Raw genomic sequence first — 57671 nt, 5'->3', positions numbered from 1 at the left:
GACGGTGGTTATTTATTTGAACTTATTCAAACCTGTCGAAACATGCTTGCTACCTTTCCTTCTTTCTATCAAGTACAAGAGGGCATGATCGAATTGAGCGGCTACTATGGAGATCTCCAGGTTTACAAGCATGTAAAAAAGGAAGACCGCATCCCTCTATTAAAAGAGTGGTTTGAACTCCACCGCCATAAAGTACCAGAGATGACATGGTTTGAATTTTCAGCATGTACGGCCTCCACACTAGGAATCTATGCAATGGCGTCTTACGCGACTAAGCAGAACCTAACAAAAGAGACTGCAGAAATAATTAAAAATGGATATTATCCTTGGGTCCAAGGTGTACATATTTTATTGGATTATTTTATTGACCAAGAAGAAGATATTGCTGATGATGAATTAAATTTTCTGTTCTATTATGAAAGCGAAGAAGAAATGATTAATCGCTTTCGCTTCTTTGTTGACCAGGCAGAAGAGCAATTAAGAACGTTACCGGATCCGAAATTCCATGAAATGATTATTCGTGGTGTTATTGCTATTTATATAGCTGATGAAAAAGTACAAGGTGATAAAGAAATGAAAAAAAAATCAAAGCAAATGATTAAAAAAGGTGGGTTACCGACACTTTTATTTTATCTGAACAGTTGGATTTTTCGGAAAAAACGCAATTAAAAAGAGGCGTTTCAAAAACATAAAAGGATAGGCAGTGGCTTTCGTACACTACTCGCCTTACGAGGGGAACATTGCTTAAGGGGTGTGCCATAAGGTCAAAAATTAACCTTATAGCACACCCCTCTTTTTTAGTTATTACGTGCCATTTCCTCTGCATCGTACCCATTAATAATTAAATCAAGTTTACCCGTTTCGGGAGAGACGACAAGTCCATGGACAGGTGTGTTTTTTGGTAGCAAAGGATGATTTCTAACCATATCAACACTGTGAGAAACATTATCCTCTACCTTTGTAAACCCAGTTAGGAAATTATTAATATCAATGCCTGAATACTCAATGGTCTTAATCACATCCATATCAATTCCGCGTGCTTCCGCTTTTTCTAAGATGCTGCTTGGTTCAAGACCGACCATACCACAGCCGTGGTGACCAATAATCATGATTTCCTCCGCTTGGAGTTCATAAATTGCTACAAGGATGCTCCTCATAATACTACCAAAGGGATGAGAAATGACGGCACCAGCATTTCGGATAATTTTAGCATCGCCATTTTTTAGGTTCATCGCATTGTGGAGAAGGTCAACAAGTCGAGTATCCATACAGGTTAGTATGACAAGTTTTTTATTTGGGTATTTTGTCGTTTGATAGCTTTCGTATTCTTTGTTTTCAACGAACGTTTGGTTATAGTCCAAGATTGAATCGAGGATAGTCACACTTAGACACTCCTTATTTAGCTATTTTAGTCTCTATATCAATTTTAACTAAGTATTATTTATTTTTAATCGATTTAGAAAAAATGTCAAGTAATAATCATTTATCGCTTCTCTATGGCAATAACAAAAGGTGGGGACTGGTCTTGATTTATAAATTGATACTTTAAGACATGTACATGCTGTTGGTCAAGACTTTCAGTATATGCTTCCACATATTCTTTTTCAATTTTACCCTTTTCATGACCGTGATAGATAACAAGCACAATTGTTCCACCTCTTGGCATGAATGTTAAGAGAGAGTCAATAGCTTGAATGGTTGAAGAAGGCTCGGTTACAATCGTTTTGTCGCCCCCTGGGAGATAACCAAGATTGAAAATTGCCGCATGTACCTTTGAATAATCTGACACAGGAATATGCTGCTTCACTGTTTCATGACCTTCGTGAATAAGAGTCACTCGATGGGAAAGGTCGTGTTCTTCTAAACGAGTGCGCGTATTTTCAATGGCTTCAATCTGTATATCAAAGCTATAAACATGTCCAGCTGGCACAAGTTTCGCTAGGAAAACAGAATCATGTCCGTTACCTGCCGTGCAATCAATGGCGATATCACCGGGTTCAAGAACTTCCTCTAATAAAAAACGGGCAAAGGGTAGAACCCCTCGTAATTTCATTATGAACCAACCTCCTGATAAAACTTTCCTTGCCAAGTATTCCTTTGCACAAGCTCGACGTTTATTGCGTTTAAAACATCCCATTTCCTCATGCTCCACATCGGACCAATCATTAATTCTCCTGGGCCGTCGCCTGTTAAACGATGAACAATCATAGTTGGTGGAATGACTTCTAATTGGTCCACGACGACTTTAACATAGTCCTCAAGGCTCATAAATTGGACAAGTCCTTTTTCGTACTGTTTAACCATGGCTGTCTTTTTTAACAAATGAAGTAAGTGAATTTTAATTCCTTGTACATCGAGCTTCGCAACCTCTCTTGCTGTCGTCATCATCATGCTGTAATTTTCCAAAGGTAGACCATTTATGATATGAGCACAAACGCGAATCCCGTGTTTACGTAGTTTATTAACCCCATCGATATAACATTGGTAATCGTGGGCTCGATTAATAAGATGTGAGGTGCGCTCATGTACAGTTTGTAAACCGAGTTCAACCCAAAGATATGTACGTTTGTTCAATTCTGCTAAATAGGCAATAACATCATCTGGCAAGCAATCCGGTCTTGTTGCAATGGATAAACCAACTACACCTTCTTGAGATAAAATTTGTTCATAGTAATGACGCAGTGTTTCTACAGGTGCGTATGTATTTGTATAGGCTTGAAAGTACCCAATATATTTGCCATTTTTCCATTTGCGGTGCATACGTTCTTTAATGGTATGAAATTGAGTGACGAGATGATCGCGACGGTCACCAGCAAAATCACCTGATCCCCGTTCACTACAAAATGTGCACCCACCATGGGCGACACTTCCATCTCGATTGGGGCAATTAAAGCCAGCATCTAATGGCACTTTAAACACTTTTGTTCCAAATTGCTCCTTCAAATGCTGATTCCAAGAATAATAACGTTTATTTCCGTACTCCAACATGTTCCGCTCGTTTGTATTGAATACCATGATATTCACCTTTCAAAATTGAAGTCATCTTCTAATCATATTACACTTTTAATTTTAGCATTTAAGTTACAAAGAGCCAATGAGTGTTGAGAGGCTAAAATTATCTTCAAGAATACCAGTGCGAACTTGACAGTGCTCGTCTCAATTCATACAATACTAGTAAGTTGATATGAGGACGTTGAGAAGCACTAGCAGTAATGGGCGGGGATTTAAAGTGTTGTAGTCTGGTGCAAGGTAGCTAAGCAACATTATGAACTCCCTTTGAGTCATGAGAGTGAACAGCTAAAGTAGCTCTCAACGGGCCATGTCCGTTATCCGTGTAGAACGAATGAGTTTTGGACTTATTAATACGGGTGGTACTGCGAGAATTGCTAATACAACTCTCGTCCCTAACAACAACGAATATGTTAGGGATGGGAGTTTTTTTAATAGTCGCAACAGCGAGCTATTGTTTTTATTACATAACTAGTTTATTGAGGATATAAGTAGGAGGAATTAAAACGATGTCGTTTTCACACCAACAGATTGAGAAGAAGTGGCAAGATTACTGGGAGAAAAATAAAACTTTTGAAACAAAGGAAGAAGAAGGCCAACCGAAATTTTATGCATTAGATATGTTCCCATATCCATCTGGTGCAGGACTGCATGTAGGTCATCCAGAAGGATATACGGCAACAGATATACTCTCAAGAATGAAGAGAATGCAAGGGTATAATGTACTTCATCCGATGGGCTGGGATGCGTTTGGTCTACCTGCGGAACAATATGCGCTTGACACGGGAAATGATCCGGCAGAGTTTACAAAACATAATATTGATAATTTCCGGAGACAAATTAAAGCGTTAGGGTTTTCATATGATTGGGATCGTGAAGTGAACACAACGGATCCAGAGTATTATAAATGGACACAGTGGATTTTCTTAAAGCTATATGAAAAAGGATTGGCTTATATCGATGAGGTAGCAGTTAACTGGTGCCCGGCACTTAGAACCGTGCTTGCTAACGAAGAGGTGATTGATGGAAAAAGTGAGCGAGGTGGTCATCCTGTTGAGCGTCGACCGATGAAGCAGTGGATTCTTAAGATTACAGTTTACGCAGATCGGCTGCTAGAAGACCTTGAAGAACTTGACTGGCCAGAAAGCATAAAAGATATGCAGCGTAACTGGATTGGACGTTCGGAAGGGGCTGAAGTAACGTTTGCCATTGATGGTCACGACGGTGAGAAGGTTGAAGTGTTTACAACAAGACCGGATACACTTTTTGGGGCAACCTATATGGTGCTTGCACCTGAACACAAACTTGTTGAAAAAGTTACAACACCTGAGCAAAAGGAACAAGTACAAGCATATCAAAAGAAAGTATCGACGAAAAGTGACTTAGAGCGTACGGAGCTTTCTAAAGAAAAATCAGGTGAATTTACAGGAGCATTTGCTATTAACCCTGTAAATGGAGAAAGAATTCCAATTTGGATTGCAGATTATGTTCTAGTTAGTTATGGAACGGGTGCAATTATGGCTGTTCCCGCTCATGATGAGCGCGACTATGAGTTTGCAAAAACGTTTGATTTACCAATTCGTGAGGTCGTTGCAGGTGGAAATGTAGATGAAGAAGCGTACACTGGTGATGGTAACCATGTGAACTCAGACTTTTTAAATGGTTTAGATAAAGATGTGGCGATATCAAATATGATTGAATGGCTTCAAGCAAATGAATATGGGAAAAAGAAAGTAACGTATCGTTTGCGTGATTGGTTATTTAGTCGACAGCGCTACTGGGGAGAGCCGATCCCAATCATTCACTGGGAAGATGGGACGATGTCAGCTGTACCTGAATCCGATTTACCTTTAATGTTACCAAAAATGAAAGAAATACGGCCATCAGGGACTGGGGAGTCGCCACTCGCAAACGAGACATCTTGGTTAGAGGTGGTTGACCCCATCACAGGCAAAAAAGGACGCCGTGAAACGAATACAATGCCGCAATGGGCGGGAAGCTGTTGGTATTATTTACGTTATATTGACCCTAAGAATAATGAAGCACTTGCTGACCCTGACAAAATTAAAAAATGGTTACCGGTTGATATTTATATCGGTGGAGCTGAGCACGCCGTTCTTCATCTGCTTTATGCAAGATTTTGGCATAAGGTGCTATACGACTTAGGAATCGTTCCAACAAAAGAGCCATTCCAAAAGCTTTATAATCAAGGAATGATACTTGGTGAAAATAATGAAAAAATGAGTAAATCAAAAGGCAATGTTGTCAATCCCGATGATATTGTCACTAGTCACGGGGCAGATACGCTTCGCTTGTATGAGATGTTTATGGGACCTCTAGATGCTTCGATTGCTTGGTCTGAGAATGGGTTAGACGGAGCACGACGTTTTCTGGACCGGATTTGGAGATTGTTTATTGATGAGTCAACAGGTCAATTAAGTGAAAAGATTAATGAGAATAAAGGCTCTGACAATCTTATCCGAGTTTACCATCAATCGGTGAAGAAAATAACAGATGACTATGCCAATTTACGTTTTAATGTTGGGATTTCGCAAATGATGGTATTTATTAATGAAGCCTATAAGCAAGAAAGCTTACCGCGCGAATTAGTAGAAGGTTTTGTTAAGTTGCTTGCCCCAATTGCTCCTCATTTAGCTGAAGAGCTTTGGGAGAAGCTTGGTCATGAAGGAACGATTTCCTACGAAGCATGGCCGACATATGATGCGAGCTTACTCGTAGAAAACGAGGTAGAAGTAGTCGTCCAAATTAACGGTAAGGTGAAGACGAAATTAGTGATACCTACAAATGCTACACGTGAACAAATGCAAGAGCTTGCCAACAATGATGAAAAAGTTCAGGAAGCAATTGGTGACAAAACTGTCCGAAAAGTGATTGCGGTTCCTGGAAAGCTTGTAAATATTGTTGTAGGCTAAAAATAAGCAGTCAGCGCGAATGAGGCACTGACTGCTTATTTGTTTTGATAAAAATAGGTATCTATTAATTTAGTCGTTCCTAGGTCGTAATGATTCAACTTGTGTATAAAACTGTGAATAACTAGTAAGTTATTCACAGTGATTAAAAAAATCTTCGGTATTTATTGAAAAATCAAGAGAATTAAAATTGGAAACTGTGAATAAACTATCCACAGTATGTTGATAAGTTAATTTAAAATGTGTGTAACTTGTTCCGCAGCTGCTTTCCCGGCAGTATAACCTGTTGAGAACGCACATGTAATATTGTATCCCCCGGTGTAACCATGGATATCAAGAACCTCACCGCAAAAATAAAGGCCATGTTTCTTTTTCGAGTGCATCTTTTTCGGTTCAATTTCTTTTACAGATACACCTCCACCTGTAACGAACGCTTTTTCAATTGAGAGTGTACCATTTACTTGAAAAGTGAATGCTTTACAAGAGGTAGTAATAGAGCGCAAAGTCTCATGGGAAACATTTGAGCAAGTCGTGTTCGAATCAATTAAGAGATGGTTAAACAAGAAAAGTAGAAACCGTTCGGGTACAAACCCTTTCAGGACATTTTTTAGGGCCTTTTTAGGGTCTACCTTCATTTTATTTATTAATTCTTGAAAAATATCTTCTGCTGGCCGGTTGGGAAATAAGTCAAGCTGAATCTCGATTGAATCCGTCTTAAACTTTTTTAATGCCTTTACGACATATTGACTACACCTTAATGCGGCTGGTCCTGAAATACCAAAGTGTGTAAAAATCATGTCTCCATCATGTGTTTTAATTGTTTTTCCTTTAGGACTTATGACTGAAAGCTCAATATCCCTAAGTGATAAACCTTGAAGCTGTTTTTTACGAATAAACGATTCATTTGAAGTAATGGGAACTTCTGTAGGGTATAACTCAGTAATCGTATGTCCAGCCTTTTCTGCCCAAGGGTATGCATCTCCTGTTGAACCAGTATGAGGAACCGATTTCCCTCCAGTGGCAACGATAATTGCTTGTGTGTCTAACTTCTCTCCATTTTGGAGGATGACACTAGAGACGGTATCCTCTTTGTAATGAATAGTTTTAACAGCGGTGTTTGTCCGAATCTGAACCCCAAGCTGTCGTACTTTCTTTAGTAAGGTCTCGACTACAGTGGTTGCTTTGTCGCTAACAGGGAACATTCTTCCACGGTCTTCTTCTTTTAAAGCAATCCCAAGTCCCTCAAAAAAAGAAATAATGTTTTCATTGTTAAATACGGAGAAGGGACTATGCATAAAGCGCCCATTTCCAGGAATATGATTGATTAATTCTTGGAGTTCCATTCGATTTGTTACATTACAGCGTCCACCACCGGAAATGGCTAACTTGCGGCCAAGTTTGTCTCCTTTATCTAAAAGCAATACTTTTGCGCCGTGGTCTGCAGCAGCAATGGCAGCCATTAAACCAGAAGGGCCTCCGCCAATTACAATTACATCTTGCATACTTTAACCTCCTGCTGAATTCTATACTTTCCATTATACGCATCTATTTTCAATTGTCCGCATAAATAATTTAATCATACTAGTATGGGTTAAAAAAAAGGGGGAGCCTCCAGTCGAAGCCACTGAAAAATTCTCTCTTAGCAGTTCGAGGAAGCAGCAATGGCTCCACACGTTGGCGTCTGCTACGAGAAATCGACTCATAAATGCTTAAGACAAGGCAACGATTGCGCTCGCGACTTCATTGAAAAAGGGAAATCGCACCTTTTTCGGTGGCTTTCTACGGTTTTTGTTCGAGTCACTGACATAATTTAGTTGAAAATAGAAGAGTAAACATAATGCTATTGTGCTACAATGCTTACTAGATGAAAAATAGAAGGTGTAACTAGTTTGGAGGATAACATGGCTGATTCAAAGCTGATGCGGGGAACGATGGTACTCACCGCTGCTACACTAATTTCAAAGATATTAGGCTTTATTTATATTGTCCCATTCTCATTGATTGTCGGACAAACAGGTCTGGCTTTATATAATTATGGCTATATTCCATATACAGTTTTATTAAGCTTAGCTACATTAGGGGTGCCGCTAGCCGTCTCGAAGTTTGTCTCCAAATACCATTCACTAGGTGATTATGAAACCGGGCACCGATTATTCAAATCGGGGTTGCTGTTCATGTCAATAACAGGATTTTTTGCATTTCTAATTCTCTTTATTATGGCCCCTATTGTTGCCCCAATGGTTCTGCCGGAGGAAGTTCCTGGGGGGAATACACATGAAGGAGTGACATTTACAATTCGAATGGTCAGTGTAGCTTTACTGGTTGTGCCGGTGATGTCGATTATTCGTGGGTATTTTCAAGGGTTTCAATCAATGGGACCAACTGGCGTATCACAGGTCATCGAACAAATTGTTCGGATTGTATTTATTTTAGCTGTAACATTTTCAATTGTGAATATAGGTAATGGCAATCTACAATTGGCAGTGGGTTTTGCTACATTTGGAGCGTTTGTTGGAGCGCTTGGGGGACTTGGAGTTCTTCTTTATTACTGGATAAAGCGTCGGAAATCTATTTTAAAACAGGTTGAGGAAAGCCGAGTTCATCATAACCTGTCACTTAAGCAAATGTATAAAGAATTAATTTCTTATGCTTTGCCTTTGTCATTTGTAGGTTTGGCAATCCCTCTTTTTCAAACGATTGATACATTCACTATGAATGCGGCCCTGCAAAGTATTGGATTAAAAGAAGTGTCAGAAAAATTTTACGCGGTATTAACACTTTCCGTTCATAAAATTGTACTAATCCCGATGTCTCTTGCAACGGCTCTCTCGATTACGCTTGTCCCAACGATTACAAAGTCTTTTACGTCGGGCGATAAAGATGTGTTGCAAAAGCAAATTACACAAACTTATCAAATTATCTTATTTATTACTGTGCCGGCAGCTGTAGGAATGTCTGTACTTGCTTATCCTATTTTTGGCGCACTGTTTGATGTCACAGATTTAGAAATTGGTGGAATGATTCTTCGTTATTACGGGCCAATCACTTTGTTTTTTGCCATATTTTCAGTCACTTCAGCTATTTTGCAAGGAATGAATCGACAAAAGTATGCGGTGATTGCTTTAATCATTGGATTAGTGATTAAGCTGCTCTTAAACTATTTGATGTTGATAACTATCGGACCTTTAGGAGCTGTTTGGACCACATACCTTGGGTTTGGCGTAGCAATTGGTATAAACGTATGGGCGATTGGGAAGTTTGCTGAATTTCATTACATATATCTATTAAAAAGAACATTACTCATTTTAATTTTCTCAGGAATTATGGCGATAGCCGTAGTTATTGTTAATCAAGTATTACAACTAGTTATTACCCAGGATTCGATACTGAACAGCTTTATACTTCTTATTCTTGGTGTGTCTGTTGGAGGAGCAGTTTATTCGTATTTGGTTTATCGTTCTCGATTAGCGGAGAAAGTATTAGGACATCGTTTTCAATTTCTTAAAAAAAGGAAGCTGAAACAAGAGGAGTCATAAGTTAATTGTTTGAAAGGCATCATATTTGGAGATAGTAAAATAATGGTTGGTAACTCATTGACGTCTTCATTTTTCGTGAAGGCGTCTTTTTTTCTTTTATTAGAAAAGGATTTGGTAGTAGCGAACTAGAATAGGATGGCTAGCTACTTTTGTCAATATGATTTCGAAGATATAATATAGTTCATACTTTTCCCATAGTTTACATCATCATTTCATCCCAATAGAATTGTAAAAGTGATATAATAAACCAAGCAACCATCGGAGTTGGAGGGCGCGATGAAATATTCATTTAGAAAAGATAATGATTGGCTACTAATCGTCACCACGTTCCTTTTAGCGGGGTTTGGGTTGTTGATGGTATTTAGCTCAAGTTATGTGCAAGCAATTGACGATTATAACACGCCATATTTCTTTATTAAACGTCAGCTTATGTGGTTTGTCTTAGCAGGGATTGCATTTTTCTTTTTTATGCATTTTCCCTATAGACTTTACCGAAAACTGTCTCCGTTTATTATTATAGGATCTGTTATTGTCCTTATATTAGTACTTATCCCACAGCTTGGGGTCAATATTAATGGAGCACAACGTTGGATTAAAGTTGGCCCAATAAATGTACAGCCTTCTGAGTTTGTCAAAATAGGTATGATTATTTACTTAGCTCAAGTATATTCACAAAAACAAGCGTATATTGACCAATTTATAAAAGGTGTTTTGCCTCCGCTTGTCCTTGTTGGGATTATTTTTGGGTTAATTATGATGCAGCCTGATTTAGGAACCGCTACGTCTATTTTACTAGTAACGTTATTACTCGTTTTTTTCTCAGGAGCAAAATGGAGACATCTCATTGGTCTAGGAACTTTAGGTGCATCGATGTTTGTTCTATTAGCGATATCGGCTCCATATCGGCTGGAACGGCTAACCTCTTATTGGGATCCGTTTGCTGATCCATATGATACAGGACATCAATTAATACAATCCTATATTGCCATTTCTCATGGTGGATTCTCTGGGACTGGACTAGGTCAGAGTGTACAAAAGCTTCTCTATCTACCAGAACCTCATACCGATTTTATTTTAGCGATTATATCTGAGGAGTTAGGACTATTTGGGGTTCTGTATGTGTTTGTTTGTCATATGATTATCTTATTTAAGGGTGTGACGATTGGAACAAGATGTAAAAACCCATTCGGAAGTTTACTGGCCTTTGGGATTGTGTTTCAAATTGCCATACAGGTCGTATTTAATATCGGGGCCGTAACTGGTCTATTACCGATTACAGGAATTCCGTTACCTCTGGTTAGTAATGGAGGTTCATCCTTGCTTATTACGTTAGTTTCACTGGCCATTTTAGCGAACATTTCTCGAAATAATATTCGTCAAAGACGTCAAAATGCAGGTTCAGAGGAACAACTGTCAGCATAATGATTTGGAGGAAACAATGGAAGAACGTAAAACAAGTTTACAGCAGATAGATTATACTCTTTTATTTCTGTTGTTTATTCTCATGTGTTTTAGTTTATTAGCGATTTATAGTGGGTCAGGACAATATTTTTCCGATGACCCAACTTACTTTGTAAAAAGACAAGTAATATGGTTTATTATCGGATTTGTTGTGATGGTTTCCATGATGATCCTTGACTATGATTTAATGAAAAACTTTTCTACAGTATTTTATGCTATTGGAATTACCTTACTTTTATTAGTAAAGTTTTCACCACTTGGAATATTTAATAATGGATCGCAGCGTTGGTTGGATATTGGAGTGGCGGTAATACAGCCATCGGAATTTATGAAAATTTTTCTTATTATTGCTTTGGCTCATCTTCTCTTCAAAGTGACAACCCAAAGACGAGGAACCGGTATTAAAGCAGATATAATTGTTGTTGCAAAAATATTTGCTATTGGGTTACCTCCATTTATTTTAATATTAGACCAACCTGATTTAGGGACTGCTTTGGTTATTGCTAGCATAATGGCAACAATGTTATTGATGTCAGGTGTAGCATGGCGAATCCTCCTATTTCTAGGTCTATCATGTTTGCTTGGGTTAAGCATGCTCGTTTGGTTACACAATCATTATTTTGAGATTTTTTCAATCTTTATAAAAGGGCATCAGCTTGAAAGAATTTATGGTTGGCTTAGTCCCGAGGAACATTCAGCGGGGTTTGGCTATCAATTACTGCAAGCGATGAAAGGAATTGGTTCTGGTCAACTTTATGGTAGTGGTTATTTAAAAGGTGTGCAAACACAAAGTGATCAAATACCAGAAATTCATACTGACTTTATTTTCACGGTCATAGCTGAGGAGTTTGGCTTCATCGGTGCAACGGTTTTAATTGTTACGTATTTTTTGCTATTTTATCGTATGATTATTATTGCTCTAACGTGTAATAACTATTATGGAACGTATTTAGTAAGTGGCGTGATTGGTCTACTTGTATTCCAAGTGTTTCAGAACATTGCAATGACGATTGGTTTGATGCCAATTACAGGATTAGCATTACCATTTATAAGTTATGGGGGAAGTGCGCTTCTGACCAATATGCTTGCAGTTGGGATTGTCTTAAATGTTAGCATGAGGACGAGACATTATATGTTTGAAACTGAAGAAGCGGTATCTTAAGGAAAGGGTATTTCAAAAGGTCGAAACCTTTTGGGATGCCCCCTTTCTTTATTATGTTTAAAGGAGGGGTGGATGTGAATGTAGTAGTTGGGCCTGGAAGACTTGGTTTGGCATTAATACATATGATGAAAAAGGAAAACGTTTGGCTTTATGGGCGAACGCTATCGAGTGTCAATAAAATAATTCAACAGTATAAACATGTTAAGTCCTGTAGCAAGAAAGAACTACGTCATGCGAAGCGCCTGTTTGTATGTTTACCACAGAACGCATATCAATCATTTTTTCAAGAACATGCGATTGCTCATGGTGTTGAAATTTACCATTTCGCGACAGCTTTAAATATTGAATCTGTCAAAAAGATGACTGGCGGGAATATCATTCCTTGTAAGCTTGTCGGTCATGCAAACCAAATGAAAGAGGATAATCAAGGATTATTTGTTATTCCAGAGCAATATAAGTTGTATAAGGGGACGGTAAAAAGATTGTTTCCTAATGTGAGGATTGTAACGGGTGAAGAAATGGAAGCATTTGAAGCCAATAAATTAGCAACGGAAGCTAGTGTAACGATGATGATACAGTTAGAACAACGTATGAGGGAGGCAGGTCTTTCTAAGGAATTAGTTAGCCAATCATTATCACAAACAGTACGCGGAGTGACCAAAGCCTATGTTGATAACGATTTAGGAGGCTTTGCAAAGCGAATCGTTGAAGAAAAGGAGAAGGATGAATGAGGATTGATAAGTTACTAGCGAATATGGGATATGGAACGAGGAAGGAAGTAAAAAAGGTTTTAAAAACTGGTATAGTTCAAATTGATGGTGAACCAGTTAAGGATGCTAAAGCACAGGTTAAGCCTGAGGAACAAGTCGTTACGATTCATGGCGACGTAGTTCATTATCAACCTTATATCTATTTGATGTTAAACAAACCCAAAGGGGTTATTTCTGCAACAGAAGATGAAGAGCATGAAACGGTTATTGATTTATTAGCTTATGAGCACGCTCTATTTCAACCTTTTCCGGTTGGAAGGCTTGATAAGGATACAGAAGGTTTTCTGTTAATCACCAATGATGGGAAGTTTTCCCACGCATTAATGTCACCGAAACGACATGTCACAAAAACATATGTAGCGGTCATCAAGGGCGAAGTTACAGATGAGGATATTGTGGCGTTTAATGAGGGAGTTGTTTTGGATGATGGCTACCTAACAAAACCAGCACATTTAAAAATACTCTCACAAGCCGCTATTTCCGAAATTGAATTGACTATTACAGAAGGTAAATATCACCAGGTAAAGCGAATGTTTGAAGCGGTAGGGAAAAAAGTAACCGAACTTAAAAGAAAAGCGATTGGTGCTCTTGAGTTAGATTCCACTTTAAAATTAGGTGAGTATCGTGAACTTTCAGAAGAAGAATATGAACTGCTAATGGAGCGAGACTGAACAAAAACGACGATAGGCATAGCCTGTCGTCATTTTTGTAAGCGTATTATGAAACCCGAGTTTTTTTCTTTGTCACACTCCACTTACCACGCGTCGGGCTTTCAACGAGTTTATTATACTCAAGTACGTTTAAATCTCGTTGGATTGTCCGCTGAGTTATCCCGAACTCTTCAACTAATTCAGTCGTTGTGACAGTCCCCCTTTGTTTAATATACAGGTAGATAGACTTAATACGAGTCAGCATACGATCAGTTGAAGTTTTCAAAAAACCACTCCTTATTCATAATCATGACTAAATCCTAAAACAAGTCTATGCAGCAAGTTGCCACATCATGCAAGGTAACAATTTCATGTAGTCGAAGGGGGGCTTACCTTAGCTAGATTGGTTTCATTCGGCATTAGTTGATTTTTCTAAGTGAGAAGGGTAAGGTTGATAATAGTTTTTCTGTTTATTTAATATGTTGTGCCCTTGACAGTTTTATTTTACAATAATTCGGTTAATTTGGCAAAGCCTTGAGAGGTGAAAGGATATGCAAAACATTAATTGGCACGAGGAAGTTTTGAAGTGTAAGCCTGATTTAATTGCAAAAACTCAAGAATTTTTACGAATAGAAAGTGTGTTGGATCCCGCAACAGCCACAGCATCAAGGCCTTTTGGAGATGGAATTGAAAAAGCCTTGACCTATATGTTATCTAAAGGTAAAGAAGATAATTTTTCTGTTAAAAATATTGACCATTATGTGGGTTATGTAGAGTTTGGTAAAGGTCAGGAGTCAATTGGAGTCCTCTGCCACCTTGACGTCGTGCCAGCTGGTGACGGATGGACTACTCCTGCCTTCGCCGCTGACATACGTGAGGGACGAATTTATGCTAGAGGAGCTATCGATAATAAAGGCCCGATGATGGCAATTTACTTTGCAATGAAAATTGTTAAAGATCTCGATTTAGCTCTTTCCAAAAGAGTACGGTTAATACTAGGTACAGATGAAGAGAGTGATTGGCGTTGTGTTTCTCATTATTTCGCAAACGAAGAAATGCCAACAGTTGGATTTGCTCCTGATGCAGACTTTCCAATTATTTACGCTGAGAAAGGAATTGCGGACATCAAAGTTAGTTTTGCTAATGAAAAAAAAGGATTTACAGATGAAAGTTCTTTAGTACTTCTCGAGTTTGAAGCTGGTGAACGGCTGAATATGGTTCCTGAAGGTGCGGTTGCGGAAATTAAGGGAGAAATAGAAAGGCTAGAAGAGGTAGAGAAACAATTTCAAGAGTTTATTGTACAAAACGGAGAGGGATCCATCGTGCGTAAAAAGGACGTTCTAACGCTTAAATTCAAAGGGGAATCTGCTCATGGATCTACACCTGAAAGAGGAATAAATGCTGGGCTTCTCTTAGCCTTGTTTATCAATTCCTTACATCTTCAAAAAGATGCAAAGATATTTTTTGAATTTATTAATCTTCATTTAGTAAATGACCTACATGGGAAGAATCTTGGTATTTATCAGGAGGATAATATTTCAGGACCGTTAACTGTAAATGTTGGGATTTTGAAATTTAATGGACAACAAGGCCATTTAGGTTTGAATCTACGCTATCCTGTTACTGCAAAAGGGGAAGAGCTGATTAAGAATCTTTCAACTACGCTAACTCAGCAAAATAACTGGAGTTTAGAAATCATAAATCATATGGAACCAAGTTATGTGGAAAAGAATCACCCTCTTATCAAAACCTTAAAGACTGTTTACGAACGCCAAACGGGTGAGAAAGCAGAGTTGTTATCTATTGGGGGGGGAACCTATGCAAGGTCTTTGGATGTGGGTGTTGCGTTTGGTCCATTGTTTCCTAAGCGCGAGGATGTTGCTCATCGGAAAGATGAGTATATAGAAATAGATGACCTACTTAAGGCAACGGCAATTTACGCAGAGGCCATTTATGAATTAGCAAAGTAAATAGCAATAACTGACCATTTATTAGATTGAAATTTGGAAATAGCATTGTCGATTTTATTTTCTCTTGAGCCTGTCCCAAAAGGTCAAGTAAACCTTTTGGGAAGAACACTTAAGAGAATAAATCTGTTGAAAGATAACGTTCTCCTGTGTCGCAGGCGATCGCTACGACCACGTCGTCCGGCGATTGCTTTTTTGCGATTTCAATAGCTGCATAGCATGCAGCGCCTGAGGAAGGACCAACAAGAATGCCTTCCAATTTCGCTAAATCTCTAGCTGTTTGATAGGCCTGTTCATCAGTGATATTTCGAATTTCATCATAGACATGCTGATTTAAGATGGGAGGAATAAAGCCAGGGCTTGTCCCGACAAGTTTGTGAGGACCAGGCTCTCCACCGGATAATACAGGTGATCCCGCTGGCTCCACAACATGAACGGTCACATGGGGGTAGAATTTCTTTAACTCTTCACCTGTTCCTGTAATCGTCCCCCCTGTGCCAGAAGCTGCGACGAATGCAGATAAAGGCTTATTTAGTTGCTCTAATGCTTCTTTAATTTCAATAGCGGTAGTAAACCGATGGGCATATGGGTTTGCTTCATTTTCAAATTGCATAGGCATGTAACTATTAGGTATTTGATTGGTTAACTCGTAAGCTTTTTCAATTGCACCGGGCATTTTTTTAATACCTTCTGTTAACACCACCTCAGCTCCATAGGCCTTAAGAAGGTTAATTCTTTCTTGAGACATCGTATCCGGCATAACAAGGATTGCTTTATACCCTTTTGCAGCAGCGTTCATCGCTAATCCGATTCCTGTATTCCCACTTGTTGGTTCAATAATTGTGGACCCTTTCATAAGCAACCCATCTTGCTCAGCTTGAGTAATCATTTGATAGGCAGCTCGATCTTTGACACTCCCACTAGGATTTAACATTTCCATCTTTAAGTAAACTGTTGCACCAGTACGACTGGTGATTCGATTTAGTCGAACAAGTGGTGTTTGACCAATTAATTGAACAATGTTATCGACAATGAGGTTCATGTTCCACGTCTCCTTTACTATAATTTAAGTTTATCATAATAAATCTATGAAGTTCCACGTTAAGCCTTGGTTATGAAGCGTTATATTAAGTTAAAAGCTTCAAACGGGAGGAATTATGTTTAATAGTGGACGAATGCGGGAAAAGAAAAAGCAAGCAAGGAAATAAGAAAATAATAATTAAAGGGGTGTAACATATGTGGGCGTTACTCATTATACTTCTCGTATTATGGTTATTAGGCTTTGGTTTTGAGGTAGGGGGGAATCTCATACATATCCTCCTTGTCATAGCTTTAATTGTATTAATCTTCCGTCTCGTAACAGGAAGAAGAGCTTAGAAAAAGGGGTATTTCATGAGGGGTAACAACCTCTTTTGGAATACCCCTTTATTTGGTTTTCTTATACAAAGATATTACATTCCTAAAAGGTTTATTATTAAAAGGTTCTGCTCTTTGTATAACCTTTTTAATTATGTCTATTTTGGGACATAGTAATGACAGAAACCTTATTTGACTATAAAATAATCTCTAAGGGATGTGATTTTATCAAAGGTGCAAATTACTTTTTAGCGATTCCAGTATCACACAAGCTAAAAAAGGAGCTACAAGATTTCATGGAGACAAGTAGTGAATATTTAACATTTGATCGCTGGATTCATCATGAGGATTTACATATCACCTTAGCTTTTTTAGGAAGTTGCTCTAATCAACAAGTTGAAGCCGTAAATAATGCTTGTTACAAACTTGACACAGTGGAACCCTTCACACTAACACTAGACAAGTTGGGGACTTTTGGAAGGTCAAGTGATCCGCGCATCTTTTGGGCGGGCGTTTTGAAATCAGAGCCATTGTCTATACAACGAGCAAAAGTGTTTGAAGCGATGGAGAAGCTAGGGTTTTCTCTCGATCAACGCCCCTTTGCTCCACATATTACGTTAGCAAGGAAATGGAAAGGCAACGATCCATTTAGTAATGCGATTCTCTCTTCTTTAAACATTCCTACTAATAAATGGAATGTAGAAGAATATGTACTATACAAGACAAATATGAACACAAGACCAATGTATGAGGTAATTGAGCGCTTCCGCATTTTAGGGAAGGGGCAGTAAAGTGAAGATTGTAAAAACTTTTTTCCAAATCCTTATGTTATATGGCTTTTACCTAATTGGTGTGTGGATTAAAGATGGGTTAGAAATATTCATTCCTGGAAGCATAATTGGCATGTTATTATTGTTTCTTTGTCTTTATTTTAAACTAATACCAACTAATTTTCTTGAGGCGGGCACATCACTACTTCTTCGCCATATGCCACTTTTATTTATTCCTGTAACGGTTGGGGTACTAAATTTTCTCGATTTATTTTTCAGTAAAGGGATCGGACTATTCTTTATTGCGATGATTAGTACGTTGCTTGTAATGGGTGTAACAGGGCTGGTGTCACAGACACTGATTCGAAAAAAGGAGTTAAACTCATGAATTCTCTAATGATTGGATTAATCTCTATCTTGTTTACTCTCCTTATCTACATAGCAGCAATAAAGTTATATAAACATTATCGTTATCCGTTTACGTTTCCTTTGTTAGTGGCGACCATTTTTATTGTAAGTTTGTTCCTTATAGTAGGAATACAGTATGAAACCTATTATATTGGCGGGCAATGGATTGAACGACTGTTAGGTCCTGCAGTAGTTGCCTTGGCCTTTCCGCTATATAAACAACTACACATGTTAAAGTCTTTTTTTGTGCCCCTTATTGTTGGAGTCCTGGTTGGGGCGGTGACAGGTATTATTAGTGGTATAATATTAGCTGATTGGCTTGGCTATGACGAAGGAATTATTTATTCTATGCTTCCCAAATCAGTTACAGCACCTGTTGCCATGGACATTGCACATACGCTTGGTGGAATACCTTCGCTTACAGCGGTTTTTGTTATGTTTGCGGGGTTAGGAGGGGCTGTTCTTTCGCCTTATTGCTTTCGAATGTTTCGATTAACTAATGAAGTAGCAAAAGGAGTGGGAATTGGTACAGCTTCCCATGCAATTGGGACGGCGAAAATTTTGGAGACGAGTGAAGAAGCCGGTGCAGCAAGCTCTGTTGCAATGATAGTTAGTGCGGTTGTGGTCTCAATTATTGGCCCCTTGCTTGTAATTCTCCTTTATTAATTCTATGAAACTATCAACTAATGCCACCTTTAATGGGGTTAGGCTGGAGGTTTGACCGTGGCGCATTTAATTAAACTAGAAGATTATATTTCACGTTATCAATTTGATTTAAATCGCTATCCTAGTCAGTTTGCGAGAATGAAAAAAGAACGTTGGTACTATTTGAAATCTGAATGGGAGCAAAATCAGCAGTATGATGGTAAAGAAGAAGATACAGAAGAAGCATTGATAGACGATGAAAAGGGATTTGTTTCAAAGGCAATGCAACGTTTAAAAAACTGGAACAAACCTAGTCAATTTCAAACTGATGTTAATGAAAATACGGATAAGGAAAATCATCTTCAATCTTTAAGCTTAGCTCAGCTGAAAACCAAGTTTCTAGATGAGATATTTTCTTCACAACTTCGTTGGGCTAGCTCTTCGTTGTTGGAGGAATCGGTACTTCATCCTAGGTACCAATATGATAAATGGCTTCGCTTTTTTACAGAACATTTCCCTGATAACTATTTTTTAATGTATAAGCCAGTATTTTATATCAAAAAGGCTCGAATTGAGCTTGATATTCTGTTAATTAGTCCTACAGAGCTCATTTGTTTAACAATATTAGAAGGTAATGAGTTAAGTGTATTTGAAGCAAATTCTGATCGTTTTTGGACTGAGTATGTTGAAAAGACGAGAAAAAAAAGACTAAGTCCACTCTTATCTTTAACGAGAATGACAGGTGTGATAAAGCCGCTTTTAGATTCAGCAAATATTCATTTTCCAATTCGAAATATCGTATTTTGTCCAAACAGCATTATTGATAATAAAGTACAAGGTGTAAAGGTTGAATTTATTGATAAACGAACATTTGAAGTTTGGAAAGAAAAACAAAGAAAGCATCCTTCGCCTTTGAAACATGACCAACTAAAAGTGACCAATCTTTTATTAAGTTATTGCTTCACAACCTCATCCAAACGTGAGGGGGAAGATGCGTGACTATTCGAGAGAGCAGTAATTGCTCATTGATTATTAAAGCAAAGCCCTTTATAATGAGCAAAGTGTAAACTTAAGGTAGGAGGGTCAGTCATGAGACGGAAATCAGACTCAGTGTTTGATTTGATTAGCCCTGAAGATTTCATCTGGCGTGTTAGAAGGGTTTCGAATTGGCTCGGTGCATCTGAATTCATGATCGAGCTTGAAGGAATTGATGGATGTGTGAGCTTTGGGGATTCAATAACTGCTGCAAAGCTTGGCTTGGAAGAAGCCCTTGAATTATGGATTCGCCATCATGGAGAATCTCTGCTACCAGAGAGTTGTTCGGGCGCTCAAATTATTTTATTAGAGCCTCAGATGAGTGAAGAAGAAGTTCTATATTTGAATACAGAATTAAAAAAGTTGACATAAAAAAAATCGATCCAATTGGTCGATTTTTTTTATGTCACATATAATTTTTTTAATAAAGGAACGTATAAATTTTCTGAGTGATTATAGAGGAGCTATGGATCCACACCCTGTGCGTCACAAGAAAAACGCCTGTAAAGGACTTAAAACCTGGCAGTGGCTCCGTTACATTGCTATAAAAAGGCTACGCCGCCTTTTTATGAAAAAGCTACCGTTTTATTTCCGTGTACGATAATTTGGTCGTTCGTGTGCCAAGCCACAGCTCGTGCAAGTGCGATTCTTTCTATGTTACGACCAGCCACACGAAGTTGATCTACTGTGTAACGATGGTTTACACGAAGAACATCTTGTTCAATGATTGGTCCTTCATCTAAGTCATCTGTCACGTAATGAGCAGTAGCTCCAATTAACTTTACTCCTCGTTCAAATGCCTTAGCATAAGGATTTGCGCCAATAAAAGCTGGAAGAAACGAGTGATGAATATTAATGATTTTGTGAGGGAACGTTTCAACAAAATGCGATGAAAGAATTTGCATATAACGTGCTAGCACAATAAAATCAATATCATGTTCTAATAATAAATCAATGGCTTGTTGTTCTGCTTCACGCTTATTGTCTTTATTAATTTTTAAATAGTAAAATGGAATTCCATATGCTTCCACTTCTTTTCGATTGTCTTCATGATTGCTAATAACTAAAGGAATATCAACATGAAGTTCTCCTGCACGCCATTTCCAAAGTAATTCTAACAGACAATGATCTTCTTTTGAAACGAAAATTGCCATTTTTTTCTTGCGATGAGCAAGCTCCATTTGCCAATTCATTGAGAATGTTTTGGCTATTGCTTCAAAAGCAGATTTTAATTCAGAGAACAGTTGACCTTCTTTCTGAATATCAAATTCGATCCTCATAAAAAACATTCCACCTTCTGGATCGGTAGAATATTGGTCTGACTGAACGATATTGGCTTGATACTTATGAAGAAATGTTGAAACAGCAGAGACAATACCAGGGCGGTCATGGCATGCTATTAATAGTCGTGCACGATTTAAGGGTGTTTCCTTTAACATCTTACTTCCTCCGTTCATATTTGCCTTAGCGTGCGAAGATAAATAAAATCTATTATGAACAGTTTGTGTCTTATTATCATAATTATAAGATGTTAACACGTTCGGAATGTTTTTTTGAAGCAACAAATGGCTCCTGATTTAAATTCCTGTTTATTTATTCACACGTAAGAGTAATTCTTAAGCAGCTTGCCCAATATGATTTAAATCAAGATAGGGGGTGCTTTCATCATTGAAGCAAAAGAACCGATGGTCTGTCAATTATCTTTTCAAAAAAGCTGAATTGATTCAGATGAATTCTATAAAAGTTACATTTAATTGTGTGGTGAGAGCAGAAGACTTGCCGAAACTTCATATTCTAAGTGAAGGAAGTACAGTAAACATTAAGGAAGTTAAGGCTGGGAAGGAGCATCTATATATCACGTTGGTTAATCCTTATCCGATTGGAAAGGAATGTTATCTGTTGTATGGAGAAAGCAGCTGCTTGATTGAACTAACAGATGTGGTGCGAACAAAAGCATTTGATCAACTGTTTTACTACGATGGAGAGGATTTAGGGGCAGTTTATTCGGAAAATCAAACAACCTTTACATGCTGGGCTCCAACAGCTATAGAGGCAAGGCTGGTTCTTTATAAAAATTGGTTTACAGAAGAGAAGGAGATCTTTTCTTTTAGACGTGAGGATAGAGGGATTTGGCGCTTTTCTCTCGAGGGAGATCGAAATCTAGAGTGGTACCATTTTGAGGTTTTAGTAAACGGCGCTTGGAATGTAGCTGTGGATCCTTATGCGAGGTTTGTTTCAGTAAATGGTGAGCGAGCAATGATAGGCAATATGGAAGAAACGAATCCTACACATTGGCCTATTGCCTTAAATAATATATCGAAAAGTGAAACGATAATATATGAATTGCACATTCGCGATTTTACAATCGGAAAAAATAACGGAATAAGACATAAGGGACTATTTTTAGGCTTAACTGAAAATGAAACAGTCGATAAGGAGGGGCGGGAAACAGGTCTTACGTATATTCGACAATTAGGAGTCACTCATATTGAGTTATTGCCTGTTAATGATTATGGAAGTGTCGATGAGTCGAATTGCTGGGATAGCTATAACTGGGGGTATGACCCTATTCATTATTATGCTCCTGAAGGAAGTTATGCAACGGACCCATATAATGGCTATTCAAGAGTAAATGAGCTAAAGCAATTGATTGCAGCTTGCCACAGACAACAGTTGCGCGTCATTTTAGATGTAGTGTTTAATCATATTTACATATGGGAGTTGTCTCATTTTGAAAAACTCGTTCCAGGTTACTTTTTTCGTCATGATGAAAATGGAAATATCAGCAATGGAACGGGTGTAGGTAACGACTTAGCAACTGAACGGCAAATGGTACAGAAATATATTGTGGATTGTGTATGCTTTTGGGTAAAGGAATATAATATTGACGGTTTGCGTTTCGATTTGATGGGCATTCTCGATGTCAAAACGATGCAAAAAGTTGCTACAGCTGTAGAAAGGATCAAGCCCGGTTTTTTTCTTCTTGGAGAAGGTTGGGATTTGCCAACAGCATTAGCAGAAAATAAACGAGCAACAATGCGCCAAGCAAAGGAACTTCCGACCATTGGGTTCTTTCAAGACCAGTTTCGTGATGCAATAAAAGGCAGTACGTTTCATGAAACCAATCAAGGGTTTTGTAACGGAAATGGAACAGTTCTTTCCCAAATAATGGGAGGGGTTTCTGGGAGTGAGCACCTATTTCTAACTCCTCAGCAAGCCATTCATTATGTGGAGTCTCATGATAATCATACACTTTGGGATAAGCTAACTTTGTCTTTACCAGGAGAAACAAACGTCCTAAAAAAGAAACGCCATCGTTTAGCAACCTCAATTGTATTATTAGCGCAGGGAATTCCATTTTTACACGCAGGACAGGAATTTTTTCGAACAAAATACGGTGTCGAGAATAGTTATAATTCACCAGATTGGATTAATCAATTTGATTGGGAACGAAGAGGGAAGTTCGAAGATACGGTTGAATTTGTGAAAGGGTTAATATCTATCAGACGTTCACATCGTGCTTTTACATTCTCCACATACTCACAAATAAACAAGCATTTCAAATGGATCGAGACGAGCGCTCACTGCGTTGCTTATGAATTACATCAAGTGGGGGAATTCGGAACATGGGATCGGGTTGTAGTTATTCATAATGCTTCGATTGAGAAACAAGGTATCCGATTGCCCTTAGAGGGAGATTGGAAAGTTCTCGTTGACGAGCACCAAGCTTCTTTGATACCATTATATACATTATACAATGCCGGTAGTGTAAAAGTAGCAGCATTTTCAACGCTTGTATGCGTTGTGTAGTAAAAATGAGCAGAGTCAAGCGGTTAATCTCTGCTCTCTTTATGTTTGATATCAGCCTGTTAAGATTCCGGAGTCTATATACGAAAGCTATAGGAAATTGAGGGTGAATTGGTTGGAAATGTTCTTAGGAGAAGGCTGGAAGGTAAAACCAGCTGGAGGTGCAACGGGAGAAGCATATATAGCCCAGCAAGGTGACCAGAAGGTTTTTTTGAAGCGCAATTCTTCACCCTTTCTCGCGGTTCTTTCTGCCGAAGGGATTGTTCCAAAGTTACTTTGGACTAGGAGATTAGAAAATGGTGATGTGCTTACAGCGCAACGCTGGGTGCAAGGTCGGGAATTAAAGTCCTTTGAGATGAAGGAACGCATGGTAGCAGAACTTCTGGCTAAAATACATCGTTCGAGTGAATTACTCTCTATGTTTAAGCGGATAGGGAATGAACCGTTAACACCAGATGTCATTATTCAAGAGTTAAGAAAAAAATTAGAGGATTATAAAGTGGAAGACGTAACCATTGAATTAGGAATGCGTTATCTGACTGATAAAATTGAGGACGTTCAATATCATAAATATGTAGTGTGTCATTGTGATATTAATCATAACAACTGGATGCTAACAGAAGAAGACCATCTCTATTTAATTGATTGGGATGGGGCGAAGGTTGGCGATCCCGCCTTGGACTTAGGTTTATTACTATACTCCTATATACCAGAAACAGATTGGGTGCACTGGTTACAGCAATATGGTTTGGACTTAGAAGATGGGCTTCTTGAACGAATGCATTGGTATGTTGTTTCACAAACGATTTCAGTGCTCCTATGGCACTTTGAACGAAATCAAGTTGAGCAAGCAGACCATTTTAAAGAATACCTAAAGTCATTACTGTAAGAAGAAAATGAACAATTATTTTAAGGATGATTCAAATTGACCATTTGAATCATCCTTTTATTATGCTTGCTTTGTTTATTCGGAGATAACATTTAGCCATTGATCAACAAATTCCTTCTCAAAAGGATCGTGATTTATTTTGTGAACCTGCTGCATTTCTTGCAGAGACTGCTGGATACTTGGACTAAAGTGTATTTCTGTGACTAGATTAGAAAGCAGACGTTCTATTTGCTCTGCTTCATCTGTCGACATGTATTGTTCGACCGATTGATTTTGGAGTAAATCGCGAAGTAAGCCAAGCTTATCATAATTTGACATCGTCATAGTTCTCTCGCTCCTTTAAACAGTTAATCAGTTTTTTTTATCATCTCTCATAGGTCACGTGAGTATACGAGGACAAACCTTCCATATACAATCTGAGGGGAACACGTTATAATACTTGTTTGAGTAATAGTATAAGGAGTGGTAAGGTTGCGTTTGCGTCACAAGCCTTGGGCTAAACAAGAGATGGATAAAGTTCCACATATCGTCATACCTAATCCTACGGAATGTAAAGGTAACTGGCATGAGGTATTCGGAAATGAAAACCCAATTTATGTTGAAGTTGGAACGGGTAAGGGACAGTTTTTAACAGGAATGGGGAAAGTGCATCCTGACATTAATTTTATCGGTATTGAGAAATATGACAGTGTTCTTGTGACGGCAATGGAACGGATAAAGGAAACAGGTCAACCCAATGTTAAATTCATCAATAAAGATGTTGAGGGATTGGAAGACTTCTTTGCTGAGAATGAAATTGACCGCGTGTTTATTAACTTTACCGATCCTTGGCCTAAAAATAAGCATGAAAAACGTAGATTAACATATGAGCGATTCCTAAAGCTTTACGAGCGCATTTTAAAGCCAGGAAAAGAAGTACATTTGAAAACGGATAATCAAGGTCTATTTGAGTATTCTTTACACAGTTTCTCAAAATATGGAATGATTCTTGAAAATATAAGTCTTGATCTTCACAAGAGCCAGCTTGAAGGCAATGTAATGACTGAATACGAAGAAAAATTCTCTCGGAAAAATATGAGAATATTCCGTTGTGAAGCGGTGTTTAGGGATTAAGAATGTCAAGCAGTAACGGAAAATGAATAAAAGTTATACTTAAAGCGAAGAGGGTGTCTTTAGGAAGACACCCTCTTCGCTTTATTGAAAAGGGGAATTGATATAAAATGACAATAAAGAGTTTCTATTTGGAGGGCGTATGAACGTGGAAGCAATCAGTAGAAAAAAGCTAACGATTTCTTGGTTAAATGGAGGCGAGGTCAATTTAGATGGTGGTGCAATGTTTGGTGTAGTGCCAAAACCTCTTTGGAGTAAAAGATATCCTCCCAATGACTTGAATCAAGTCAAAACAAGTACCGACCCTATTTTGATTCAAAAGGACGGATTTCATATTCTTGTTGACGCTGGGATAGGTAAAGGACGTTTTACAGAAAAACAAAAAAGAAATTATGGTGTAACTAAAGAATCATTCGTCAAAGAAGAATTAGAAAAATTAAACCTTTCTACAGCAGATATCGATTTCGTTATTATGACTCATCTTCATTTCGACCATGCAACAGGCCTAACAAAGAATAGAAATGGGATCGAGATTCCATTCTTTGAAAACGCTATAATTATCGTATCTGAAGTTGAATGGTATGAAATGAAACAACCAAATATTCGTTCGAGAAATACTTATTGGGAAAAGAATTGGAAACCAATACAAGATAAAGTAAGAACATTTGTAGATGAAATTGAAGTCATTCCTGGTCTGAAAATGATTCATACTGGGGGGCATAGCGCGGGGCACTCCATTGTAATAGTTAATCATGAGAATGAAATGTTTGTTCATCTAGCTGACATATTACCTACGCATGCGCATGAAAATGTGCTATGGGTTACAGCTTATGATGATTACCCGTTACAGACGATTTCTGAAAAGCAAAAGTGGAAAGACTTTATCTTAAAACATGATGCATGGATTTTGTTTTATCATGATTACAAGTATCGGGCAATAAAATGGGATGAGACAGGAAACCTCATCGACTCAATTAAACGGAAAGGATAAAAAGAAAAAGAGCTCTTAGTGTGTTCAGAAAAAGGGGTTCCTTTTTAGACAACACGCTCTCTAAGGCTCTCTCACCAGTTATTTCGTTAATTCTAATAATGTTCCTGTTTTTGTATCAACTAAAAATTCATACTGCAAGGTTCCGGATTCATCCTTGATGGATACACCCCCACGGTATACTTCATAGGGGATTTGATGTCGTTCTAGTTGTTCAGGTATCATATGAATCCATGATCCTTGAATGTCATAAGTTGATGTAAGTGTTTTTTTAACTTGCTTCAATGCTTGTTCAGGACTGATTTTATCCCCTGATATAGTTGGACGAAGAATATAGCCTGCAGCTAGTCCAATTCCAATTCCCAATAATAGTCGTTTAATCGCCATGTTTATTCACCCTTTCGTTTTAACTGTTCTAGTATGTGATATATTGGTTACAATTGATTCAATTATAACGGAAAGAATGTCTTTTTCAAAACGACCGGAGAATGTCGAAGGTTTAATGGAAATTCAAAGTCGGTTTAGCTAAACTAAAAGCAGATAAAAGTGAAGGGGGATATCTATGAATAAGGAGACACTTAATTTATTTAAAACCTTAACTGAGCTCCAAGGTGCACCAGGATTTGAACATGAGATTCGAAACTTTGTGCGTACAGAGCTTACAAAATACACGGATGAATTTGTTCAAGACAAGTTAGGTAGTATTTTTGGAGTGAAAAGAGGAAGTGAAGAAGGCCCAACAGTAATGGTTGCTGGTCATATGGATGAGGTAGGATTTATGGTTACCTCTATAAATGAAAAAGGTCTCATTAAGTTTCAAACGCTTGGTGGATGGTGGAGTCAAGTTCTCCTAGCGCAGCGAGTTCAGATTATCACCACAAACGGTCCTGTTATAGGTGTTATAGGGTCGACACCACCGCATCTTCTTGAAGAGTCACAACGTACGAAACCAATGCCTCTTAAGCAAATGTACATAGATATCGGAGCGGATGATAAGCAGGATGCTCTGCAAAGTGGTGTTAAGCCAGGACAACAAATTGTTCCTATCTGTCCATTTACACCGTTAGCTAACAAAAAGAAAATTCTAGCCAAAGCTTGGGATAACCGCTATGGCGTTGGGTTAGCTATCGAACTGCTTAAAGAACTAAAGGAGGTTTCTTTGCCTAATGTCCTTTATTCTGGAGCCACTGTTCAGGAAGAAGTTGGTTTACGCGGAGCAGCGACAGCGGCAAATATGATTGACCCCGATGTGTTTTATGCCTTGGATGCAAGTCCAGCAAACGATGCAACCGGTGGCAAGGATGCGTTTGGACATTTAGGAAAAGGAGCGCTTCTACGTATATTTGATGGTTCAATGATTACCCATAGGGGAATGAGAGAATTTATCTTAGATACAGCTGAAACGAAGAAAATACCTTATCAATATTTTGTTTCTCCTGGTGGGACTGATGCTGGACGCGTTCATATGTCGGGGAACGGAGTCCCTTCAGCCGTGATTGGTATTTGTTCTAGATACATCCATACAGCAGCTTCAATGATCCATACCGATGATTATGCAGCAGCGAAAGAGTTAATTGTTGAACTTGTGAAAAAGACAGACCGAACAACAATGGAGACAATTTCAAAAATGGTTTAATAAATAGAACGGTTCACCGGGGGAGAATCGTTTTTTAAAAAGTGATGAAGAGCATCGGTTCCCCACATTGCCACATGAAAAAGCTGCTGCGTAGCTTTTCTTAACGAAAGGGTGTAAAAAGTGAAACTAGCTGTTGGTACAAAAAATCCAGCAAAGGTCCATTCCGTGCAAGAAGTATTCATAAGAGAACCGTATACAATTATTAGTGTTGATGTTCCATCAGAAGTATCGAATCAACCATTTTCTGATGAAGAAACAATGCAAGGCGCAATTAATCGCGCCAAAGCTAGTCTTGAAATCGTTACGGATGCTTATTTAGGAATAGGGCTTGAAGGCGGGGTAACGGAGACATCGACAGGGTTGATGTTATGTAACTGGGGTGCTCTTACTAACCAATCGGGTACAGTGTGGGTTGCAGGTGGAGCAAAGCTACCTCTTCCTCACGATATAGAAAAGGATCTTCTCAAAGGTAACGAGCTAGGTGATGTAATGGCCCGCTATATGAAAAATAAAGATAGTAGAAAAAAGGAAGGGGCCGTAGGGGTTCTGACAGATGGAATGATATCTCGTAAAGATATGTTTGCGCATATTGTTAGAATTCTCTATGGACAATTTCGCTATGGCACCAATACAGTAAGACATTAAGAAGATTGTTTAAATTAGAAAAGTTAAGACATTTGGTCAATTCTTATTAACCTGCAATAAGATTTAGGAGGTTTACAGTTGAAAACATTTCTTGAGAGAAAGGGCGTTCATCTTTCGTGGCGAGTGTATATTATTACTGCATTAAGTCATATGGCGTTAGGGCTATTTTCTTCCCTCATTATTGGTTTAATTATACGGACGATTGGTGAACAATTAGGTTGGTTAGTGTTTCAAGAAGTAGGACAGCTTGCAATGGACCTAATGGGACCTGCAATTGGTGTAGCTGTGGCTGTTGGGTTGAAGGCCCCTCGACTTGTCATTTTCTCGGCCGTTGTCAGCGGGGCAGCAGGGGTTGCTCTCGGCGGTCCAGCAGGTGGTTTTATTGCAGCATTAATTTCAACTGAAATAGGAAAACTTGTGTCACAGGAGACAAAAGTGGATATTATTGTGACCCCGTTTGTAACAATATTTACAGGTTTTCTGATCGCCTCTTCGGTGGGACCGGGAATTCAACTTGGCATGCGGTCACTAGGAAGTCTTATTATGTGGGCTACTGAACAGCAGCCAATTGTAATGGGAGTTGTTATTGCTGTGCTAATGGGATTAGCTTTAACAGCGCCTATTTCTAGTGCTGCCCTTGCGATTATGCTAGAGTTAGAAGGAATTGCAGCAGGAGCAGCTACGGTGGGGTGTGCTGCGCAGATGGTTGGCTTTGCAGTAAGTAGCTACCGGGAAAATGGTTGGTCTGGTCTTATTTCCTTAGGAATTGGAACATCGATGTTACAAGTTCCAAACATTGCTAGGAATCCTCTTATCTTAATCCCACCAACGATAGCAGGGGCTATTCTAGGTCCAGTGTCAACCATTGGCTTTGGGATGACCAACGTTAAAGAAGGTGCTGGGATGGGGACAAGCGGCTTTGTTGGACCGATCATGACATTTGCTGATATGGGCTTATCTACAAATGTTATAATCGCAGTAGCCATCTTACAATTTATTGCACCTGCCCTCATTAGTTTGTTATTATCGGAATGGTTACGTAAAATTGGTTTAATACGTCTAGGAGATATGAAAATTGAACAGTCTTAATTTAAAGGAGAGAAGAATATGGAGTTATTAAAAAGTATTGAGCAATTTAGGGAATTATCAGAAAAGGAAACCGTTGTATTTTTATTTTCAGCGGATTGGTGCCCAGACTGCAAAGTGATAGAACCAGTCCTTCCGCGCATTGAAGCGGATTTCCCGATATTCTCATTTTATTATGTGAATAGAGATGAATTTATTGATCTTTGTGGAGAACTTGATATTTTCGGAATTCCAAGTTTTCTTGTCTATGCTAATGGAGAAGAAGTAGACCGTTTCGTAAGTAAGGATCGCAAAACTCAGGAAGAAATTGAGGCTTTCTTAACTAAAGCAGAATCGAAGAGTGTGTAAAGGTCAGACATCTTAAGAAATGAAAACTTTTTGTTCCGAATGGGAGAGGTGATTTCTCTTTTTTTTGAGAGCTACGCATCATACTTGCTTGGTCATTACTCCATTTTGGTAAGTTTTTATGTAAAGTTTCAAACCCTATTTTCATGACTATCAGGGTGTCACAGGCCTTTCTCCTTGTGACATCCTCTTTTCGCGCATCGGAGCGTGAAACATTTGACCTCTAAGTAGAAAATGGTAAACTTGATACGTGTGAAGGAGAGGATTTTCATGGAATTACGTGAATTCAGAAAAGAAATAGAAAGTAAACTGACTCGAGAAGGGTGGGGTCTTTCTTACGATCATAAGGAAGCTACACTAAGAATTGAAAATATAGAGATAAAAAAAGGTGTTACGGTTGCCTTAAAACCATTACTTGCAAAATGGGAACGGAACGAGTTTGATTCAATTGATGAAGTGATTCGTTATGTTGAAATAGGTTTAGAGGCGATGAGTAGTGAAGCCGAGCTGATTGGAAATGAAAAAAAGATATTTCCGGTTATTCGTGCAACATCTTTTCCTGAAGAGACAAACGACGGACGAAAACTAATATTTGATGAACATACAGCAGAAACCCGGGTATACTACGCCTTAGATCTGGGAGAATCCTATACACTGATAGATGAAGACACGATGAAGAAAAACGGATTGACAGCGGAAAGACTAAAAGAAACGGCATTGTTTAATGTAAGGTCTCTTCCTCAACCTATTAAAGAGGATATAGTAGCAGGTAATACGTTTTATTTTTTGAGAGCGAAAGATGGGTACGATGCCAGTAGAGTCCTTGATCACTCTTTACTTGAGGGAATGGCTCAAAAGGTGGAAGGACAATTGGCTGTTGCGATTCCTCATCAAGACGTGTTAATCTTTGCTGATATTATTAACGACACTGGTTATGATGTTTTAGCACAAATTGCTCTGCAGTTTTTTGGACAAGGACGCGTTCCAGTTACAGCACTTCCGTTTCTTTATGAGAATGGGGAGCTAGAGCCAACCTTTATTCTTGCACAAAAAAAACCTAAATCCTAACATGGATTAACGATAAGGAGATAGAACAGATGAATATTTTTTATAATCGTGCTGGGGTTGGAGATACATTAATTTTAGTGATTGGTGATACGGACTTAAAACATCGTGCTTTTGAGGAAAAAGGGAATGTTATCCGTATTTATAATAGAGACTCAAATGAAACTATCGGCTATAATATTTTTAACGCTTCGACATATGGAAGTTTAGAAGGCGCCGGTGCTTTAGAAGTAACAGATAATTTGAAAGACTTAATTAAACGTGCATTTAATGAAAATGGTATGATGGATCAAGTTTCTGTAGAGAGTAAACCCTCATTTGTTGTAGGGTTTGTGGAAAAGAAAGAGAAACACCCAAATGCTGATAAACTAAGTGTTTGTAAAGTTAATGTTGGAGAAAATATACTTCAAATTGTTTGCGGGGCTCCAAATGTGGATGAAGGCCAGAAAGTAGTGGTTGCTCTTGTAGGAGCAGTTATGCCAAGTGGGTTAATCATTAAGCAAGCAGCATTACGAGGGGTTGAATCGGCAGGAATGATTTGTTCAGCTAAAGAGCTTAACTTACCAGATGCTCCAACTGAAAAAGGAATTCTGATTCTGGACAGTGGATATCAAATCGGTGCACCTTTCGTTCAAAACTAAGGTTGAGTAGAAAGAACCACTAGAAAAACCTAGTGGTTCTTTCTACTCAAACATGATGTACGAAAGGATAGAAAGTGAGTGAGGAACCGTGAGTTCGTTACAAAATTGGGTAAAGAAAATGCAACAGTTATTTTCGAGTCAGGAACAAGAAAAATCAGAAACGTTAGAGAAACTAGATAAAGGAAAAACTAAAGAAAAGCGTAGCTACGGATATTTAGAACGAAATGAAGAATATAGTAGTCAAGCACGTATGACTTATCAGTACGCCAAACCTGGAAAATTTCGCTTTCCACTTATAGAAGATAATCGAGATAGGCATCAAGCAGTAACTCCTTCGATTAGTAGTCAGATTCAAAAGGAAAGTAGTGAGGAAAAGGAATCTGAAAAAAAGAAGAAACCTTTCTCAAATAGTCAATTTAAACCGACAGTTATACCATCTGCAATCCATGGATATGGATCTCAGGAACAAAAAAATAATCAACAGGAACAAACAAAGTCTTTTTCTCCTTTTCATATTGAAGACATAAAGGAGGAAAGAAAAGAAGCGGTAACTTCTCCAATAATTGAAACAGAACCAAAGGAAAAGTTAGAAGCCAAACTCCAGCAATCACCGACAATTGTTGAAGAGAGTAAAGAGACAGTAGCGCCCGAAGTATATGGAGAGCCTATAAAAGAAGAGAGTAAAGAGACAGTAGCGCCCGAAGTATATGTAGAGCCTATAAAAGAAGAGAGTAAAGAGACAGTAGCGCCCGAAGTATATGTAGAGTCTATAAAAGAAGAGAGTAAAGAGACAGTAGCGCCCGAAGTATATGTAGAGTCTATAAAAGAAGAGAGTAAAGAGACAGTAGCGCCCGAAGTATATGTAGAGTCTATAAAAGAAGAGAGTAAAGAGACAGTAGCGCCCGAAGTATATGTAGAGTCTATAAAAGAAGAGAGTAAAGAGACAGTAGCGCCCGAAGTATATGTAGAGTCTATAAAAGAAGAGAGTAAAGAGACAGTAGCGCCCGAAGTATATGTAGAGTCTATAAAAGAAGAGAGTAAAGAGACAGTAGCGCCCGAAGTATATGTAGAGTCTATAAAAGAAGAGAGTAAAGAGACAGTAGCGCCCGAAGTATATGTAGAGTCTATAAAAGAAGAGAGTAAAGAGACAGTAGCGCCCGAAGTATATGTAGAGTCTATAAAAGAAGAGAGTAAAGAGACAGTAGCGCCCGAAGTATATGTAGAGTCTATAAAAGAAGAGAGTAAAGAGACAGTAGCGCCCGAAGTATATGTAGAGTCTATAAAAGAAGAGAGTAAAGAGACAGTAGCGCCCGAAGTATATGTAGAGTCTATAAAAGAAGAGAGTAAAGAGACAGTAGCGCCCGAAGTATATGTAGAGTCTATAAAAGAAGAGAGTAAAGAGACAGTAGCGCCCGAAGTATATGTAGAGTCTATAAAAGAAGAGAGTAAAGAGACAGTAGCGCCCGAAGTATATGTAGAGTCTATAAAAGAAGAGAGTAAAGAGACAGTAGCGCCCGAAGTATATGGAGAGCCTATAAAAGAAGAGAGTAAAGAGACAGTAGCGCCCGAAGTATATGTAGAGCCTATAAAAGAAGAGAGTAAAGAGACAGTAGCGCCCGAGGTATATGTAGAGCCTATAAAAGAAGAGAGTGAAGAGACAGTAGCGCCCGAAGTATATGTAGACTCTTTAAAAGAAGAGAGTGATGAGGAACAACAAATTGAGCAACTCACTGACCAGGAGACGTTAGATTTAGAAGAATTACCGAACGAGGAATTAGAAGTGGAAAGAGAAGTTTCGGAAAAAGCTGAAAAGATAGTGGAACGCCCAAAACAAGGAAATCAAATTAAGGATGGCCCCAAACAAGGGACTCAATCTGAATTGCAGAAGCGGGTTCCATTTAATGTTCTAATGCTACCGAAGGACAAACAGAAATCGCTAGCCAAAGAGCAACCGATAGTTGATAAAAGGCCAATGTCTGAAAAAACATCTTCTTCCTATGTGTATCCAAGTATTCAACTATTAAACTATCCAAATGTCCAAACTGATGATGACACGGAATGGCTTAATGAACAGTCCGTACTCTTGGAGGAAACATTACAAAGTTTTAATGTTGATGCAACAGTTGTGCATGTTACAAAAGGTCCCTCGGTGACTCGGTTTGAAATACAGCCAGCTAGAGGAGTGAAAGTTAATAAAATCACCAATCTAACGGATGATATTAAGCTATCCCTTGCAGCGAAGGATATCCGAATTGAAGCACCAATACCAGGTAAAAATACTATAGGGATTGAAGTTCCAAATCGTGCCTCAGTTCCAGTGTTTTTAAGAGAAATCTTAAGACGAGATGTTTTTTTAAAACCGGATTCTCCGTTGAATGTTGCGCTTGGATTAGATATATCAGGTCATCCAATTGTCACGGATTTGAAGAAAATGCCTCATGGTCTTGTTGCGGGGGCCACAGGATCAGGGAAGAGCGTGTGTATTAATTCTGTGTTAATCAGTTTGCTTTATAAAGCTAATCCAGATGAAGTCAAGCTTTTACTTATTGACCCTAAAATGGTTGAACTAGCTCCATACAATGAGTTACCACATTTAATTACACCTGTTATTACGGATGCAAAGCAGGCAACTGCCGCTCTGAAATGGGTCGTAGCTGAGATGGAACGGCGCTACGAACTATTTTCAAAACAAGGGGTCCGGGATGTAGGACGTTATAATGATTTATACTCAGAATCACCAGATAAACCAGCATTACCTTATGTGTTAGTAGTAATTGATGAATTAGCCGACTTAATGATGGTTTCTCCTCAGGATGTTGAGGATGCCATTTGTCGAATTGCTCAAAAGGCACGAGCTTGTGGTATTCATTTATTACTTGCCACACAACGTCCTTCTGTCGATGTCATTACAGGCTTAATCAAGGCGAATATTCCGACTAGAATTGCGTTTTCGGTTTCATCTCAAACTGATTCAAGAACAATTTTAGATATGAGTGGGGCAGAACGTCTTCTTGGGAAAGGAGACATGCTTTTTCATGAAAATGGAACACCTAAACCAATTCGTGTACAAGGAACGTTTGTCTCAGATGAGGAAATTGAAGATGTCATTGCCCATGTAAAAAAGCAAAGAGGGCCGGACTATCTTCTGGAAATCGACCAATTGCAAAAGGTGCAAGAGTTTTCTGAGCAGGAAGATGAATTATTTGAAGAAGCATGTCATTACGTCATTGAACAAGGTTCAGCTTCAGCTTCAAGTTTACAAAGACGGTTTCGTGTCGGCTATAATCGTGCGGCTAGACTAATCGATATGATGGAAGAACGAGGCGTTGTTTCAGAGGCGATGGGAAGTAAGGCAAGACATGTTTTGGTAGATGAGATTGAACTTGAAGAATCCCTTTATCATAAAGAGAGTGAGTAAAGTCTTGTATTAAGTTGCGAGGTTTTATATGATAGAAAATATCTGTTACTTAAGATAACTAATTTATTAAGGGATTTACAAGGAGCTTGGACGAGCTATGAAAGAAATTGAATTAAAAATGCAAGGGGAAATAAAGAGGCTCACGAATAATACATTTAAATTTGATGAACGAATTCGTGAGGGGTGGTTTTCAGCTGTTTACTTTCTGAAAACTAGGGAAATTGTAGAAAAGTATAAGCCAAATAATTATGTAACCACTCAATTTTTTCAAAAAGAAAATGCAATTGTTTGTGGGACGGATGAAGTCATTGCTCTTATTCGAACGTTTGCCAAAAAGCCGGAAGAGCTAGAAATTCGATCCTTGGCAGATGGTGATAAAATTAAACCGTTTGAAACAGTATTAACGATAACTGGTCCGTATCAAAACTTTGGATATTTGGAAGGTATTATCGATGGGATTTTTGCAAGAAGAACGTCAGTCGCAACGAATGTTTATAACGTTGTTAAGGCAGCACGGGTTTCGGGTGTTCAAAAACCGATTATTTTCATGGGAGATCGAGATGACCATTTTACGCAGCAATCAGGTGATGGATATGCTGCTCATATCGGGGGTTCTACCGCTCAAGCAACGCATGCAATGAATGAGTGGTGGGGGAAGAAGGGGATGGGGACTATGCCGCACGCCCTCATCCAATTATTTGAAGGTGACGTAGTTGAAGCAACAAAAGCTTATAAGGAAACGTATCCCGAGGATGAATTGATGGCTCTCGTGGATTATAATAACGATGTAGTTACAGATGCTTTAAAAGTTGCTCGAGCTTTTGGTAATGACTTGAAAGGGGTACGTGTTGATACCTCACGGACGATGGTTGATCAATTCTTTTGTAGAAACCCCGAAGTTATGGGAGCATTTGACCCTCGTGGTGCGAATCCAGTACTGCTCTTTGCTTTGCGAGAGGCCCTTGATAAAGAAGGTTTCCCACATGTGAAAATTATTGCCACAGGTGGGTTTAATGCGGAGAGGATACAGAAATATGAAGAAGAAGGAGTTCCAGTTGACATTTATGGGGTTGGGGGAAGTCTTTTAAAAATTCATATAGGCTTTACAGGCGATAATGTTCGTTTAAATGGCGAGCATGAAGCGAAAGCAGGAAGACGGTTTAACGATAACCCTCGGCTTTCACTTGTTGATTAACTGAATAAGACCTGATCGAAATAGTAGGTCTTTCTTTCTTGAAAATACATATACTATTAGATGAGTGGATATGTACAATACGAATATAATGAATCGATGCCTTACATACATTTTGGGCTCGGTGAGAATTTTGGAGGTCCAACTATGGCAATTTTTCATTTTATTGGCATAAAAGGTTCGGGGATGAGTGCATTAGCACAGATTTTACACGATATGAAATATGAGGTACAAGGATCCGATGTAGAGAAGAATTTCTTTACGCAAATACCACTGGAAAAAAAAGGAATACCGTTATTCCCTTTTGACAAATCTAATATAAAACCAGAACAGAATATTATCGTCTCAGCTGCTTACGGTGACGATCATGAAGAAGTTCAAGAAGCTCATAGTTTGAACGTTAATATTAAAAAATATCCAACTTTTTTGGGTGAATTTATTCAAAACTTCACAAGTATTGCAGTAACAGGATCTCATGGTAAGACATCAACAACGGGTTTGCTTTCTCATGTGTTAGGATCCACGTACCCAACGTCCTTTTTAATTGGGGATGGAACTGGTAAAGGCGAAGAGGACTCAAAATACTTTGTGTTTGAAGCCTGCGAATACCGTCGCCATTTTTTAAATTATCATCCTGATTATTGCATTATGACAAATATTGACTTTGATCATCCTGATTATTTTACAGATGTAAAAGATGTATTTACTGCATTTCAAGAGATGGCGATGCAAGTGAAAAAGGCGATTGTAGCATGTGGAGATGATATCCACCTTCAAGAAATTCATGCAAATGTTCCGGTGGTTTATTACGGATTGGGAGAAGATAATGACTTTCAAGCGAGGAACGTACGAGTTACAAGCGATGGAACGACATTTGATGTGTTTGTCAGAAATCATATGTACGGGACATTTACAACAATAGGTTTTGGAAATCATAATGTGCTAAATGCTCTTGCTGTGATTGCAATCTGTCATTATGAAAATGTATCTGCTGAAGATGTTGCTCGACATTTGCAAACTTTTCAGGGAGTTAAACGTAGATTTAGTGAGAAAAAAGTTGAAAGACAAATTCTCATTGATGACTATGCGCATCATCCTACAGAAATTGCTGCAACGATAGAGGCAACGAAACAAAAATATCCTGACCAAGAAGTGGTGGCGATTTTCCAACCACATACATTCACAAGAACAAAGACATTCTTACATGAATTTGCGGAGTCTTTAATGCAAGCTGATTATGTGTATCTTTGTGATATTTTCGGTTCGGCTAGGGAGCAAGTTGGAAATTTAACAATTGAAGATTTGCAAGCGTTAATTCCAGGAGCTAAAGTATTGCCGGAAGCTGACGTTGATACGTTAAAATCACATGTAGACAGCACACTTCTTTTTATGGGAGCTGGAGATATACAAAAGTTTCAAAAGGCTTATGAAGAAACTTTAGTTTAGTGAAAATAAAGGGTTATCCTAAGATCAATATAATCTTTTGGATAACCCTTTTTGCTTTAGAGAGTTTTACCCTTTTTGAAGAATCTTTATAGGAGGTTTTCAGGATTTAAAGCTTCAAGCTCGGGTAAAACGAATTTACCATCTTTACGAATCAATTGATCATCAAAATAGATTTCACCGCCACCATAGTCAGGTCGTTGAATCATGACGAGATCCCAGTGAACGGATGATTGATTTCCATTTGAGGTTTCCTCATAGCATTGACCAGGTGTAAAGTGAAAGCTACCATCAATTTTTTCGTCAAATAATATATCTTTCATAGGATGCTTAATATATGGGTTCACCCCAATCGCAAATTCGCCAATGAATCTTGCACCTTCATCTGTATTTAGGATATTTTCAAGTCGCACTGAGTCATTAGCGGATGACTCAACGATTTTTCCATTTTTAAACGTTAAGCTAACCTCTTTGAATGTGAATCCCTGATATGGAGAAGGGGTATTATACGTTATCGTGCCATTGACTGAATCACGTATAGGAGCTGTAAAGACTTCTCCATCTGGTATATTATGTTCCCCTGCACATTTTATTGCAGGTATGTCTTTAATTGAAAAGGTAATATCTGTGTTTAGACCTTTAAGGTGAACTTTATCTGTTTTGTTCATTAATTCAACAAGTGGTTCCATAGCTTCACTCATTTTTTGATAATCTAAATTACAGACGTTAAAGTAAAAATCTTCAAATGCGTCGGTACTCTTATTTGCTAGCTGAGCCATAGATGAAGTTGGATAACGGAGTACCACCCACTTCGTTTGAGGAACTCTAATGTCATGATGAACAATTTTGCCAATTGTTTTCCCGTGAAGAGCCATTTGTTCACTAGGTACATCGGCCAGTTCTGATATATTATCGCCGGCTCGTAACCCAATGTATGCATTCATCTGCGCCATTAAACTTGCTTCTATCTTTGCTTGCGTTGTTAGTTGTTCTTTGTTAGCACCTAGTAATAAAGCTCGTTCGACGCGGTGATCCTTAATTAAGACAAAAGGATTTCCTCCAGATTCATACACCTTTTCAACAATGGCTGTTACTAGTTCTCGCTGTAAACCGAAATTTTCAATCAGGATATTTTCATCTGGTTGTAAATTAACTGAATACTGTACTAAGTTTTTTGCTAATGTAAGAATACGTGGATCTTTCATTTTTTACCTCCTTCTCATGATAAGCACAGTCTAAATGATTTTGGGAAAACAAGCTAATTTATAATATTTTTGCAGGAATTGATTAACTTTTCTAGAAATAGTTAATACAGAAGTTTAACGAGAAGTTAATGTGGGTAATTGGAAACAAAGGAGGGAATTGTTCTATGGAGTCATTATTGTACATAAGTGCTATTATAGCCGCAATCGCATTTGCTATTCTTGTTATCTATCTCGTGATAACTTTGAAATCAGTTAATCGTACACTCTTTCATGTTGCGAATACGATGGAAGGTCTCGAGAAACAAATGAATGGTATTACGAAAGAAACAGAAGAGCTTTTGCACCGAACAAATCAGCTTGCAGACGATATACAAGATAAATCAGAGGCGCTCAACACAGTTTTTACATCCGTGAAAGAATTGGGAAGTTCATTTCAACAAGTGAATCAATCTATTCGGAACGTTTCAACTGTGGTTTCGACTACAACTGAGAATCAGTCGGATAATATTGCACAGGCTGTAAAGTGGGGAAACGTTGCGATTGATTTATATAATAAATTTAAACAAAAAAGAAAAAGTGATCAAGAACCAACTACATAAGGAGGAGTTAAGTATGGGGGATATGAATACGAAAGATTTTTTAATCGGAACTTTGATTGGTGGTTTTGTAGGAGTAGCTGGCGCTTTACTTTTAGCCCCAAAGTCAGGGAAAGAGTTAAGAAGTGAATTAAATGATCAAGCTCAGATTGCTCGTGAGAAAACAAATCAATTTACTACAACTGCTTATGAAAAAGGAAATGAGTGGGCTTCGTATGCGAAAGAAAAATCCTCGCAGGTTGCTAAGGTTGTTCAGGACCAATCCTCACAGGTTGTTGATAAAGTGAAGGATGTGGCTGCGATAGGGAAGTCGGAAGCAGAGAATACAGCAGACACAGCTCAAGAACTTGCAGATGATGTAGCTGTAAGTGTTCAAGAAAGTGGCGAAGAAATCTCGCAGACAGTCAAAGAAGAGGTAGACGATATTTATAATAAGATTTCTGAAGAAGAAGATAAACGAGAAAATTAAAAAATCCCGCGTAAGATGAACAATACCCTGAGTGTCTGACACCATCTATCCTAAACCGGGGATTTATGAAGGGAAAATAATAACGCACGCAACTCGACTCCTCTACTTGTTTCTTGGCAGTGTGAAGGAAGTGAGAGTTTGCGTGTTTTTTTGTGCTCAATTCTATCGATCCACTTGTTTGATAACCTCAACATGATAATATTTCCAAAATTAAAAGGCCTAAGCCCGGTACAATACCGAGTTAAGACCTTACAAGCTGCCGAATGAAAGAACCTGTCCTCCTAACTTTATGGAAAGAACAAAAAAAATTGATTCTTGTTCTTTAACTATCTGTGGCATGGAGTGAAAGCTCGATGCGATCCCCATTAAAAATAGTGTCACTAAATCCTGTGTTCTCACCATTTCGACGGAGAGTAAGAGATTTATTAACAGTATCACTTAAATCGACATCAACCTCTGAAAAAACATCCTGTAATATAAAGGAATTTGCCTTTTTTGTATTAACAGTAATAATATCGTTGATAATTATATGATCCGACAACAGTAGCGAAGTGTTCCCACGATGAACATCGACTAAAGACTTTTCTATAGTAATCGGTTTATCATTAAAGAAAATAGAAATAGATGTCGAAGCACGAATTTTTAAGACTTTTAATAAATCAAGTACAGTGGGTAAATTAGTAGTTTCACCACTTGTTTGCCATTCAAGTCGGTCGAAATTTGTTATAGTGTCGTCTAACCGAGCAGGACTTCCATTTTTAAACAACGATTTCTTTGAACTTGGAACAATTACTTCTTTCTCATTAACGGTTAATGAATACGTTAAAAAAGACTCTAAAGATAGGTTCAATTGAATGAACGTGTCCCGTATCGTTTTTGGAAGTCGTAAACTGATTGTATCACGCTCTTGAACCTCTTCTTGAGGGGCAACGCTAGTCCCATTTCGGATAATTTGGGCAGGTAAGGAGTACGATTGTTGATTAATAGTTAAATTAAGAGTAGGAATATCCCCTACAAGCTCCATCAGCGTGATGGAAGCCTGCCTTCCGTGTTCTCCGCGTTCAACCAAAAGATAATCACCTGCTTTTAATGGTGCATCTAAAGATGTTGGTTCCGCATTTTTTAGGATTTTAGGTGGTTTTCCATGTTCTCCTGGAATGGATATTAATCTTTCTTCAATTGTTACCATTTTTGCAAGGCCTGGTTTTCCATACAACTTGGAGATATCAACACCGGCAGCTAGTAAACCATCACCAACTGTCAGACGCTTTACGTCAAATAATCGTAGTGTTTGGTCATTTACCCTGACACTAATATACTCAATTGGATTCTCTTTTGCAGCAATAGCAATTCCAATAGGTGTAACTAGCTCTGGACCATAAGTAAGCTCATTTGATATCTTTAATTTTTTAATTGCATCCAATCCACGAATGGCAACCCGGTTTTCAGGTAGTTCTAAATATTGAGAGATGAACTTTGCTAAATTAGGTGTTAAACTTCCCCCACCGACTAGCATCACAGCTTTAGGGGCTTTTCCGTTTAATCTCAAAATTTCCTCACTGATCGTTTGGGCTAGTTTACGAATTGCCGGCTCGATAGGAATTAAAATATCCTGACGAGAATATGTCGTTTCAAAACCAAGTATATCTTGAAGGGTAATCTCTTCTTTCGTTAATAGCTGACGCTTTACATTTTCAGCGTCAGGAAAATCGAGCAAGAAGTGGTCACTTATGGCTTCAGTAATTTCATCACCAGCAACGGGAACCATTCCATATGCTATGACCGTATTTTCATCGGTTAAAGCAATATCTGATGTTCCTGCTCCAATATCCACGAGGGAGACGTTCAGACGACGCATTGAAGGAGGAATTAAGACGTTTATCGCCGCGATTGGTTCAAGGGTAAGTGCTTCTAATTCAAGGTTGACTCGAGATAAAGCGGCTAACAAGGATTCAACGACAACCTTTGGTAAAAAAGTTGCTATCACCTCTACAGTCGCAATTTGTCCATTCTGATCTAATAAACTTCCTATCAGCTGATGATCAAGTTTATACGTTAGTACTGAATAACCAACACAATAGTAGTGAACAAAGGATTCTTTTTCTTTCTCCTGTGCCAGTTCATATTGAGCCTGTTGTACAGCACTAAGCTCTAAATGAAGAAGGTCATTTCGCTCAAACATTGGTTTTCCTTTAATGTCTACTTCAAATGTTGCTCGTTTCGTTTTTAAAGAACGACCAGCAGCAGCTACACATACCTTGTGCAGGGGCCCGTGCTTTTCTTCTAATCTATCTTTTACTTTTTGAATGACAGCCGCAACAGCTGGAACATCATGGATTTGGCCGTCAAGCATTGACCGTTCATGATGCTCTATAATCTCGATATCTAAGAGTTCAAATTGGTCCTTTGTTTGCTTTAGTAAAAGTCCTACTACAGACCGTGTTCCAATATCAAGTGCAAAAAGGGGAGAAAAGGTTTCATTCGACAATAGCGATCACCTTCATTTCTAAAATATACATCCTTAACTTCCCTTCATTTTACTAAATAGTATTGAAAAAGGTAAGAGGAAGAGATATAAAAAATACTTTAGCGCTTAAAAGCTTTTAAGTATTAAAGAGAAAAGTAGTGACTTTCTATACTTAATCATTTATAATTAACCTTATCATATAGAAGAATTAAGAATAGAGGAGTGGTAGAGAATGGGGAATGATCAAGTAGAAAAGCTAAGAGCATCTTTAGACGAGGTGAATATAAAATTATTAGACTTAATAAATGAGCGAGCTCAGCTTGTGCAAGAAGTTGGTAAAATTAAAGGAACCCAAGGTGTTAATCGTTTCGATCCTGTTCGTGAGCGTGCGATGCTTGATCATATTGCAGCAAATAACGAAGGTCCATTTGAAACGTCCACACTTCAGCATATCTTCAAGCAAATTTTTAAAGCAAGCTTAGAATTACAAGAAGACGATAATAGTAAGGCATTACTCGTATCTCGTAAAAAGCATCCAGAAAATACAATTGTTGATTTAAAGGGTGAATTAATCGGTGATGGACGTCAGCGCCTAGTTATGGGTCCTTGTGCAGTTGAAAGCTACGAGCAAGTTCTTGCTGTCGCAAAGGCAATGAAGAAACGCGGATTAAAACTTTTACGTGGGGGTGCATTTAAGCCTCGTACATCTCCATATGACTTCCAAGGGCTTGGTTTGGAAGGACTTCAAATTCTTAAGCGTGTCGCAGATGAATTAGATATGGTTGTTATTAGTGAAATAGTAAGTCCATCTGATATTGAAATGGCAATTGAGTATGTTGATGTTATTCAAATTGGTGCACGTAATATGCAAAACTTTGAACTTCTAAAAACAGCTGGTTCAGTTAAAAAGCCAGTTTTGCTTAAGCGAGGGTTAGCTGCAACGATTGAGGAATTCATTCACGCTGCTGAATATATTGTCTCAAAAGGTAATAGTAATATTATGCTTTGCGAAAGAGGAATTCGTACGTACGAGAAAGCAACACGTAACACGTTAGATATTTCTGCTGTTCCAATTCTTAAGCAAGAAACTCATTTGCCGGTTCTTGTGGATGTGACACATTCAACGGGACGACGTGACCTATTGTTACCAACAGCAAAAGCCGCATTAGCAATTGGTGCAGATGCCGTTATGGCTGAAGTACATCCGGATCCAGCGGTTGCCCTTTCAGATTCTGCTCAACAAATGGATATCCCAACATTTAATAAATTCTTGGATGAATTAATTGCATCAGGTTTATATAAGAACTAGTAAGCAAAAACAGCCCTCTCAATAAAGAAGGGTTGTTTTTTTGCGTATTTTAGTAAATATACTACCGATTTTCCTACGAATTTCGCCCTTTTTTTTAAAAAAATAAATACAACTTATGAAAATGTATGAAATTTTTTTCATAAGCTGTCGATATAAGTAGTAAAGACGTTGCAGACCTCCCGATAGTATCGTATGATTACAATACATTAAACTACGCATTACTGATGTTTATATAGAGGAGGATTATTTTGAATACGACAATTTATGATGTAGCAAGAGAAGCAGGTGTATCAATGGCAACCGTTTCACGCGTTGTCAATGGCAATCCAAATGTAAAACCAACAACTCGAAAAAAGGTGCTTGAAGCAATTGAACGATTAGGGTACAGACCTAATGCAGTGGCTCGTGGTTTGGCTAGTAAAAAAACCACAACTGTTGGGGTTATCATTCCAGATATCTCAAACATCTTTTTTGCTGAACTGGCAAGAGGGATTGAGGATATTGCGACGATGTACAAGTATAATATTATTCTTTGTAATTCTGACCAAAATAAGGATAAAGAAATTCACCTACTAAACACATTACTTGAAAAACAAGTTGATGGTATTGTATTTATGGGTGGACATATAACAGACGAACATGTTGAACAATTTAAGCGTTCGCCTGTTCCGATTGTTTTGGCAGCAACTTTGGACGAAGCGAAGGAAATTCCTTCTGTAAATATTGATTATAAACAAGCTGTCCATGATGCAATTACAAATCTTATTGAGAAGGGTCATACAAAAATCGGTATGCTGTCAGGTTCACTTGATGATCCTATTAACGGTTATTTGAAATTTGCAGGTTATCGAAGTGCCCTTGAGACTGCAAAGATACCATTTAATGATGAACTAATTGTTATCGGCGATTACTCATACGATTCTGGAATTGAAGCAATGGATTCTTTCGTTAATAATCCTTCTAAACCAACAGCTATTTTTGCTGCAACAGATGAAATGGCACTTGGTATTATTCATGGTGCTCAGGACAAAGGATTCAATGTTCCTGAAGATTTTGAGGTACTTGGATTTGACAATACACGACTAGCAGTAATGGTTCGACCCACTCTATCTACTGTTGTTCAACCAATGTATGACATTGGAGCCGTTTCCATGAGACTTTTAACGAAATATATGAACAAAGAGGAAGTAGAAGACCATATTGTTGTATTACCTCATCGAATTGAGTTTAGACAATCAACAAAGTAATAAATAATCAAGGAGTAAATCATGAAAAAATTTGACATAATGACACCGATAGGAATCATTTTAGGGGTTGTTGTCCTGCTGATGGCTGTTTTTTCAAATGCAGGACCATCTGGTTTAATATTCTTCATTCAACTTGCTTCGGTTCTTATTGTTGTAGGAGGATTAGTTTCGGCAATTGTAATCACGTTTTCATTGCCTGAATTAAAAACTATACCCAAAATATTACGAGAGGCTTTTCGTACAGAAAATCATGATCTTCAAAAGTTAATAAACACATTTGTGGATTTATCAGGGAGAGCGAGAAGAGAAGGGTTACTAGCACTTGAAGCAGGTCTAGAAGACGTAGAAGACCCCTTTATCCGTAAAGGAGTCCTTCTTGCTGTAGATGGCATCGAGCCTGATATTATTAAAGATATTATGATGGCAGAAGTAATCGCGATGGAGGAACGTCACCGAAAGGGAAGATCTGTTTTAGAAAAGGCTGGTGAGTATGCGCCAGCTTGGGGAATGATTGGAACACTTGTCGGACTCGTGTTAATGCTTCAAAATTTAAATGACCCGTCAACATTAGGGCCGAATATGGCAGTTGCATTACTAACAACATTATATGGGTCAGTTATGGCGAATTTAATCTTTTTACCTATGGCTACAAAACTTACGAATAAAACCGATCAAGAAGTTTTTGTGAAGCAAATTATTATTGAAGGAGTCATTGGAGTTCAATCTGGACAAAATCCTAAAATTTTAGAAGAAAAGCTAAGTGCATTTTTAAGTGATAAGCTTAAAAAGGAAGAATTAGGGGATGAAAATGATGCAGCGTAGGCGGCAACCAGAGGAAAAGGGTGCTCCGAAATGGATGGTTACGTTCGCAGATCTCGTCACATTAATTCTTGTGTTCTTTATTTTGCTTTTTTCAATGTCTGTTGTTGATGCTCAGAAGTTTCGAGCGATTGCAGATTCCTTTCAACAACGAAACATCTTTGAATTTATGCCTTCTGTTGTTGAATTTGAAAACCCTACTGAGGAAAAAGGAGAAGAGCAAAAAGATCCTTTTAAAGAAGGCGATTTCGAAGAGAATGAAAATGTTGATGTAAATATGGATAATCTTCTTGAAGAGGTTCAAGAATTCCTTGAAGTTAATGAAATGAAGGAGCTGGTATCAGCGACGAGAGATGACCGTGGGGTTGTTCTAGTTTTACAAGAACGAACATTATTTGAAACGGCCGAGTCAGAACTGATACAGTCAGCAGAGCCATTCCTAGAAAAGGTAGGCACCTTACTAGCTGCAATTCCGAATATGGTTAAAGTTGAAGGACATACCGATAGTCGTCCGATATCAAATTTTCGCTACCCTTCGAATTGGGAACTCTCCGGTGCAAGAGCAAGTAGTGTTATTCGTTATCTTGTGGAAAATAATAATTTAGAAGCTAGTCGATTTGTTGCTACGGGTTATGGCGATACGAGACCAGTTGTTCCAAATACGACAGTTGAAAATTTGAAAATAAACCGGCGTGTGGTTATCGTAATTTCTGATCCAACCTATTTGGAAGGCGACACGTATTAAGCCCGAGGGAGTGACCCTTGGGTCCTTTTCTTTTTTTATCATAACTGAGGAGGCTTTGTTTTGAAAATTGGATTAATTGGAGCAATGAGTGAAGAAATTGAACAATTTAAAGCGGAAATGGAAGTACATACTATTCGGACGATTGCAACTGTTACGTTCTATGAAGGAACACTTGGAGACATCGAGATTGTTCTTTGTAAGTCAGGGGTCGGAAAGGTAAATGCAGCTCTCACGACACAGGTATTAATTGATATGTTTGAAATTACAAATTTAATTTTTACTGGTGTAGCAGGAGCCCTTGATACATCTTTAGAAGTCGGTGATTTGGTTATTTCCACATCGGCAATGCAGCATGACATTGATGCTAGTCCTTTAGGATTTAAGCGTGGAGAAATCCCGATGTATGAGGGGGCGTCTGACTTCTTAGCTGATTCTAATCTTATTAACATTGCTGAAGCTGCTGCCGGAACCTTGGTAAATCGAAGGATTATGAAAGGGCGTGTGGTCAGTGGTGATCAGTTTGTCGCAAATGCAGAATTTGTTCAAGAGCTTCGAGAAGAATTTGGTGGTGTTTGTGTCGAAATGGAGGGAGCTGCTGTTGCCCAAGTTTCCTCAATGAATAGCATTCCATTTGTGATTATTCGTTCTATGTCTGATAAGGCTGACGGCGTGGCATCAATGAGTTTTAGTGAGTTTACAATTCTTGCTAGCCAGCAATCTTATTTACTTGTTAAAGAAATGCTACGTCAGTTAAAGGGGTAACACCGGGTTTCTACTAGTTAACCCTTTTCTAAAAGTTTAAGATAGTAAAATATGTTTAAAGTGATTCAGATGGAGATTTAAGTGAATGAAGGTCAATGGCTCCGATCATTGCTTAAAGGCCACTGAAAAAAGGTGAAAATCGTGAGGCCACTGAAAACCCCTTTGAAAGCATTTCGGGAAGCAGTAATGGCTTCACTCGTTGCGCGCTTGCTATGAGAAAACCACTCATAGCAAGACTTTTCAAAACCGGGCAACGGCTCCGCGCATTATTAAGAGGGCACTGAAAAAGAAAAAGTACCCTTTTTCTGTGGCCTCGCTCTGTAGCTTTTTTAGGTTAACGATTCATTTCCGTTCGTATATGATATAAAGCTTTTTCTAATGTGTTGTGATTTTTTTCTGCGATTTCATGTTTACGAGGAATGGTAGGAACGGTATCGCTTACATCCATCCACTCTGTAGGCATCTCTTCTTGAGCATGCTTTTCCCACTGCTCCCTCCATAATCTTGGAAGCGCTTCTGAAATTATAGAGGTTTGATTAGTCATCTCTAACCATATCAGTGACCAAGCACGTGGGACGACCCGAAATATATCATAGCCTCCACCTCCAACAGCGATCCAACGTCCTTCGCAAAATTCATGAGCAAGTTCATGAGCTAGCTTTGGAATCATTTGGTATGTCCTCATTGTTGAACAAAGATGAGTAAGGGGATCAAGGTGATGAGCATCTGCTCCGTTTTGGGTGAGAATAACATCTGGTTTAAAAAAAGCCACCACCTCGCGAAATGACCTTTCATAAACTTCTAAAAATGAATCATCTTCTGTAAATGCATCGATCGGCACATTAATAGAGAAGCCATAACCTTTTCCAGCTCCTTTTTCATTCACATTCCCTGTCCCGGGAAATAAGTAACGACCTGTTTCATGGATACTTAATGTACAAACATCAGGGTCATCATAAAAAGCAAATTGAACGCCATCACCGTGGTGAGCATCTGTATCAACGTAGAGTACTCTCGCTCCATACATTTTCTTCATGTACTCAATCGCAATGGCACTATCGTTATAAATACAAAAACCTGATGCCTTCCCCCGAAACCCATGATGAAGACCGCCACCTAAATGAAGTGCATGGGTAAATTGGCCCTTCATAACCGCGTCTACGGCGGTTAAAGTTCCACCTACAATTAAGGATGCCGCTTCATGCATGTTGGCAAAAATCGGGGTATCATCCGTACCTAGTCCATAATTTGTGGCTCTCTCTGGTTTAAGAGTACCTTTTCCTGCTGATTTAACAGCTTCAATAAAGGCTTCGTCATGAATAAGGTTCAATTCCTCGTCTGTTGCTAAACGGGGGGGAATAATATCTTTATCGTTAATGCTATTTGTTTTTTTTAGAAGGTCGTGTGTTAAATGAAGTCTCAGATGATTAAAAGGATGCTCTTTGTTGAAACGGTATGCTAATTGCTCATCCGAATAAACATAAACTGACTTATGATTCATGTTATCAACCTCGGTAGTGTTGGCCAGATAACGTCATACCCTTCTTTCTTTATTGCCTCAATAATCCCCCTAGGGTCAATCGTTTGGACTCGAAATACAAGTACTTTATAATTCATATCGTTACATGGGTAGACAAGAACACTATTTATATTAACATTCATTTCTTTAAAGATGGAGGCAAGGTCGGCTAGTTTTCCAGTAATGTTTCTGACGCGAACTTCAATATGAGAACTAGGTTGATGTGCACCCATCAACACTACTAATGTATGTAAAAGATCGGTTTCAGTAACAATACCAACAATTTTTTCGTCTTCAATAATTGGTAAGCATCCGATATGATGCTCATAAAATAGCGTTGAAATTTCCTCTACAAAATCTAAAGGGTGTGCTGAAATAACTTCAGTTTTCATAATACTAGATACAGGTTTTTGAAAATCTTCTTTATGTTCGTTTGAGTGAAAAATTGATGGGCTAACATCTCGAATATCTCTATCAGAAATAATACCAACCATTTTTTCTAGTTCGTCGACAACTAGAATGTGACGAATCCGAAAGTTTGCAAGTATTTCAATGGCATCTTGTATGGTTGCATCTGTAGTTAAAGTTATTATACGTCTATTCATAATTTCATCAATAATCAAGGTACATCACTCCCACTATTCATAAAAGATTAGTACATAAATCTATTTTGAAAACGAAGCTGATCAAAGTTTTGAATTGAGTTTGCATCGACGCGTTTCCCGATTCGAGCCATTAAACAGTTGGCAGGATGGGAGCAAATTTCAGGGTCATCTGTTGCATACCATTCTAGTCCACCGACATTCATCATTTTTTCCATGACTTTTCTATACTCCCAAACGTCAAGACCGCTTCCTTTCAAATCCCAATGCCAATAATACTCCGTTGTAATGACGATGTAATCTTCCATTGAGTCATCGAGCATTGATAAGTGGAGTAGACTTTTTCCAGCTTGAATACCACGATATTCAGGAGCAATTTCAATCGCTCCAAGTTCAATTAAGTTCTCCATCTTAGCATCGGACCATCGTTCCATTGGATCGGGGTATACAAACGTTACGTAACCAACAATTGTATTTTGATCTCTAACAATGTTTATTCTTCCTTCAGGTAAATCAGCAATTCCAATAATAGCTTGCTTCTGCTCGAGAGGCGGCCGGAAAGCAACTAGACCTGGATGAAAATCATAAGATTGTAACTCATTTCCTGAAACTGGACCTTCTACAGTTAATTTACCGTGAGGAGACTCTAAATCAATTGAGTAATAGCTCTTTTGATGAATCATTTGTACCCACCTTTTAAACGTGCTTTTTCGACTTCTATTATACATTATTCTATTATTAAAAGAAGGAATTACTAGAAAACAATCGTACTAATTTGTGAAAAAAGTTAGTACGAAAAGTAACAAAGTACGAAGTCATTATTAGATGAATAGCAAAAGAAAATAGTAAAAAAGGGGATGGGTGTTTTTTCATTGAATAAAAATTTTAGCTGTACTATAATTGAAATGAAAATACATAAGAGGGGAAGATGTGTAATGGGTATGCAAGCGCTTCCATCCGAAAAAGGAACTTATAACTTAGTAAATTACGAAGAAACAGCTAAAAACTTTGAGTGGTCGTTGGTTGAGAAAGAACTCTCTTGGAGTCAAACGGGAAAGGTCAATTTGGCTTATGAGGCAATTGATCGTCATGCTGAAGGAAAAAGAGCAAATAAAGTAGCTCTTTATTATAGCGATGCAAACCGAGAAGAAGAATACACGTTCGAACAGTTAAAGAAATATTCGAACAAAGCAGGAAATGTTCTAAAAGATGCTGGTGTTGAGAAAGGTGATCGAGTTTTTATTTTTATGCCACGTTCACCTGAATTATATTTTGCATTTTTAGGAGCAGTGAAAATTGGAGCAATTGTTGGACCTCTATTTGAAGCATTTATGGAAGGAGCCGTCCGAGATCGTCTTGAGGATAGCGGAGCGAAAGTACTAATCACGACACCAGCTCTTTTAGAAAGAGTCCCAGTAGATGATTTGCCTGATCTTGAAAGAGTACTTATTGTAAGTGAATCTGTTAAAGAAGAAGGGCCTTGCTTAGATTTTCAAAATCGTATGAATCACGCAAGTGATGAGCTTAATATTGAATGGGTTGACCGTAATGATGGTTTAATTCTACACTATACTTCAGGCTCAACAGGAAAGCCTAAAGGTGTTCTTCATGTTCATAATGCGATGATTCAACATTATCAAACTGGTAAGTGGGTCTTAGATTTACAAGAAGATGATGTATATTGGTGTACAGCCGATCCGGGTTGGGTAACGGGGACCTCATATGGTATATTTGCTCCTTGGTTAAATGGTGCAACAAATGTAATTAGAGGTGGTCGATTTAGTCCAGCCGATTGGTATGAAACATTACAACGCTACAAGGTAACGGTTTGGTATAGTGCGCCGACTGCATTCCGTATGTTGATGAGTGCAGGCGATGAACTTGTTAAAAAGTATGATTTATCTTCTTTACGTCATATGTTAAGTGTGGGTGAACCACTTAACCCTGAAGTTGTTCGCTGGGGTAAGAAAGTATTCGATCTTCGAATCCACGATACGTGGTGGATGACTGAAACGGGTGCTCAATTAATTTGTAACTATCCATCCATGGATATTCGTCCTGGTTCGATGGGAAAACCTCTTCCAGGTATTAAAGCAGCGATTATTGATGATAAGGGAAATGAGTTGCCTCCAAATCGAATGGGGAACTTAGCTATAAAAAAAGGCTGGCCATCCATGATGCGTGAAATTTGGAGAAATCCTGAAAAGTATGCCAGTTATTTTGAAATCGAAGGTTGGTATATCTCTGGTGACTCTGCTTACATGGACGAAGATGGATACTTTTGGTTCCAAGGTCGTATTGATGATGTTATTATGACTGCTGGAGAGAGGGTAGGACCTTTTGAAGTGGAAAGTAAGTTAGTTGAACATCCTGCGATTGCTGAAGCCGGAGTTATTGGCAAACCAGATCCTGTGCGTGGCGAAATTATTAAAGCGTTTGTTTCTTTACGTGAAGGCTATGAAGTGACAGATGAGTTAAAAGAAGAAATTCGTCAATTTGTCAAAACCGGCTTAGCCGCTCATGCTGCCCCGCGGGAGATTGAATTCCGTGAAAAGCTACCTAAGACGAGAAGCGGAAAGATTATGAGACGTGTACTAAAAGCGTGGGAACTTGATTTACCAACAGGTGATTTATCATCTATGGAGGATTAATATGAAAAAAGGTGTTGCGTTAGCAACACCTTTTTTTTCATATTGGAAAGTCCTGAAGTATATCCCCAAGCTCAACCCGTCATGTTACTTCTAACGAAGAAAAATTATATTGTTTTTATTTGTTAACGTGATGAGATTGTATTTATGGTCAGCGCTAGTTATTTTCATCCACCGTATCAGAATTTTCTCCAGTTTCTTCTTCTGTTGGAGGACTGCTCTCATTGTCGTTCTGGGGAGGTGGATTGTCTTCACCTTCATTCGAGCGATCCGGTTTAGCTGGTTTAGCTGGTTTAGTTGGTTTAGGTTCGCCAGTCACTGGACTCCAATTGTTTCCTTCTGCCAAAGCAGAAGAAGCAGATTCCCTTCCAGCAGTATCTACAGCAGTTACATAGTAAGCATTGGCACCACCATTCACCCCATAGGTCGTTTGTACATTCCCTTGTATACGGTCTACTAATTGATAATTTGTGCTGCCGTTAGCGGCGCGATAGATACGATAGCCGACAATATCGCTATCGGGGTGTTTAGACCAGATTAAGTTTTTTCCATCTAAACGTACATTACTTACAACTTCAGGCACTCTACCATTATTTGGAGCTTCTTTATCAGGAATAATATTTCTCATCGATTCAGGTAGGTATTCAGAAATATCATTAATTCCCCAATAGTCTCCTGAAACCTTAACACCTTGTTCAGTAAACTCACTTGGTGTCGATGTCAGGGCAAGGAAGTTATTATTATTAATCGTAACGTAACTTGCAACTTCTAAAGAATTATCAGTTTTTGAAGGAACAAACTTTGAGTTAAATAAATCAGTTGTAACTAGTCCTGCATCTTGGCAAATCTTTGAAGGAAGTAAACCGGTCACGCTACAAATTGTCCGGCTAACAATCCCCTCAGGCCTTTTAAAGCCTTCGCTTGGTGCCATTAATTCAGGTACTTGCTCGTATGCTGCATTTGCAATATGTGCCCAAATTTGTTGTGTTCGGGAACTATAACTTAATCCTCCAACTGTACGACTAATTTCTTTAGGCGTGTCATAGCCAATCCAAACACCTAGTGTCACATTTGGATTAGTACCAACAAACCAAGAATCCTTAACGTCACTTGAAGTCCCGGTCTTCCCTGCCCAATCTGCTGAGAATTTCAATCTACTTGGGAGTGATCTCGCTGTTCCAACACCACGGAGAACGTCCCTTAACATATCGATTGTTAGGTAAGCAGTTTGTTTTGAGAAGACTTCGACTTCCGTTGATTTATGTTCATAAATAGTATCCCCATTCGCATTTTCGATTTTCTCAATTAGATAGGAAGGAATAAATTGACCACCATTTGCAAAGACAGCAAAGGCATTTGTGTTTTGTTCCACTGTGACGTTAAAGTCAGTGGAACCAAGTGGAGCCGATTCATAGGGCTCTGCACTGCTTAGACGAAATCCAATCTTTTCAAGAGTTTCTCGTGCTTGTTCATGAGGTACGCGTTGAAATGCTCTTATAGCGGGAACATTCCGTGAACGAGCAAGTGCTTCTCTTGCGGAAAGTAGTCCAAGATGTCGATGGTCAAAATTCCGAATTTCCTTTCCATTTCTGTATTCAGCATATGTGTCAGGAACGACTATGCCGGGCTGAATAGCACCAACTTCCATTGCAGGTGCATAGGCAAGGATGGGTTTCATAGTTGAGCCATTTTGACGGAAAGCTTGTGTCGCATGGTTATAATGATGGTCCCCACCTTCATCACGACCACCGACAAAGCCGCGAATTGCTCCGGTGCTATTTTCAATTAAAACCGCACCAACTTCTTCTTGTTCACCTTTTTTGATAGGTCCAAATAAATTATCATTGTTTACCGCTTCTTGCATAGAGATATAGATTTTCTTATCTATGGTTGTATGAATGCGGTAGCCGCTTCTTTTTAATTCTAGAGATGCTTGTTCACGATAGCTATTTTGCTCCTCTTGGTCTAAATCGGCAAAAACAATTTGGTCTCTCTTTAAGTTTTGTTCTAGTAAAATATCAGTTGCTCTTCGCATAACTTCATATGTTAAATAAGGATATTGGTCAATGGGTGTAGGAGATTGCTCTGTTAAATGTTCACGAATGTCAAAGGCTAAAGCTTGTTTTAGTTCCCTATCTGTAATAAATCCACTTTCATGCATGCGACTTAGTACAGTTTTCATTCTATTTAAACCGGCATCTAAATTTTCTTTTACTTCTCCACTATTTGTAAAAGGAGTGTAACCAAAAGGGCTTTGTGGCAAACCTGCAACATACGCAGCTTGAGGTATCGTTAAATCTTTTGCGTCAACTCCGAAAATACCTTGGGCAGCAGCTTGAACTCCTGCAATTTGTCGACCGGAAGAATTACGGCCAAAAGGAACAACATTTAAATAAGCTTCTAAAATATCATTTTTTTCTAGGAATTGTTCGAGTCTCATTGCAAGAAGGATTTCAGTTGCCTTTCTGTCAAATGAAACTTCACTCGAGAGGATTTGTTGTTTAATTAGTTGCTGAGTTAATGTACTCCCACCTGTTTGGACAGTGGTATTGGCAAACTCTTGAAAGGTTGCACGCATTATAGCCTTTGGTACAACACCATCATGTTCATAAAAATGTTCATCTTCAGTAGCAATAATAGCGTTTTTAACATGTTTTGAAACATCGTCAAGACTTACTTTATGCCTCTCAACCTCTGAGGGTAGCTCGCCTAAGAATACATTATCCGTAAAAAACACTTGACTTGTTTCTTCATAGTCATAGATTTTTGCTTTCATCTCAGCAGAGCTTTGAAGGGGCTGATCTTTAACTAATGCAGCAAAATAACCTGCTGCCGTTCCCCCGATAAAAAAGAAAGACATTAAACCAACGACTAAAGAAATTAATAACAAGTTCCAAAAAACTTGATATGTAATTCCAATTTGTCTAAATATTTTCTTTTCGTGTAGTTTTTTTGAAAAAAAATGTAGCTTCTCGGTAAAACGAGAAAGAATATTTTTCATAGTAAACCTCCTATAATAACAAGCAATATTATAGCATAGGATGTCGAAAGATGGTACACTTTACTGGTTTTTATACATCGGCTCGTTGACATCTATTGTTCATTGTGGTAAAAAAGTATTAATTGAATGTTGAGCATTGAAGGGTTTTAGTAATCGCTACATTACCTTTTCAGAGAGCTGATGGTTGGTGGAAATCAGTATGTTTGTAGAGATGAATTACGGCCTGGAGCTTTCCTTGTGAACCAAGGACGGTCACCCCGTTATCGTGTTAAGTGGAAGATAAACATCTTCAATAAGGGTGGTACCGCGAATGATTCGTCCCTTTTTGAGGGCGTTTTTTTTATGTTTTGAACTCTGTATTATAACAGAATAGGAAGATTTTCAAAGGAGGAAACGTAGTGGAAAAAGAAATGACGTTTGAACAACAGCAAGAAGTAGAGAGACAACTAGCGATATTAAATAGAGGTATTGTAGAAATTGTACCAGAGGATGATTTTCGAAAAAAAATTGAGAAATCCGTACTAACTGGAAAACCCTTAAAGATTAAACTAGGAATGGATCCATCAGCTCCAGACGTTCACTTAGGTCATACGGTTGTCCTCCATAAACTTCGTCAATTTCAAGAGCTAGGGCATGAAATCCAAATGCTCATTGGTGATTTTACAGGTCGAATTGGAGACCCAACTGGTAAATCCGAAACTAGAAAGCAACTAACGGATGAAGAGGTTAAGGAAAACGCAAAAACCTATGTAGAACAATACGGAAAAATATTAGATATGGAAAAGGCAACCATTTATTATAACTCAGAATGGTTAAAACCAATGACGTTTGAAGACGTTGTTGTGCTATCTGGAAACATGACGGTTGCAAGAATGTTAGAGCGTGATGATTTTGAAAAACGTTATAAATCGGGTCAACCTATTTCTATTCATGAATTCTTTTATCCACTAATGCAAGGATACGATTCAGTGGCGCTTGAGTCCGATGTTGAAGTAGGTGGCACAGATCAAAAATTTAATTTGTTAATGGGGCGTACTCTTCAAGAAGCCTACGGGAAAGAAAAGCAAATTGCCATGACCTTACCGCTTATTGAGGGTTTAGATGGTGAGAGGAAAATGTCGAAATCTCTTAAAAATTATATTGGAATCGATGAAGAACCGAATGAAATATTCGGGAAGTCGATGTCCATTCCAGATGAACTAATGATTAAATATTATAAACTTGCAACTGATTTACCACTAGAGGAAATTAATAAAATAGAGGTAGGTTTAGCAGAAGGTTCAGTTCACCCTCGTGATGCAAAGATGAGCTTAGGTGAGAAGTTTGTTGAAATGTACCATGGAAAAGAGGAGGCTAAGCAGGCTCGAGAATATTTTGAAACAGTCTTCCAAAAACGTTCTCTTCCAACAGATATTCCTGAAGTGATTTGGGGAGGGGAAACGGAGCTTTGGATTGTTGATTTACTTGTGGAGTTAAAGATGATGGCTTCTAAGGGGGAAGCCCGTCGTATGATTCAAAATGGCGGCGTTAAATTAAATGGGGAAAAAGTTACGGATGTTCAATATAAAGTAAACATAGAAAATGGCTTAATTGTACAAGTAGGGAAACGGAAATTTACAAGATTGATGATTAAGTAAGGAAAAAGACAGAGGGATGCAATGCTATCCTCTGTCTTTTTTTCATAAGTTAAAGAACTGTTATATTCATTGAATGAAAATTACTTCGATGAAGAGAGTTTACATGCGCAGGTGCTGAATTCACTTTCGAGTGGGCGTGCTTTTCTTCGAAGTACGCGTATATGTATATGGTTTCGTAATAAAAAAAGACAGTCCGGGAAAGGACTGTCTTTGGAAGATTAACGTGAATAAAACTCAACGATAAGAGCTTCAGTAATCTCAGCAGGTAGCTCAGAACGTTCAGGGTAACGAGTGAATGTACCTTGAAGTGCTTCAGTATCAAACGTTACATATGCAGGAACGAAATTTGTTGCATCTAGAGCTTCCTTAATTACATCAAAGTTGCGTGATTTTTCACGAACAGCGATTGTTTGACCAGGCTTAACACGGAAAGATGGAATATCTACGCGCTTTCCATCAACAGTGATGTGACCGTGGTTTACCAATTGACGAGCAGCGCGACGAGTGCGAGCAAGACCCATACGGTAAACAACGTTATCAAGACGTGACTCAAGAAGAATCATGAAGTTTTCACCAACGATACCAGACATTTTACCAGCATCATCAAACGTGCGACGGAATTGACGCTCGTTTACTCCGTACATATGACGAAGCTTTTGCTTCTCTTGAAGTTGAACTCCG

At 38.4% G+C, this 57671-nt stretch carries 52 protein-coding genes and 1 other annotated feature (2 of these 53 cut by a window edge); of the genes, 36 read left to right on the top strand and 16 right to left on the bottom strand.

Going from position 1 to position 57671, the window contains the following annotated elements; genetic code table 11:
- A protein-coding gene (locus CEF19_RS05580) for a tetraprenyl-beta-curcumene synthase family protein (protein ID WP_100405169.1) crosses the window boundary here: on the top strand, positions 1-669 show its 3' portion. The gene continues 390 nt to the left of window position 1, outside the view; 669 of the gene's 1059 nt are visible here — the last part of the coding sequence; its start codon lies off the left edge, out of view; it ends in the stop codon at positions 667-669.
- Positions 670-797: 128 nt separating this feature from the next.
- Here CEF19_RS05580 and CEF19_RS05575 read toward each other — a convergent pair whose 3' ends face one another.
- The 3 genes from CEF19_RS05575 to CEF19_RS05565 all read right to left on the bottom strand — a co-directional run bounded on the left by CEF19_RS05575 (position 798) and on the right by CEF19_RS05565 (position 3015).
- Positions 798-1382 (bottom strand): beta-class carbonic anhydrase, encoded by a 585-nt coding sequence (locus CEF19_RS05575; RefSeq protein ID WP_100405168.1) that lies wholly within the window; start codon positions 1380-1382, stop codon positions 798-800.
- A 101-nt stretch (positions 1383-1483) separates the two neighbouring features.
- Positions 1484-2053: a tRNA 5-(aminomethyl)-2-thiouridylate-methyltransferase MnmM gene (locus tag CEF19_RS05570; RefSeq protein WP_100405167.1), complete on the bottom strand. Its 570-nt coding sequence runs from the start codon at positions 2051-2053 to the stop codon at positions 1484-1486.
- Complete coding sequence (locus CEF19_RS05565; protein ID WP_227521920.1) at positions 2053-3015, bottom strand: tRNA modification radical SAM protein MnmL/YtqA; 963 nt, start codon at positions 3013-3015, stop codon at positions 2053-2055. The genes CEF19_RS05570 and CEF19_RS05565 overlap by 1 nt, the downstream gene beginning before the upstream one ends.
- Positions 3016-3518: 503 nt before the next feature.
- On the opposite strand from CEF19_RS05565, the gene leuS reads away from it, so the two are divergent.
- Entirely contained in the window at positions 3519-5942 is a 2424-nt protein-coding gene (gene leuS, locus CEF19_RS05560) for a leucine--tRNA ligase (protein ID WP_100405166.1), read from the top strand.
- Between the two features lie 227 nt (positions 5943-6169).
- Here the strand turns inward: leuS and CEF19_RS05555 are convergent, their stop codons facing one another.
- Positions 6170-7441: a BaiN/RdsA family NAD(P)/FAD-dependent oxidoreductase gene (locus tag CEF19_RS05555; protein WP_100405165.1), complete on the bottom strand. Its 1272-nt coding sequence runs from the start codon at positions 7439-7441 to the stop codon at positions 6170-6172.
- Between the two features lie 399 nt (positions 7442-7840).
- On the opposite strand from CEF19_RS05555, the gene CEF19_RS05550 reads away from it, so the two are divergent.
- The 5 genes from CEF19_RS05550 (at position 7841) to CEF19_RS05530 (ending at position 13539) form a co-directional block, all read left to right on the top strand.
- Complete coding sequence (locus CEF19_RS05550) at positions 7841-9475, top strand: putative polysaccharide biosynthesis protein (RefSeq protein WP_100405164.1); 1635 nt, start codon at positions 7841-7843, stop codon at positions 9473-9475.
- A 276-nt stretch (positions 9476-9751) separates the two neighbouring features.
- On the top strand, positions 9752-10897 hold the full coding sequence (ftsW, locus tag CEF19_RS05545) for a putative lipid II flippase FtsW (protein ID WP_100405163.1): 1146 nt from the start codon (positions 9752-9754) through the stop codon (positions 10895-10897).
- 16 nt (positions 10898-10913) lie between these two features.
- The gene (rodA, locus tag CEF19_RS05540) at positions 10914-12098 is read left to right on the top strand and encodes a rod shape-determining protein RodA (RefSeq protein WP_100405162.1); all 1185 of its coding nucleotides are present in this window, start codon (positions 10914-10916) and stop codon (positions 12096-12098) included.
- Between the two features lie 74 nt (positions 12099-12172).
- The gene (locus CEF19_RS05535) at positions 12173-12829 is read left to right on the top strand and encodes a hypothetical protein (protein WP_100405161.1); all 657 of its coding nucleotides are present in this window, start codon (positions 12173-12175) and stop codon (positions 12827-12829) included.
- Positions 12826-13539, top strand: coding sequence for a pseudouridine synthase (locus CEF19_RS05530; RefSeq protein ID WP_100405160.1), 714 nt, complete (start codon positions 12826-12828; stop codon positions 13537-13539). The genes CEF19_RS05535 and CEF19_RS05530 overlap by 4 nt, the downstream gene beginning before the upstream one ends.
- A gap of 46 nt (positions 13540-13585) precedes the next feature.
- Here the strand turns inward: CEF19_RS05530 and CEF19_RS05525 are convergent, their stop codons facing one another.
- On the bottom strand, positions 13586-13804 hold the full coding sequence (locus tag CEF19_RS05525; RefSeq protein ID WP_198510242.1) for a DeoR family transcriptional regulator: 219 nt from the start codon (positions 13802-13804) through the stop codon (positions 13586-13588).
- A gap of 265 nt (positions 13805-14069) precedes the next feature.
- Between CEF19_RS05525 and pepV the strand changes: the two genes are divergently transcribed.
- A complete protein-coding gene (pepV, locus tag CEF19_RS05520; protein WP_100405159.1) occupies positions 14070-15488 on the top strand; it encodes a dipeptidase PepV in 1419 nt (472 codons plus the stop codon).
- 109 nt (positions 15489-15597) lie between these two features.
- Here pepV and cysK read toward each other — a convergent pair whose 3' ends face one another.
- On the bottom strand, positions 15598-16527 hold the full coding sequence (cysK, locus tag CEF19_RS05515) for a cysteine synthase A (protein ID WP_100405158.1): 930 nt from the start codon (positions 16525-16527) through the stop codon (positions 15598-15600).
- A 194-nt stretch (positions 16528-16721) separates the two neighbouring features.
- Between cysK and CEF19_RS23065 the strand changes: the two genes are divergently transcribed.
- The 6 genes from CEF19_RS23065 to CEF19_RS05490 all read left to right on the top strand — a co-directional run bounded on the left by CEF19_RS23065 (position 16722) and on the right by CEF19_RS05490 (position 20071).
- Positions 16722-16862, top strand: coding sequence for a lmo0937 family membrane protein (locus CEF19_RS23065; RefSeq protein WP_157800885.1), 141 nt, complete (start codon positions 16722-16724; stop codon positions 16860-16862).
- A gap of 155 nt (positions 16863-17017) precedes the next feature.
- Positions 17018-17632, top strand: a complete 615-nt coding sequence (thpR, locus tag CEF19_RS05510) for an RNA 2',3'-cyclic phosphodiesterase (RefSeq protein ID WP_100405157.1) — start codon at positions 17018-17020, stop codon at positions 17630-17632.
- Position 17633: 1 nt separating this feature from the next.
- A complete protein-coding gene (locus CEF19_RS05505) occupies positions 17634-17999 on the top strand; it encodes a CidA/LrgA family protein (protein ID WP_100405156.1) in 366 nt (121 codons plus the stop codon).
- On the top strand, positions 17996-18685 hold the full coding sequence (locus CEF19_RS05500) for an LrgB family protein (RefSeq protein ID WP_100405155.1): 690 nt from the start codon (positions 17996-17998) through the stop codon (positions 18683-18685). Before CEF19_RS05505 ends, CEF19_RS05500 begins: the two co-directional genes overlap by 4 nt.
- Before the next feature lie 57 nt (positions 18686-18742).
- On the top strand, positions 18743-19663 hold the full coding sequence (locus CEF19_RS05495) for a hypothetical protein (RefSeq protein ID WP_100405154.1): 921 nt from the start codon (positions 18743-18745) through the stop codon (positions 19661-19663).
- A 90-nt stretch (positions 19664-19753) separates the two neighbouring features.
- Complete coding sequence (locus tag CEF19_RS05490; protein WP_100405153.1) at positions 19754-20071, top strand: type II toxin-antitoxin system HicB family antitoxin; 318 nt, start codon at positions 19754-19756, stop codon at positions 20069-20071.
- A 194-nt stretch (positions 20072-20265) separates the two neighbouring features.
- Here the strand turns inward: CEF19_RS05490 and purU are convergent, their stop codons facing one another.
- On the bottom strand, positions 20266-21138 hold the full coding sequence (gene purU, locus CEF19_RS05485) for a formyltetrahydrofolate deformylase (protein ID WP_100408218.1): 873 nt from the start codon (positions 21136-21138) through the stop codon (positions 20266-20268).
- A gap of 229 nt (positions 21139-21367) precedes the next feature.
- Between purU and pulA the strand changes: the two genes are divergently transcribed.
- Both pulA and CEF19_RS05475 read left to right on the top strand, forming a co-directional pair.
- A complete protein-coding gene (gene pulA / locus CEF19_RS05480; protein ID WP_100405152.1) occupies positions 21368-23509 on the top strand; it encodes a type I pullulanase in 2142 nt (713 codons plus the stop codon).
- A gap of 97 nt (positions 23510-23606) precedes the next feature.
- On the top strand, positions 23607-24395 hold the full coding sequence (locus tag CEF19_RS05475) for a phosphotransferase family protein (RefSeq protein ID WP_157800884.1): 789 nt from the start codon (positions 23607-23609) through the stop codon (positions 24393-24395).
- Between the two features lie 75 nt (positions 24396-24470).
- Here CEF19_RS05475 and CEF19_RS05470 read toward each other — a convergent pair whose 3' ends face one another.
- On the bottom strand, positions 24471-24719 hold the full coding sequence (locus CEF19_RS05470; RefSeq protein ID WP_100405151.1) for a YtzH-like family protein: 249 nt from the start codon (positions 24717-24719) through the stop codon (positions 24471-24473).
- Positions 24720-24866: 147 nt separating this feature from the next.
- Here CEF19_RS05470 and trmB point away from each other — a divergent pair, with 147 nt between their 5' ends.
- The gene (gene trmB / locus CEF19_RS05465; RefSeq protein ID WP_100405150.1) at positions 24867-25508 is read left to right on the top strand and encodes a tRNA (guanosine(46)-N7)-methyltransferase TrmB; all 642 of its coding nucleotides are present in this window, start codon (positions 24867-24869) and stop codon (positions 25506-25508) included.
- Between the two features lie 145 nt (positions 25509-25653).
- A complete protein-coding gene (locus CEF19_RS05460; RefSeq protein ID WP_406565378.1) occupies positions 25654-26496 on the top strand; it encodes a YtnP family quorum-quenching lactonase in 843 nt (280 codons plus the stop codon).
- A gap of 78 nt (positions 26497-26574) precedes the next feature.
- Here the strand turns inward: CEF19_RS05460 and CEF19_RS05455 are convergent, their stop codons facing one another.
- Positions 26575-26880 (bottom strand): PepSY domain-containing protein, encoded by a 306-nt coding sequence (locus tag CEF19_RS05455; RefSeq protein WP_100405148.1) that lies wholly within the window; start codon positions 26878-26880, stop codon positions 26575-26577.
- A gap of 175 nt (positions 26881-27055) precedes the next feature.
- Between CEF19_RS05455 and CEF19_RS05450 the strand changes: the two genes are divergently transcribed.
- The 9 genes from CEF19_RS05450 to murC all read left to right on the top strand — a co-directional run bounded on the left by CEF19_RS05450 (position 27056) and on the right by murC (position 37967).
- A complete protein-coding gene (locus CEF19_RS05450; RefSeq protein ID WP_100405147.1) occupies positions 27056-28129 on the top strand; it encodes a M42 family metallopeptidase in 1074 nt (357 codons plus the stop codon).
- A gap of 120 nt (positions 28130-28249) precedes the next feature.
- On the top strand, positions 28250-28774 hold the full coding sequence (locus CEF19_RS05445) for a DUF84 family protein (protein WP_100405146.1): 525 nt from the start codon (positions 28250-28252) through the stop codon (positions 28772-28774).
- A gap of 78 nt (positions 28775-28852) precedes the next feature.
- Positions 28853-29863: a PTS sugar transporter subunit IIC gene (locus tag CEF19_RS05440; protein ID WP_100405145.1), complete on the top strand. Its 1011-nt coding sequence runs from the start codon at positions 28853-28855 to the stop codon at positions 29861-29863.
- An 18-nt stretch (positions 29864-29881) separates the two neighbouring features.
- Positions 29882-30208 (top strand): thioredoxin family protein, encoded by a 327-nt coding sequence (locus CEF19_RS05435; RefSeq protein WP_100405144.1) that lies wholly within the window; start codon positions 29882-29884, stop codon positions 30206-30208.
- A gap of 267 nt (positions 30209-30475) precedes the next feature.
- A complete protein-coding gene (locus CEF19_RS05430; RefSeq protein ID WP_100405143.1) occupies positions 30476-31273 on the top strand; it encodes a DUF1444 domain-containing protein in 798 nt (265 codons plus the stop codon).
- A 29-nt stretch (positions 31274-31302) separates the two neighbouring features.
- A complete protein-coding gene (ytpR, locus tag CEF19_RS05425; protein ID WP_100405142.1) occupies positions 31303-31911 on the top strand; it encodes a YtpR family tRNA-binding protein in 609 nt (202 codons plus the stop codon).
- Positions 31912-31999: 88 nt separating this feature from the next.
- Positions 32000-35329, top strand: a complete 3330-nt coding sequence (locus CEF19_RS05420) for a DNA translocase FtsK (RefSeq protein ID WP_227521919.1) — start codon at positions 32000-32002, stop codon at positions 35327-35329.
- A 97-nt stretch (positions 35330-35426) separates the two neighbouring features.
- Positions 35427-36524 carry a nicotinate phosphoribosyltransferase gene (locus tag CEF19_RS05415; RefSeq protein ID WP_100405141.1) on the top strand — a complete coding sequence of 366 codons (1098 nt, stop codon included), beginning with the start codon at positions 35427-35429 and terminating at the stop codon, positions 36522-36524.
- Positions 36525-36668: 144 nt separating this feature from the next.
- Positions 36669-37967, top strand: a complete 1299-nt coding sequence (gene murC, locus CEF19_RS05410) for a UDP-N-acetylmuramate--L-alanine ligase (RefSeq protein WP_100405140.1) — start codon at positions 36669-36671, stop codon at positions 37965-37967.
- Between the two features lie 86 nt (positions 37968-38053).
- Here the strand turns inward: murC and CEF19_RS05405 are convergent, their stop codons facing one another.
- Positions 38054-39169 carry an aminopeptidase gene (locus CEF19_RS05405; protein ID WP_100405139.1) on the bottom strand — a complete coding sequence of 372 codons (1116 nt, stop codon included), beginning with the start codon at positions 39167-39169 and terminating at the stop codon, positions 38054-38056.
- A gap of 164 nt (positions 39170-39333) precedes the next feature.
- Between CEF19_RS05405 and CEF19_RS05400 the strand changes: the two genes are divergently transcribed.
- Positions 39334-39768: a DUF948 domain-containing protein gene (locus tag CEF19_RS05400; protein WP_100405138.1), complete on the top strand. Its 435-nt coding sequence runs from the start codon at positions 39334-39336 to the stop codon at positions 39766-39768.
- A 13-nt stretch (positions 39769-39781) separates the two neighbouring features.
- Positions 39782-40234, top strand: a complete 453-nt coding sequence (locus CEF19_RS05395) for a YtxH domain-containing protein (protein WP_100405137.1) — start codon at positions 39782-39784, stop codon at positions 40232-40234.
- Between the two features lie 322 nt (positions 40235-40556).
- On the opposite strand, the gene CEF19_RS05390 is transcribed toward CEF19_RS05395, so the two are convergent.
- A complete protein-coding gene (locus tag CEF19_RS05390) occupies positions 40557-42722 on the bottom strand; it encodes a cell division protein FtsA (protein WP_100405136.1) in 2166 nt (721 codons plus the stop codon).
- Positions 42723-42933: 211 nt separating this feature from the next.
- Between CEF19_RS05390 and CEF19_RS05385 the strand changes: the two genes are divergently transcribed.
- The 5 genes from CEF19_RS05385 to CEF19_RS05365 all read left to right on the top strand — a co-directional run bounded on the left by CEF19_RS05385 (position 42934) and on the right by CEF19_RS05365 (position 47583).
- Positions 42934-44010 carry a bifunctional 3-deoxy-7-phosphoheptulonate synthase/chorismate mutase gene (locus tag CEF19_RS05385; protein WP_100405135.1) on the top strand — a complete coding sequence of 359 codons (1077 nt, stop codon included), beginning with the start codon at positions 42934-42936 and terminating at the stop codon, positions 44008-44010.
- Between the two features lie 248 nt (positions 44011-44258).
- Positions 44259-45257: a catabolite control protein A gene (gene ccpA / locus CEF19_RS05380; protein WP_100405134.1), complete on the top strand. Its 999-nt coding sequence runs from the start codon at positions 44259-44261 to the stop codon at positions 45255-45257.
- Between the two features lie 21 nt (positions 45258-45278).
- A complete protein-coding gene (gene motP / locus CEF19_RS05375; RefSeq protein ID WP_100405133.1) occupies positions 45279-46079 on the top strand; it encodes a flagellar motor protein MotP in 801 nt (266 codons plus the stop codon).
- Positions 46066-46821, top strand: coding sequence for a flagellar motor protein MotS (gene motS / locus CEF19_RS05370; RefSeq protein WP_198510241.1), 756 nt, complete (start codon positions 46066-46068; stop codon positions 46819-46821). The genes motP and motS overlap by 14 nt, the downstream gene beginning before the upstream one ends.
- 60 nt (positions 46822-46881) lie before the next feature.
- On the top strand, positions 46882-47583 hold the full coding sequence (locus CEF19_RS05365; protein WP_100405132.1) for a 5'-methylthioadenosine/adenosylhomocysteine nucleosidase: 702 nt from the start codon (positions 46882-46884) through the stop codon (positions 47581-47583).
- A 334-nt stretch (positions 47584-47917) separates the two neighbouring features.
- On the opposite strand, the gene CEF19_RS05360 is transcribed toward CEF19_RS05365, so the two are convergent.
- Genes CEF19_RS05360 through CEF19_RS05350 form a run of 3 tightly spaced genes read right to left on the bottom strand, consistent with a single transcriptional unit; the run spans position 47918 to position 50387 of the window.
- Positions 47918-49084: an acetoin utilization protein AcuC gene (locus tag CEF19_RS05360; protein ID WP_100405131.1), complete on the bottom strand. Its 1167-nt coding sequence runs from the start codon at positions 49082-49084 to the stop codon at positions 47918-47920.
- On the bottom strand, positions 49081-49725 hold the full coding sequence (locus CEF19_RS05355; RefSeq protein WP_100405130.1) for an acetoin utilization AcuB family protein: 645 nt from the start codon (positions 49723-49725) through the stop codon (positions 49081-49083). Before CEF19_RS05355 ends, CEF19_RS05360 begins: the two co-directional genes overlap by 4 nt.
- 29 nt (positions 49726-49754) lie before the next feature.
- Positions 49755-50387, bottom strand: a complete 633-nt coding sequence (locus CEF19_RS05350; RefSeq protein ID WP_100405129.1) for a GNAT family N-acetyltransferase — start codon at positions 50385-50387, stop codon at positions 49755-49757.
- A 252-nt stretch (positions 50388-50639) separates the two neighbouring features.
- Between CEF19_RS05350 and acsA the strand changes: the two genes are divergently transcribed.
- On the top strand, positions 50640-52355 hold the full coding sequence (gene acsA, locus CEF19_RS05345) for an acetate--CoA ligase (protein ID WP_100405128.1): 1716 nt from the start codon (positions 50640-50642) through the stop codon (positions 52353-52355).
- Between the two features lie 154 nt (positions 52356-52509).
- Here the strand turns inward: acsA and CEF19_RS05340 are convergent, their stop codons facing one another.
- The gene (locus tag CEF19_RS05340; protein ID WP_100405127.1) at positions 52510-55353 is read right to left on the bottom strand and encodes a transglycosylase domain-containing protein; all 2844 of its coding nucleotides are present in this window, start codon (positions 55351-55353) and stop codon (positions 52510-52512) included.
- Between the two features lie 127 nt (positions 55354-55480).
- Positions 55481-55679: a binding site (T-box leader), on the top strand.
- 84 nt (positions 55680-55763) lie between these two features.
- Between CEF19_RS05340 and tyrS the strand changes: the two genes are divergently transcribed.
- Positions 55764-56990 (top strand): tyrosine--tRNA ligase, encoded by a 1227-nt coding sequence (gene tyrS, locus CEF19_RS05335; RefSeq protein ID WP_100408214.1) that lies wholly within the window; start codon positions 55764-55766, stop codon positions 56988-56990.
- A gap of 218 nt (positions 56991-57208) precedes the next feature.
- Here tyrS and rpsD read toward each other — a convergent pair whose 3' ends face one another.
- Positions 57209-57671, bottom strand: partial view of a 30S ribosomal protein S4 gene (rpsD, locus tag CEF19_RS05330; RefSeq protein WP_100405126.1) — the 3' portion only. Its footprint extends 140 nt past the window's final position; 463 of the gene's 603 nt are visible here — the last part of the coding sequence; the start codon falls outside the window, past its right edge — the gene reads right to left on this strand; it ends in the stop codon at positions 57209-57211.

The sequence above is a fragment of the Bacillus solitudinis genome, from assembly GCF_002797395.1.
GTDB lineage: Bacteria > Bacillota > Bacilli > Bacillales > Bacillaceae_D > Halalkalibacter_A > Halalkalibacter_A solitudinis.
The sequence above is the reverse complement of the archived record's forward strand: the minus strand, read 5'-3'. Positions and strand labels throughout refer to the sequence as shown.

What these genes read in the sequence shown, in the direction of transcription:
- murC (WP_100405140.1), top strand. Translation starts at nt 36,669, where the DNA reads ATGGCAATTTTTCATTTTATTGGCATAAAAGGTTCGGGGATGAGTGCA.
- CEF19_RS05400 (WP_100405138.1), top strand. Translation starts at nt 39,334, where the DNA reads ATGGAGTCATTATTGTACATAAGTGCTATTATAGCCGCAATCGCATTT.
- CEF19_RS05555 (WP_100405165.1), bottom strand. Translation starts at nt 7,441, where the DNA reads ATGCAAGATGTAATTGTAATTGGCGGAGGCCCTTCTGGTTTAATGGCT.
- CEF19_RS05340 (WP_100405127.1), bottom strand. Translation starts at nt 55,353, where the DNA reads ATGAAAAATATTCTTTCTCGTTTTACCGAGAAGCTACATTTTTTTTCA.
- purU (WP_100408218.1), bottom strand. Translation starts at nt 21,138, where the DNA reads ATGTTAAAGGAAACACCCTTAAATCGTGCACGACTATTAATAGCATGC.
- thpR (WP_100405157.1), top strand. Translation starts at nt 17,018, where the DNA reads ATGACAGAAACCTTATTTGACTATAAAATAATCTCTAAGGGATGTGAT.
- ftsW (WP_100405163.1), top strand. Translation starts at nt 9,752, where the DNA reads ATGAAATATTCATTTAGAAAAGATAATGATTGGCTACTAATCGTCACC.
- CEF19_RS05550 (WP_100405164.1), top strand. Translation starts at nt 7,841, where the DNA reads ATGGCTGATTCAAAGCTGATGCGGGGAACGATGGTACTCACCGCTGCT.
- CEF19_RS05385 (WP_100405135.1), top strand. Translation starts at nt 42,934, where the DNA reads ATGGGGAATGATCAAGTAGAAAAGCTAAGAGCATCTTTAGACGAGGTG.
- CEF19_RS05430 (WP_100405143.1), top strand. Translation starts at nt 30,476, where the DNA reads ATGGAATTACGTGAATTCAGAAAAGAAATAGAAAGTAAACTGACTCGA.
- CEF19_RS05350 (WP_100405129.1), bottom strand. Translation starts at nt 50,387, where the DNA reads ATGATTCATCAAAAGAGCTATTACTCAATTGATTTAGAGTCTCCTCAC.
- CEF19_RS05395 (WP_100405137.1), top strand. Translation starts at nt 39,782, where the DNA reads ATGGGGGATATGAATACGAAAGATTTTTTAATCGGAACTTTGATTGGT.
- CEF19_RS05565 (WP_227521920.1), bottom strand. Translation starts at nt 3,015, where the DNA reads ATGGTATTCAATACAAACGAGCGGAACATGTTGGAGTACGGAAATAAA.
- CEF19_RS05360 (WP_100405131.1), bottom strand. Translation starts at nt 49,084, where the DNA reads ATGAATCATAAGTCAGTTTATGTTTATTCGGATGAGCAATTAGCATAC.
- CEF19_RS05530 (WP_100405160.1), top strand. Translation starts at nt 12,826, where the DNA reads ATGAGGATTGATAAGTTACTAGCGAATATGGGATATGGAACGAGGAAG.
- motS (WP_198510241.1), top strand. Translation starts at nt 46,066, where the DNA reads ATGATGCAGCGTAGGCGGCAACCAGAGGAAAAGGGTGCTCCGAAATGG.
- CEF19_RS05435 (WP_100405144.1), top strand. Translation starts at nt 29,882, where the DNA reads ATGGAGTTATTAAAAAGTATTGAGCAATTTAGGGAATTATCAGAAAAG.
- pepV (WP_100405159.1), top strand. Translation starts at nt 14,070, where the DNA reads ATGCAAAACATTAATTGGCACGAGGAAGTTTTGAAGTGTAAGCCTGAT.
- CEF19_RS05405 (WP_100405139.1), bottom strand. Translation starts at nt 39,169, where the DNA reads ATGAAAGATCCACGTATTCTTACATTAGCAAAAAACTTAGTACAGTAT.
- motP (WP_100405133.1), top strand. Translation starts at nt 45,279, where the DNA reads ATGAAAAAATTTGACATAATGACACCGATAGGAATCATTTTAGGGGTT.
- cysK (WP_100405158.1), bottom strand. Translation starts at nt 16,527, where the DNA reads ATGAACCTCATTGTCGATAACATTGTTCAATTAATTGGTCAAACACCA.
- tyrS (WP_100408214.1), top strand. Translation starts at nt 55,764, where the DNA reads ATGACGTTTGAACAACAGCAAGAAGTAGAGAGACAACTAGCGATATTA.
- leuS (WP_100405166.1), top strand. Translation starts at nt 3,519, where the DNA reads ATGTCGTTTTCACACCAACAGATTGAGAAGAAGTGGCAAGATTACTGG.
- CEF19_RS05570 (WP_100405167.1), bottom strand. Translation starts at nt 2,053, where the DNA reads ATGAAATTACGAGGGGTTCTACCCTTTGCCCGTTTTTTATTAGAGGAA.
- CEF19_RS05500 (WP_100405155.1), top strand. Translation starts at nt 17,996, where the DNA reads ATGAATTCTCTAATGATTGGATTAATCTCTATCTTGTTTACTCTCCTT.
- CEF19_RS23065 (WP_157800885.1), top strand. Translation starts at nt 16,722, where the DNA reads ATGTGGGCGTTACTCATTATACTTCTCGTATTATGGTTATTAGGCTTT.
- rodA (WP_100405162.1), top strand. Translation starts at nt 10,914, where the DNA reads ATGGAAGAACGTAAAACAAGTTTACAGCAGATAGATTATACTCTTTTA.
- CEF19_RS05455 (WP_100405148.1), bottom strand. Translation starts at nt 26,880, where the DNA reads ATGGCGATTAAACGACTATTATTGGGAATTGGAATTGGACTAGCTGCA.
- CEF19_RS05490 (WP_100405153.1), top strand. Translation starts at nt 19,754, where the DNA reads ATGAGACGGAAATCAGACTCAGTGTTTGATTTGATTAGCCCTGAAGAT.
- acsA (WP_100405128.1), top strand. Translation starts at nt 50,640, where the DNA reads ATGGGTATGCAAGCGCTTCCATCCGAAAAAGGAACTTATAACTTAGTA.
- CEF19_RS05470 (WP_100405151.1), bottom strand. Translation starts at nt 24,719, where the DNA reads ATGACGATGTCAAATTATGATAAGCTTGGCTTACTTCGCGATTTACTC.
- CEF19_RS05415 (WP_100405141.1), top strand. Translation starts at nt 35,427, where the DNA reads ATGAAAGAAATTGAATTAAAAATGCAAGGGGAAATAAAGAGGCTCACG.
- ytpR (WP_100405142.1), top strand. Translation starts at nt 31,303, where the DNA reads ATGAATATTTTTTATAATCGTGCTGGGGTTGGAGATACATTAATTTTA.
- CEF19_RS05450 (WP_100405147.1), top strand. Translation starts at nt 27,056, where the DNA reads ATGAATAAGGAGACACTTAATTTATTTAAAACCTTAACTGAGCTCCAA.